Source organism: Bradyrhizobium sp. F1.4.3 (assembly GCF_040548375.1).
Taxonomy (GTDB): Bacteria; Pseudomonadota; Alphaproteobacteria; order Rhizobiales; family Xanthobacteraceae; genus Bradyrhizobium.
Map to the genome: position 1 here is coordinate 445426 of NZ_JBEPRN010000001.1, position 55973 is coordinate 501398.

At 63.7% G+C, this 55973-nt stretch carries 54 protein-coding genes and 1 pseudogene (1 of these 55 running past the window's edge); 17 read left to right on the forward strand and 38 right to left on the reverse strand.

What is annotated here, in order from left to right:
* On the reverse strand, positions 1-1629 hold the 5' portion of the coding sequence (ilvD, locus tag ABIB73_RS02270; protein ID WP_354221008.1) for a dihydroxy-acid dehydratase. The gene continues 96 nt to the left of window position 1, outside the view; 1629 of the gene's 1725 nt are visible here — the first part of the coding sequence; the start codon lies at positions 1627-1629; its stop codon lies off the left edge, out of view.
* Positions 1630-2927: 1298 nt separating this feature from the next.
* On the opposite strand from ilvD, the gene ABIB73_RS02275 reads away from it, so the two are divergent.
* A complete protein-coding gene (locus tag ABIB73_RS02275) occupies positions 2928-3206 on the forward strand; it encodes a metal/formaldehyde-sensitive transcriptional repressor (protein ID WP_063706516.1) in 279 nt (92 codons plus the stop codon).
* Between the two features lie 8 nt (positions 3207-3214).
* Positions 3215-4276: a nickel/cobalt efflux transporter gene (locus tag ABIB73_RS02280; protein WP_354221010.1), complete on the forward strand. Its 1062-nt coding sequence runs from the start codon at positions 3215-3217 to the stop codon at positions 4274-4276.
* A 170-nt stretch (positions 4277-4446) separates the two neighbouring features.
* Here the strand turns inward: ABIB73_RS02280 and ABIB73_RS02285 are convergent, their stop codons facing one another.
* The 10 genes from ABIB73_RS02285 to ABIB73_RS02330 form a co-directional block, all read right to left on the reverse strand.
* Positions 4447-5211 carry a CbtA family protein gene (locus ABIB73_RS02285; RefSeq protein WP_354221012.1) on the reverse strand — a complete coding sequence of 255 codons (765 nt, stop codon included), beginning with the start codon at positions 5209-5211 and terminating at the stop codon, positions 4447-4449.
* Between the two features lie 10 nt (positions 5212-5221).
* Positions 5222-5404, reverse strand: coding sequence for a CbtB domain-containing protein (locus tag ABIB73_RS02290; RefSeq protein ID WP_354221014.1), 183 nt, complete (start codon positions 5402-5404; stop codon positions 5222-5224).
* The gene (locus ABIB73_RS02295) at positions 5401-5697 is read right to left on the reverse strand and encodes a hypothetical protein (protein ID WP_354221016.1); all 297 of its coding nucleotides are present in this window, start codon (positions 5695-5697) and stop codon (positions 5401-5403) included. Before ABIB73_RS02295 ends, ABIB73_RS02290 begins: the two co-directional genes overlap by 4 nt.
* Complete coding sequence (locus ABIB73_RS02300; protein WP_354221018.1) at positions 5694-6275, reverse strand: hypothetical protein; 582 nt, start codon at positions 6273-6275, stop codon at positions 5694-5696. The genes ABIB73_RS02295 and ABIB73_RS02300 overlap by 4 nt, the downstream gene beginning before the upstream one ends.
* Before the next feature lie 418 nt (positions 6276-6693).
* Positions 6694-6951 carry a hypothetical protein gene (locus tag ABIB73_RS02305; protein WP_354221020.1) on the reverse strand — a complete coding sequence of 86 codons (258 nt, stop codon included), beginning with the start codon at positions 6949-6951 and terminating at the stop codon, positions 6694-6696.
* 103 nt (positions 6952-7054) lie between these two features.
* Complete coding sequence (locus tag ABIB73_RS02310) at positions 7055-7615, reverse strand: cytochrome b (RefSeq protein ID WP_354221022.1); 561 nt, start codon at positions 7613-7615, stop codon at positions 7055-7057.
* On the reverse strand, positions 7615-8463 hold the full coding sequence (locus tag ABIB73_RS02315; protein ID WP_354221024.1) for a fumarylacetoacetate hydrolase family protein: 849 nt from the start codon (positions 8461-8463) through the stop codon (positions 7615-7617). Before ABIB73_RS02315 ends, ABIB73_RS02310 begins: the two co-directional genes overlap by 1 nt.
* Before the next feature lie 105 nt (positions 8464-8568).
* Entirely contained in the window at positions 8569-8781 is a 213-nt protein-coding gene (locus ABIB73_RS02320) for a hypothetical protein (RefSeq protein ID WP_354221026.1), read from the reverse strand.
* Positions 8782-9002: 221 nt separating this feature from the next.
* Complete coding sequence (locus tag ABIB73_RS02325; RefSeq protein WP_354221028.1) at positions 9003-9179, reverse strand: hypothetical protein; 177 nt, start codon at positions 9177-9179, stop codon at positions 9003-9005.
* Between the two features lie 104 nt (positions 9180-9283).
* Positions 9284-11020: an adenylate/guanylate cyclase domain-containing protein gene (locus tag ABIB73_RS02330; RefSeq protein WP_354221030.1), complete on the reverse strand. Its 1737-nt coding sequence runs from the start codon at positions 11018-11020 to the stop codon at positions 9284-9286.
* A 321-nt stretch (positions 11021-11341) separates the two neighbouring features.
* Here ABIB73_RS02330 and ABIB73_RS02335 point away from each other — a divergent pair, with 321 nt between their 5' ends.
* Positions 11342-13531: a lytic transglycosylase domain-containing protein gene (locus ABIB73_RS02335; RefSeq protein ID WP_354221032.1), complete on the forward strand. Its 2190-nt coding sequence runs from the start codon at positions 11342-11344 to the stop codon at positions 13529-13531.
* Positions 13532-13614: 83 nt separating this feature from the next.
* Here ABIB73_RS02335 and ABIB73_RS02340 read toward each other — a convergent pair whose 3' ends face one another.
* The 3 genes from ABIB73_RS02340 to ABIB73_RS02350 all read right to left on the reverse strand — a co-directional run bounded on the left by ABIB73_RS02340 (position 13615) and on the right by ABIB73_RS02350 (position 14689).
* On the reverse strand, positions 13615-13779 hold the full coding sequence (locus ABIB73_RS02340) for a hypothetical protein (protein WP_354221034.1): 165 nt from the start codon (positions 13777-13779) through the stop codon (positions 13615-13617).
* Positions 13780-13988: 209 nt separating this feature from the next.
* On the reverse strand, positions 13989-14177 hold the full coding sequence (locus tag ABIB73_RS02345; RefSeq protein ID WP_354221036.1) for a hypothetical protein: 189 nt from the start codon (positions 14175-14177) through the stop codon (positions 13989-13991).
* The gene (locus ABIB73_RS02350) at positions 14174-14689 is read right to left on the reverse strand and encodes a hypothetical protein (protein ID WP_354221038.1); all 516 of its coding nucleotides are present in this window, start codon (positions 14687-14689) and stop codon (positions 14174-14176) included. Before ABIB73_RS02350 ends, ABIB73_RS02345 begins: the two co-directional genes overlap by 4 nt.
* Before the next feature lie 588 nt (positions 14690-15277).
* Here ABIB73_RS02350 and ABIB73_RS02355 point away from each other — a divergent pair.
* The 3 genes from ABIB73_RS02355 (at position 15278) to ABIB73_RS02365 (ending at position 18855) form a co-directional block, all read left to right on the forward strand.
* Positions 15278-17713: a PAS domain S-box protein gene (locus tag ABIB73_RS02355; protein ID WP_354221040.1), complete on the forward strand. Its 2436-nt coding sequence runs from the start codon at positions 15278-15280 to the stop codon at positions 17711-17713.
* Positions 17710-18381 carry a response regulator transcription factor gene (locus ABIB73_RS02360; protein ID WP_354221042.1) on the forward strand — a complete coding sequence of 224 codons (672 nt, stop codon included), beginning with the start codon at positions 17710-17712 and terminating at the stop codon, positions 18379-18381. The genes ABIB73_RS02355 and ABIB73_RS02360 overlap by 4 nt, the downstream gene beginning before the upstream one ends.
* 87 nt (positions 18382-18468) lie before the next feature.
* Positions 18469-18855, forward strand: coding sequence for a response regulator transcription factor (locus ABIB73_RS02365; protein ID WP_354221044.1), 387 nt, complete (start codon positions 18469-18471; stop codon positions 18853-18855).
* Positions 18856-18929: 74 nt separating this feature from the next.
* On the opposite strand, the gene ABIB73_RS02370 is transcribed toward ABIB73_RS02365, so the two are convergent.
* The 14 genes from ABIB73_RS02370 to eno form a co-directional block, all read right to left on the reverse strand.
* Positions 18930-19901: a tripartite tricarboxylate transporter substrate binding protein BugD gene (locus ABIB73_RS02370; RefSeq protein ID WP_354221046.1), complete on the reverse strand. Its 972-nt coding sequence runs from the start codon at positions 19899-19901 to the stop codon at positions 18930-18932.
* Between the two features lie 87 nt (positions 19902-19988).
* Entirely contained in the window at positions 19989-21230 is a 1242-nt protein-coding gene (locus tag ABIB73_RS02375; RefSeq protein ID WP_354221048.1) for a threonine synthase, read from the reverse strand.
* Positions 21231-21462: 232 nt separating this feature from the next.
* The gene (gene lpdA, locus ABIB73_RS02380; RefSeq protein ID WP_354221050.1) at positions 21463-22884 is read right to left on the reverse strand and encodes a dihydrolipoyl dehydrogenase; all 1422 of its coding nucleotides are present in this window, start codon (positions 22882-22884) and stop codon (positions 21463-21465) included.
* A gap of 129 nt (positions 22885-23013) precedes the next feature.
* Complete coding sequence (locus ABIB73_RS02385; protein WP_354221052.1) at positions 23014-24381, reverse strand: pyruvate dehydrogenase complex dihydrolipoamide acetyltransferase; 1368 nt, start codon at positions 24379-24381, stop codon at positions 23014-23016.
* A gap of 61 nt (positions 24382-24442) precedes the next feature.
* Positions 24443-24895 carry a nucleoside deaminase gene (locus tag ABIB73_RS02390; protein ID WP_354221054.1) on the reverse strand — a complete coding sequence of 151 codons (453 nt, stop codon included), beginning with the start codon at positions 24893-24895 and terminating at the stop codon, positions 24443-24445.
* A gap of 2 nt (positions 24896-24897) precedes the next feature.
* On the reverse strand, positions 24898-25200 hold the full coding sequence (locus tag ABIB73_RS02395; RefSeq protein WP_015685879.1) for a DUF5076 domain-containing protein: 303 nt from the start codon (positions 25198-25200) through the stop codon (positions 24898-24900).
* Between the two features lie 3 nt (positions 25201-25203).
* The gene (locus ABIB73_RS02400) at positions 25204-26595 is read right to left on the reverse strand and encodes a pyruvate dehydrogenase complex E1 component subunit beta (RefSeq protein ID WP_354221056.1); all 1392 of its coding nucleotides are present in this window, start codon (positions 26593-26595) and stop codon (positions 25204-25206) included.
* Between the two features lie 29 nt (positions 26596-26624).
* Positions 26625-27647, reverse strand: coding sequence for a pyruvate dehydrogenase (acetyl-transferring) E1 component subunit alpha (pdhA, locus tag ABIB73_RS02405; protein WP_354221058.1), 1023 nt, complete (start codon positions 27645-27647; stop codon positions 26625-26627).
* Positions 27648-27817: 170 nt separating this feature from the next.
* Entirely contained in the window at positions 27818-29206 is a 1389-nt protein-coding gene (locus tag ABIB73_RS02410; protein WP_354221060.1) for a glycerophosphodiester phosphodiesterase family protein, read from the reverse strand.
* Between the two features lie 194 nt (positions 29207-29400).
* On the reverse strand, positions 29401-29718 hold the full coding sequence (locus ABIB73_RS02415) for an FtsB family cell division protein (RefSeq protein WP_354221062.1): 318 nt from the start codon (positions 29716-29718) through the stop codon (positions 29401-29403).
* 206 nt (positions 29719-29924) lie between these two features.
* The gene (locus ABIB73_RS02420) at positions 29925-30476 is read right to left on the reverse strand and encodes an NADPH-dependent FMN reductase (RefSeq protein ID WP_354221064.1); all 552 of its coding nucleotides are present in this window, start codon (positions 30474-30476) and stop codon (positions 29925-29927) included.
* Positions 30477-30660: 184 nt separating this feature from the next.
* Positions 30661-31659: an MBL fold metallo-hydrolase gene (locus ABIB73_RS02425; protein WP_354221065.1), complete on the reverse strand. Its 999-nt coding sequence runs from the start codon at positions 31657-31659 to the stop codon at positions 30661-30663.
* A 110-nt stretch (positions 31660-31769) separates the two neighbouring features.
* Entirely contained in the window at positions 31770-32909 is a 1140-nt protein-coding gene (locus ABIB73_RS02430; protein ID WP_354221066.1) for a zinc-binding dehydrogenase, read from the reverse strand.
* A 36-nt stretch (positions 32910-32945) separates the two neighbouring features.
* Entirely contained in the window at positions 32946-34229 is a 1284-nt protein-coding gene (gene eno / locus ABIB73_RS02435) for a phosphopyruvate hydratase (protein ID WP_354221068.1), read from the reverse strand.
* 174 nt (positions 34230-34403) lie between these two features.
* On the opposite strand from eno, the gene ABIB73_RS02440 reads away from it, so the two are divergent.
* The 3 genes from ABIB73_RS02440 to ABIB73_RS02450 are packed head-to-tail and all read left to right on the forward strand — an operon-like array spanning position 34404 to position 36685.
* Positions 34404-35387 carry a Vgb family protein gene (locus ABIB73_RS02440; protein WP_354221070.1) on the forward strand — a complete coding sequence of 328 codons (984 nt, stop codon included), beginning with the start codon at positions 34404-34406 and terminating at the stop codon, positions 35385-35387.
* A gap of 29 nt (positions 35388-35416) precedes the next feature.
* Entirely contained in the window at positions 35417-35869 is a 453-nt protein-coding gene (queF, locus tag ABIB73_RS02445; protein ID WP_354221072.1) for a preQ(1) synthase, read from the forward strand.
* Positions 35870-35887: 18 nt separating this feature from the next.
* Positions 35888-36685, forward strand: a complete 798-nt coding sequence (locus ABIB73_RS02450) for a substrate-binding domain-containing protein (protein WP_354221074.1) — start codon at positions 35888-35890, stop codon at positions 36683-36685.
* An 8-nt stretch (positions 36686-36693) separates the two neighbouring features.
* Here ABIB73_RS02450 and ABIB73_RS02455 read toward each other — a convergent pair whose 3' ends face one another.
* Positions 36694-37356: a GntR family transcriptional regulator gene (locus tag ABIB73_RS02455; RefSeq protein ID WP_354221076.1), complete on the reverse strand. Its 663-nt coding sequence runs from the start codon at positions 37354-37356 to the stop codon at positions 36694-36696.
* A 101-nt stretch (positions 37357-37457) separates the two neighbouring features.
* On the opposite strand from ABIB73_RS02455, the gene ABIB73_RS02460 reads away from it, so the two are divergent.
* The 5 genes from ABIB73_RS02460 to ABIB73_RS02480 are packed head-to-tail and all read left to right on the forward strand — an operon-like array spanning position 37458 to position 43549.
* The gene (locus tag ABIB73_RS02460; protein ID WP_354221078.1) at positions 37458-38576 is read left to right on the forward strand and encodes an ABC transporter substrate-binding protein; all 1119 of its coding nucleotides are present in this window, start codon (positions 37458-37460) and stop codon (positions 38574-38576) included.
* Positions 38566-40305, forward strand: coding sequence for an ABC transporter permease (locus ABIB73_RS02465; protein ID WP_354221080.1), 1740 nt, complete (start codon positions 38566-38568; stop codon positions 40303-40305). Before ABIB73_RS02460 ends, ABIB73_RS02465 begins: the two co-directional genes overlap by 11 nt.
* The gene (locus tag ABIB73_RS02470) at positions 40298-41401 is read left to right on the forward strand and encodes an ABC transporter ATP-binding protein (protein ID WP_354221082.1); all 1104 of its coding nucleotides are present in this window, start codon (positions 40298-40300) and stop codon (positions 41399-41401) included. Before ABIB73_RS02465 ends, ABIB73_RS02470 begins: the two co-directional genes overlap by 8 nt.
* Positions 41385-42647, forward strand: coding sequence for a CaiB/BaiF CoA transferase family protein (locus ABIB73_RS02475; protein ID WP_354221084.1), 1263 nt, complete (start codon positions 41385-41387; stop codon positions 42645-42647). The genes ABIB73_RS02470 and ABIB73_RS02475 overlap by 17 nt, the downstream gene beginning before the upstream one ends.
* On the forward strand, positions 42644-43549 hold the full coding sequence (locus ABIB73_RS02480; protein WP_354221086.1) for an HpcH/HpaI aldolase/citrate lyase family protein: 906 nt from the start codon (positions 42644-42646) through the stop codon (positions 43547-43549). The genes ABIB73_RS02475 and ABIB73_RS02480 overlap by 4 nt, the downstream gene beginning before the upstream one ends.
* A 27-nt stretch (positions 43550-43576) precedes the next feature.
* Here the strand turns inward: ABIB73_RS02480 and glsA are convergent, their stop codons facing one another.
* From glsA to ABIB73_RS02510, 6 genes and pseudogenes are all read right to left on the reverse strand, one after another.
* On the reverse strand, positions 43577-45451 hold the full coding sequence (gene glsA, locus ABIB73_RS02485; protein ID WP_354221088.1) for a glutaminase A: 1875 nt from the start codon (positions 45449-45451) through the stop codon (positions 43577-43579).
* 148 nt (positions 45452-45599) lie between these two features.
* Positions 45600-46400: pseudogene (locus tag ABIB73_RS02490) on the reverse strand (methyl-accepting chemotaxis protein); the annotation flags it as partial.
* A 92-nt stretch (positions 46401-46492) separates the two neighbouring features.
* Complete coding sequence (locus ABIB73_RS02495) at positions 46493-47068, reverse strand: hypothetical protein (RefSeq protein WP_354221090.1); 576 nt, start codon at positions 47066-47068, stop codon at positions 46493-46495.
* 238 nt (positions 47069-47306) lie between these two features.
* Positions 47307-48518 (reverse strand): MFS transporter, encoded by a 1212-nt coding sequence (locus tag ABIB73_RS02500; protein ID WP_354221092.1) that lies wholly within the window; start codon positions 48516-48518, stop codon positions 47307-47309.
* Positions 48518-49369 (reverse strand): 3-deoxy-8-phosphooctulonate synthase, encoded by an 852-nt coding sequence (gene kdsA / locus ABIB73_RS02505; RefSeq protein ID WP_354221094.1) that lies wholly within the window; start codon positions 49367-49369, stop codon positions 48518-48520. The genes ABIB73_RS02500 and kdsA overlap by 1 nt, the downstream gene beginning before the upstream one ends.
* Before the next feature lie 130 nt (positions 49370-49499).
* Positions 49500-49826: an NIPSNAP family protein gene (locus tag ABIB73_RS02510; protein WP_354221096.1), complete on the reverse strand. Its 327-nt coding sequence runs from the start codon at positions 49824-49826 to the stop codon at positions 49500-49502.
* A gap of 194 nt (positions 49827-50020) precedes the next feature.
* Here ABIB73_RS02510 and ABIB73_RS02515 point away from each other — a divergent pair, with 194 nt between their 5' ends.
* The 3 genes from ABIB73_RS02515 to ABIB73_RS02525 all read left to right on the forward strand — a co-directional run bounded on the left by ABIB73_RS02515 (position 50021) and on the right by ABIB73_RS02525 (position 52844).
* Entirely contained in the window at positions 50021-50695 is a 675-nt protein-coding gene (locus tag ABIB73_RS02515; RefSeq protein ID WP_354221098.1) for a response regulator, read from the forward strand.
* Positions 50692-52065 carry a sensor histidine kinase gene (locus ABIB73_RS02520; protein ID WP_354221100.1) on the forward strand — a complete coding sequence of 458 codons (1374 nt, stop codon included), beginning with the start codon at positions 50692-50694 and terminating at the stop codon, positions 52063-52065. The genes ABIB73_RS02515 and ABIB73_RS02520 overlap by 4 nt, the downstream gene beginning before the upstream one ends.
* Positions 52066-52175: 110 nt before the next feature.
* Positions 52176-52844 carry a class I SAM-dependent methyltransferase gene (locus ABIB73_RS02525; RefSeq protein ID WP_354221102.1) on the forward strand — a complete coding sequence of 223 codons (669 nt, stop codon included), beginning with the start codon at positions 52176-52178 and terminating at the stop codon, positions 52842-52844.
* Here the strand turns inward: ABIB73_RS02525 and pyrG are convergent.
* From pyrG to tpiA, 3 genes are all read right to left on the reverse strand, one after another.
* The gene (pyrG, locus tag ABIB73_RS02530; RefSeq protein ID WP_354221104.1) at positions 52807-54438 is read right to left on the reverse strand and encodes a CTP synthase; all 1632 of its coding nucleotides are present in this window, start codon (positions 54436-54438) and stop codon (positions 52807-52809) included. The genes ABIB73_RS02525 and pyrG overlap by 38 nt on opposite strands.
* Positions 54439-54605: 167 nt before the next feature.
* Positions 54606-54992 (reverse strand): preprotein translocase subunit SecG, encoded by a 387-nt coding sequence (secG, locus tag ABIB73_RS02535; protein WP_354221106.1) that lies wholly within the window; start codon positions 54990-54992, stop codon positions 54606-54608.
* 141 nt (positions 54993-55133) lie between these two features.
* Entirely contained in the window at positions 55134-55889 is a 756-nt protein-coding gene (gene tpiA / locus ABIB73_RS02540) for a triose-phosphate isomerase (protein ID WP_354221108.1), read from the reverse strand.
* Positions 55890-55973 lie beyond the last annotated feature (84 nt).

The following is a 55973-nucleotide window of genomic DNA, read 5'->3' on the forward strand; positions in this document are numbered from 1 at the left end:
CGCGCCCGTCGTGTGGTTAGTCGCGCGAGCGCTCCATTTGGTCTTGCGCTGGGCAAGCTCCTGGTCGCTCAATTTTACGTTAAGGGTTCCGGCGACCGCGTCGATTTCGATGATATCGCCGTCCTCGAGCAGTCCGATCGGGCCGCCGATGGCGGCTTCCGGCCCGACATGGCCGATGCAGAAGCCGCGGGTAGCGCCGGAGAAGCGGCCGTCGGTGATGAGCGCGATCTTGCCGCCCATGCCCTGGCCGGTCAGCGCCGCGGTGGTCTGGAGCATTTCCCGCATGCCGGGACCGCCCTTGGGCCCCTCGTAGCGGATCACGATGACTTCGCCTTCCTTGTAGGTGCGCTTCTGGACCGCCTCGAAAGCATCCTCCTCACGGTCGAAGCACCGGGCCGGGCCGGTGAACCTGAGGTTGGACATTCCCGCGACTTTCACGATCGCACCTTCTGGCGCCAAATTGCCCTTCAGACCAACCACACCGCCGGTGACGGTGATGGGCTTGTCTGCCGGGTGCACCACGTCCTGGTGCGGATTCCATTTCACGCTCTTGAGGTTTTCGGCGATCGTTCGACCGGTGACCGTCATGCAGTCGCCGTGGAGAAATCCGTTGTCGAGCAGCGTCTTCATCAGAAGCGGTATGCCGCCAACTTCAAACATGTCTTTGGCGACATAACGGCCGCCCGGCTTCAAATCCGCGACATATGGTGTCTTTTTGAAGATTTCGGCGACGTCGAACAGGTCGAACTTGATGCCGCATTCATGCGCGATCGCCGGCAGGTGCAGTGCAGCATTGGTCGAGCCGCCAGAGGCGGCGACCACGGCGGCGGCATTCTCCAGCGCCTTGCGGGTGACGATGTCGCGCGGCCGGATGTTGGACGCGATCAGGTCCATCACCTTCTCGCCGGCGGTCGTGCAGAAGGCGTCGCGGATTTCATACGGCGCAGGGGCACCGGCCGAGTACGGCAGCGCGAGGCCAATCGCCTCGGAGACGGTCGCCATGGTGTTGGCGGTGAACTGGGCGCCGCAGGCGCCCGCCGAGGGGCACGCCACGCGCTCGATCTCGTCGAGGTCCTCGTCCGACATGGCGCCGACCGAGTGCTTGCCGACCGCCTCGAACATGTCCTGCACGGTGACCTGCTGGCCGCGGAAATTGCCGGGCAGGATCGAGCCGCCGTAGATGAAGATCGACGGCACGTTGAGGCGGACCATCGCCATCATCATGCCCGGCAGCGACTTGTCGCAGCCGGCCAGGCCCACCAGCGCATCATAAGCGTGCCCGCGGACGGTCAGTTCGACGGAGTCGGCAATGCATTCGCGCGACGGCAGCGAGGAGCGCATGCCGTCATGGCCCATGGCGATGCCGTCGGTGACGGTGATGGTGCAGAATTCGCGCGGCGTGCCGCCAGCGGACGCCACGCCCTTCTTCACCGCCTGCGCCTGGCGCATCAAAGAGATGTTGCAGGGCGCAGCCTCGTTCCAGCACGAGGCGACACCGACGAAGGGCTGGTGGATCTGCTCGGTGGTCAGACCCATGGCGTAGAAGTAGGACCGATGGGGCGCGCGCGTGGGGCCTTCCGTCACGTGACGGCTCGGCAGCCTCTGCTTGATGTTGGTCTTCGCGTCCATCGCGACCAGTTTCCTTGGCTAACCCTTGTCAGACCCGGAAAATCAGACCCAAGATTTGAATCGACCTTGGGATTTCCCGTTGCCTGCCATGGGCGCACCGCAGCCCCTAAAACATAAGAGCGATTTTATTCATGTTCAGGTGTGGCCAAAAAGCGGCGTCGATGCGAACGGACTGCGATGAGGGTTAAATCGCCCGGGAATGTTGCAAAGACAACACAATCGTGGCTCGGAGGACACGGATAAGACTACCGTGATACCCTCGCGAGGAAAACCATCCACAACTTCAGATTTCGTAGCGCGCTTGGTGCGCCCGGTACGGTCTCGATCAGTGGGTGTGCCTGCACTGAGTCGCGGACCACACTGGCCGCCCGTCATCCTGAGCTGCGAGCCAGCATCGTCAACGCTCTCCCGTGTCCCGGACGCGCTGCAACGCCCCATAGCGCGTCGAAGACGCGCGTAAACGCGCTTATGGCGTTGCGACGCAGAGCCGGGACCCAGATGGCAACACGGACATCATAGCGAGATGGGCCCCGGCTCTGCAGCGCACCGCTGAAGGAGCGCTGCGCTGCGTCCGGGGCACGAAAGTGGAATCCAGACACGCCTTCGCATCCTCGCGGCACGTTTCGCCCGAGCTTTGCTTGATCTCTCACCCTCTCAATCAAGAGGGCGCAGGGAAGGCCGGGTGCCGGCTGGCACCCACGGTCCGCTGTGCGAAAGCACACGCAGAAGAACTGCACAGCGGCATACAGGTGAAGCGCAACACACGGCCTTCCCTGCGCAGTGGGTTGACGGCTTATGCCGTGCTCTCCCGGGAGCCGAATTCCTTCTGGCCTCCCTCGCCCCGCGAATTGACGATGCCGTCCGCCCGGTTGGGCCGGCTTGCACCTCCGCGGAAAGCTTGACCGTAGCGACGACGGTCAGGACCACACGGTTTTGCCGTACGCGCGCCCATCTATTCGCCACAGGGGCTTCCGGCAGTGTGCACACGCGCCGCAAGAATGTTGGCGAGACGAACTTTCAGCGCCGCTCATCCGCACGCGGCCACGGACTCACAGGGACTACCCGCCCTGCCCGCACCTCTCGTGCCAACGCTGCCGCGTCCACCGCACCCCGGCTCGCGAAACGTGACGACGTACGATCGCCCCTCTTGGTGAGCCGGGATGGGCCAAGTCGTAAAGGTGTTTTGCCCGACGGAGCAAGCGATATTTATCTTTTTCAGAAATCGCTGGGATTCTGCCCTTCAGCGCGCGGGCCCCGTGAGGATTGACAAATATAGGGTACCCCCCTATCTTACCTCGATGTCGCACACGATCAAGCACAAGTCGAAGCTCATCGGCCGCGTCCGGCGCATCAAGGGACAACTTGAAGCCGTCGAGCGTGCGCTCGAGTCGGAAATCGGCTGCGCCGACGTCCTGATGCTGGTGGCCTCGGTCAAAGGCGCAATCAGCGGTCTCACCACCGAACTCCTGGAAGATCACATCCGCCATCACGTCGTGGATCCCGCCCACGAAAAAGATCCGGAGAAGGCCAAGGGCGCCGCGGACCTCATCGACGTTGTCCGAACCTATTTGAAGTGAATCATCAGATGACCGATCTGTCTCAACTGCTTCAACAGAGCAGCGCACACGCATGGTTGTTCGTACCCAGCGCCATCCTTCTCGGTGCGCTGCATGGTCTCGAGCCCGGTCATTCCAAGACGATGATGGCGGCGTTCATCGTCGCGATACGAGGCACCGTAGTCCAGGCTGTTTTGCTCGGCTTGTCGGCTACGATCTCGCACACCGCCATCGTCTGGGCTATCGCGCTGGCAGGACTTTATTTCGGTCGCGAGTGGTCTGGAGAGCGCAGCGAGGCCTACCTGCAACTGGCGTCGGCCGTCATCATCATCAGCATCGCGGCGTGGATGGTCTGGAGGACCTGGCGAGACCAGAACGCGGAACACGATCACCATCACCACGACGAAGCACGGCCGGTCGAGCTGGGCGGCCGGCTGTTGTCGGTCGAGATCTTCGAGGACGGCGCACCGCCGCGCTGGCGCATTCGAGATCAGCGCGGCGCAGCTCTCGATCCGTTTGACATCAGCGTGACCACGATCCGCCCGGATGGCACTGAGCAGTCTTTCCGTTTTGCAGAACGCGATGGCCATATCGAGAGCATTGAGGAAATCCCCGAGCCGCACGCGTTCAAGGCCCGCCTCACAACGGGAAAGGACGCGGCCGAGCTGATCTTCGAGGAGCATGACCACGCGCACATGGACCTCGGCGAGGAAGATGACGCACATGCGCGCGCTCATGCAGCAGATATCCGCAAGCGCTTTTCCGGCCGTACCGTCACGACCGCGCAGATCATTCTGTTTGGCTTGACGGGCGGACTGATCCCTTGCCCGGCCGCGATTACCGTACTGCTTCTGTGCATCCAACTGAAGCAGTTCAGCCTCGGCTTCGTGTTGGTGCTGTGCTTCGGCATCGGGCTCGCGATCACGATGGTGTCGGCGGGCGTCCTGGCTGCGCTCAGCCTGCGGCACGTCGAGCGCCATTGGAGCGGCTTCAGCCGCCTCGCTCATCGCGCACCGTATGTTTCAGCGATGTTGATCGTCTGGGTCGGCCTTTACACGGGATGGATCGGTCTGCACCAAGTCATTTCATAGTACCACGCAGGCGTGAACCAGCGCGGCCACTATCGCCTCCAGCGCTGGCCTTCGCGGCGGCCGACGCGCTCAGCGCGGCTTACGGCTTTCTCCAGGCCGTTCGGGCTTGTCGAGGCGGTCTGGACGACGGTCGCGTTGCAGCGGTGGCGCGCCTTGAAGCCGAAGCGGGCTTAAGCTCGCAGGTCTGCACCACGATCAAAACGCGCGAACGCCGCGCTGGTCAAACCACCCAGCAGGCTCCAAAATACCAGACTGGTCACCGTCACGGCCGTCACGAACTGATGCGATAGCGAGGACGGCACGTTGGTCTCGACATGCTCCAGCTCGGGCGCGCCGATCATGTGGGGCAAGATCAGCAGGATCACGCCGGCAATGGCCGCCGGCACGGAGCGGCGAAAGACGATCAACGCCAGGCCCGCGGCCGTCGCAAATACGGCGGCCACCCACCAGATCTGACGGGACAGCAGCGGCGCTGCGGGTACGCCGGGGAGCTCCGGTGGCAGGCCAAGGCCAGGGGCGACGGTGAACACGGCAAAACCCGCCAACCCCCACATCAGGCCTTCGTGCCAGGAGACGCCCGCGCCGGTCGCGTCGCTGCGGACGGCGAAGAAGCCAGCCAGGAGCAGTGCGAATCCGATCCCGGTCAGCACGTTTGCAGCGGCCGTATAGGCGTTGCGCTCGAATCCGTCTCGCGGCTCCCACGCCTCGGCGCCATGATCGTGGCCGGCGTGATCATGACTTGCGTGGTCGTGACCGGCCGCAGCCGCCTGCGGCGCCGCCGCGGTGTCGTGCTGATGGGTCCCCGCCGCCTTCTCGAAGACCTCGGCTTTCAGGATCAGGGGGACGGTGCCGAACTGCTGGGCGACCGTGACGAGCAAACCAACGATGAAACCGGCAATGACCGACGAAAAGACGATCGAACGAAACGTGCTCATGCCACCCCGGTTAATGGCAGGGAAAGGCGTTCGAGTGGCGCACGTCGTGCGCGGCGTTATGAACGACATCGATGTGCGAGAAGCCGACCATCCCCACGACGAAGAGGCCGAGCACCATGGCCATCAGGGCCTGGGACAGCCGTCCCACCTGCCCGGTCGCGACCGGCAAATGCGTAACCTGGGATTGGCTCATGACTGTTCTCCACTAGCGATTTGCTCGCCTTCTAGCAAACTCCGGCCAATATCGCGACTGGTAAGATGCAGGTTCGTCCCCACCAAAATGCCTTTGCGGGCGATCTTGGCGCCGGCCGCTGACCGGAACGCCGTCTCGTAACGCAGGAAATAGCCGAGGCAATCCTCCGGCGAGGCCTCCGCGCCGATCAAGGTCCGGAATGCGCCGCGATGCACAGCGCATATCGCGCCGTGCCCATGGACCGGAAAGACCACGGACGCGATGTCGTCGCGCCAATTGACTTTGTCGTTCAAGCCGACATCGCACGCCCGCGACCAAACGGATCGGTCAGGCGGACGATCTCACAGGCCGCGACGAGCCCGGCGAGCCAGAGCGCACTGTTCAACCCGAGCCGCGTCACGATGGCCGAGGTAAAGGCGCTCTCTCCACCCAGGGCCGGCGTCGCGGCGAGCAGCGCGAGCTCATAGGCGCCGTAGGCAACGACGAAGGTGAGCGCCAGCACCAGCGGCGTGCGGCCCTGCGGCAGCACGCGGAGCACGGCGGACGATGCCGCAGTCGCAACCAGCGCAGCGGCGCCGATGACAAAACCCCAGGCGATCGTGCTGGCATCGATGGGATAGTGCAGCGCGCCGAAGCCGATGGTCTGGTTCACGAGCCAGGCGCCAGTGACGACAAGCAGCGCCGGGCGCAGCGGCAGCGTGGCTGCCGCGACAACCGCGAATGCCGCGAACGGTGTTGCGCAGGCGAGCGCGAAGCTTGCGAGCGCGCAAGATACCGTCAGCAGCGCAAAGCAGAACATCGCCGCATGGCGCGGCGCGACCGGGTGAAGGCGGAAACGGTCGGCGTGAGACGGAAACGTGTCGGTGGCCATAGATGATCTCCCGCTGGCCATCCTAGCACATTTGCCGGGAGATGAACCGCCGCGATGCGGCTCGCACGCGACCAGAGGACGCAATTGGCACTAGGCGGGCTCCCTCTCCGCGCGCGTCCGGATTACCGCCCGCTCGCCGGTACCGACAAGCTGGCTGATGCCGGTCCTGCCCGTGAGCGCGCAACGGATGATGTATTCGGCGACGGACTTGTGGAAGCCGTGGTTCTCACCGCCGGGCCGACTGCGGCAAATCCGATCAGGTGCAAGCTTCATATTGATCCGTGTGTGGGTGTCGAAATGTGTTCGCTCATCATTCGCCCGGCCCTCGATGGAGACGATGTCGCAAAAACGCTGGACGGGCGATCGGGTTCCGTGCGGAACAAACGAAGCTCCCGAACGCAAATTCGCCGGTCGCCGCCTACGTCCGGCCTCGTGGGCGCTGGGCCAGGGCCCAGGCCGTGGTGACGTCGCGCGGCGGGACGTCGACGCGCCGGATCGGCGTCAATTCGCCGGAAGCGGAGACGATCGCGGTCTCCTCGCGACCGCAGCGCGGGCACACGAAGCGGACCTCGTGCGGAGAGGCGGACCAGCTCGCGCGCTTGACGTTGGCGGCCATCGGCCAGGCCTCGCAATGCGAGCACGACACCAGAAAACGACCGGGATCGAGCATACCCATTCCATAGGACTCCGCGTCCTGCCTGCCTCTTCCAATGATCATCTGATGCAATCGTTCCGGTGCCCCGGCACCGCCAGCCCCTTCGCGCCCAAGGGCCGGTGTTTCAGCCTCTGCCGTTCCCCGATCTCGGCCACATCCGCGCCAGCGTTCCATCGCGCATCACTACGGCGTGCCAAAGGGTCGCCGCGATGTGCAAGGCCACCGCGGCGTAGACGAGCCAGGCCAGTGCGTCGTGCGTCACCTCGCCCGCATCCGCAATCGCCGGACTATCGGCAAGCAGCCGCGGCCAGCTGAACGTCCAAAAGTACTTCAGCGAGTAGCCACCGGCCGAGGAGAACGCGTAGCCGGTGAGCGGCATCGCGAACAGGATGACATAGAGCGCCGCGTGATTAAGTCGTGCCGCGATGCGCACCGGCGCACCGAAGGATGACGGCTCCGGCGGCACCCTCGTCGCCAAACGCACCATCAGCCGCAGGATCGACAGGAACAGCAGCGTCATGCCGAGCGACTTGTGCACTTCCAGCAGTTCGCGGCGCGGCGACGTGCCCGGTGGCTGAAGGCCGCAATAGAACCCGAGCAGCATCGCCGCGATGAAGAGCACCGCCGTCGCCCAGTGAATCCGGCGCAGCAGCGGCGCATAGGCCGTCGTCTCATCCGCGAGCATCAGGCTTCGTCGGCGATCCCGTTGCGCAGCAGACCGACCTTGTCGATCTCGACCTCGACGACGTCGCCGGCCTTCATCCAGAGCGGCGGGGTGCGCCGGGAGCCGACGCCGCCGGGCGTGCCGGTGGCGATGACGTCGCCGGGCTCGAGCCGCGTGAACTGGGAGCAATATTCGATCTGGCGCGGGATATCGAAGATCATCTGGTCGATGGTCGTGTCCTGCACCACCTCGCCATTGAGCCGGGTCTGCAACCGCAGCGGCGCGACATCGCCGACCTCGTCCGCTGTCACCAGATACGGGCCGAAGCCGCCGGTTGCGGGAAAGTTCTTGCCCGGCGTGAACTGGTGGGTGTGGCGCTGATAGTCGCGCACACTGCCCTCGTTGTAGCAGGCATAGCCGGCGATATGCCCCCACGCCTCATCGCGCGGGATGTAGCGACCGGCCTTGCCGATCACGACCGCGAGCTCGCCCTCGAAGTCGAGCTGGGTCGAGACCCGCGGGCGGATGATGTTGGTGAGATGCCCGGTCTGGCTGTTGGCGAAACGGCCGAACACGGTGGGGTTCTCGACCTCCGAGCGCCCGGTCTCCTTGCGATGGTTCTCGTAGTTCAGCCCGATGCAGAGAATCTTGTCCGGGTTGGGGATCACCGGCAGGAAGGCGATCTTCGACAGCGGATGGCGCTTCGCCTTGGCCGCGGACGCAGCCGCTTCGGCCAGCGCGCCGGCGGCAATCGCGGATTTGAGGTCGGGATAGCGATCCTTCAGAACAGGGCCGAGGTCGGCCACAGTGTCGCCTTCCACCAAGCCCCATGAGGTGCCGTTGTCGATCTCAAAGCTTGCGAATTTCATCCGATGTCCCCTGACGCTGGAACCAGCCTAGCAGGTCGATCCATCCGGAACGATGGCGGCACGGAGATGGCGCGGTTGCGATACTTGCAAGCCGGGCAGCGCCGCTCAGCGCGCGCCGTGGAGCGTGCAGGACGTGGTGCAGGTCAGCGTATTGCCGTGGTCGCACGACTTGCAGGCGTTGACGCACTGGCTCATATCGCGGGGATTGTAGGAGCTGTAGTTCCGCATCTGGCAGATCGGAGTCGAGCCGGTGACGTCCTGCTCCTGATTGCAGGCCGCTGTCATGAGCGCAAACATGATGACCGCAAGGAGACGCATGGGACCGCACAGTGAACCACTGACAAAGCAACGTCCGTGAGGACCATTGCATGACAACGGGCCCCGGCATTCCCAGTGTAAGGAATCACAATGTAAATCCCTCACATCCGCTTCGAGGATGCGTGCCAAACGTTAAGAACGGCTTGCGACCGCGCGTAAACCCACAAAGACACCGGATGCACGGCATCGTGGCTCGATCTGACCGAAACCCTTAAGCGGCGTCAGGCTGCGGCTTTGGTCGCAATCGCCTGCCGCATATCCACCGCCAGTTGGCGGTATTGCTCCGAAAGTTTCAGATAAAACTCGCGCTTCTTGCTGTCAGTGGCGAGCTTGGCAATCAGCTCGCATTCGGCGGTCAGCGTCTCGAACCGCTCCAGCCTGTCCTCAAGTTCTGTCATCGGCGTGTCCCCATCAAACGCCTCAAGGACACTCAACCTAAGCCCGGGAAATAGGTCACGGCCAACATCGTTATGGAGTAGAATCAATTTTTCCCCGAGGCCGGTTATTTGCTGTCCATCCGCCAGGCACCGTCCCAATCGGCGGGCGGTGGACTGGCCTCGAACTGCGCGATGCGGGCGAGCATGGCGCGCGCGGGGCCATCGCCGGGGACGCTCTCCAGCGCGGCGTTGAACGCTGTGCGTGCATCGTCGAAGCGGCGCGCGCGATAGGCGGCAAGACCCTCGGCGTAGTGCTGCCGCAGGCTCTCCTGCGGCGCGGCGAGCGCACCTGTCTTCCCCATCACCTCAAAGACGGGCTGCGGTGCGCTCTGGCCGACCACCGCGAGGCGATCGATCTCGCGCAGCTCGAGGCGTGAGCCGATCGCATCCGCCGTTGCCTGCGAGATCAGGATACGGGTGCCGTAGGTTTTGTTGACGGCTTCCAACCGCGAGGCGAGGTTCACAGCGTCGCCCATCACGGTGAAGCTCATCATCAGCTCGGAGCCGATGCTGCCGGTCAGGACCTCGCCGGTGGCGATGCCGATGCGCAGGTCGCAGAGCGCGGGCATGGCGCGAATGCCGAGCAGATCCGGCAACTGCTTCTGGAGCGCGGGCACCTGCTCGGCCATGTCGATCGCGGCACAGCCTGCGAGCACCGCCTGCTCGTCTTCCTCAATGAAGGGCGGGCCCCAATAGGACATGATGGCGTCGCCGATATATTTGTCGATGACGCCGCGATTGTTCCGGATCGGAGCGGACATCACCGTGAAATAGTGGTTCATCACCTTGACGAGGCCGCGCGGGGTCATGCCCTCGCTCATCGAGGTGAAGCCGCTCATGTCGCAGAACATGATCGTCATCACCCGGCGCTGGCCGTCGATGGCGACCTCCGGCCGGTCGATCAGCCCCTGCACCACCTTGGGATCGATGTAGCGGCCAAAGGTCTCGCGGATGCGCTCGTTGTGGCGCAGCTGCTCGATCATGCGGTTGAAGGCGGCGGCGAGCTCGCCGATCTCGTCCTGGGTCGAGACGGCAATGGCCTTGTCGAAGCGGCCCGCCTCGACCTCGCGGGTTCCGGCGAGCAAGAGCCGCACCGGGCGCGTGATGCCGCTGGAGACCAGCAGCGCAAAGGCAAATCCGACAACCGCTGCGAGCAACGTCACGATGCCCGAAATGATGATTGCCTGACGCTGGTGGCGGGTCACCTGCGAGGTGCTGGCGAAAACCTGCTTCAGCATGTCGCCGCGGATCGCGTCGATCTTCTGGTTGAACTGGTCGCGCAACGCGTCGATGTGCTCGAGCGTACTGCGGGCCTCCGCCATCTGCTGGGCGTCGATCTGCTTGAGGAGCTTTGCGTGGTCCTCGTTCTGGTCGCGGCGCAGCTCAGTGACGGCGGTCTCGATCCGGGTCTCGATCCGCGCGAGCGCGGCATTGTCGGAAGGCGTCCGGGGATCGTCGATGATCGCGTTGATGTTCTTGCGCGCGCTCTCGGCCTCCTGCTCGATCTTCCGGTCCGCGTCCTCGAATTCGCGAAGGCGCGCCGCATAGGCTTCCTCATCCGTTGGCGACTGCATCTTCATCATGACCAAGCGCCGCAGCGCCACCGCCCGCTCCAGCGAGCGGATATTGGCCCGCGCCAGATCTCCGTAGGCCGGGATGTAGCGGTTGGTGAGCTCGTCAAGGAGGGTACCGACCTGGCTCGACATCACCATCGACAGGATCGCGGTGACGACCATCAGGATGATCAGTCCGAGGGCGATGCCGACGATCTTGCGCCGGATCGACTGGTTGAAAATCGGCATAGGTTCGAGGCAATGGCTGAAAGGACGGGTCTGGAACCTCAATACACCGGATTTTGGCCCGGGAACACGCAATCTCGCCGGTCACGGCGCTCTGAGCTGCCGGCAACCGTCGCACGAGCCTTATTCGTTAACAAAGATTAAAAGCCACACTCTATCCCCCGTTGCACAAGTTCCCGCCTTCCATCCGTATTTTGCCGCATTGTTGCGGGAGCGTGAGGAATGCGAAACGACGCTGTGTCATTGTTTTGATGTCGTTTTGATTCTCTAGCCGCATGTCGTCGCGGACTTTGGTTTGTACTGGTTTCGCAGGGGGACCACGCAATGAACCAGTGCCTACGCTCGCTCGCGTGTATCGTTGCCATGGCCGCCTTGGCGCTCCTTCCGACGGAGCTGGCAGCCAAGAGCAAGTCATCAGCGCCGAAGAAGACGCATGAGGCCAAAGCCGGCAACAAGGCTGGCAAGCACCGCCATGCCGCGGCCGGCAAGCACGGCAAACATGCCGAGGCCAGGCGCAAGTCGAAGAAGCAGGACGAGGAGCCCGCGGACAAGCCGGCACCGCCGCCGCTCACCGGCGATCTCGCCGCACTGAAGGACGCCATTGATCTTGCGCGCAAGGGCAAGACCGATGACGCGAGCGCGGCGCGCGACAGGATCGCCGATCCCGCCGGGCAAAAGCTCGCCGATTGGTTCATGCTGCGCCATTCCGAGAGCACCGCGAATTTCAAGCGCTACGCCGCCTTCCTTGCCGCCAACCCGGATTGGCCGAGCAGCGCGCTTCTACGCCGGCGCGCCGAGGCGCGGCTGTGGCAGGAAAAGAGCGATGCCGCCACCGTGCACAGATTCACCATGGACCGGCCGACCAGCGCCAAGGGCAGTTTTGCGCTCGCCCGCGTGCTGCTCGCCGAGGGCGACAGCGACCGAGCCGCGCGCCTCGTCCGCGAGGCCTGGCGCACGGACGAATTGTCCGAGCGCAGCGAAGAAGATTCTTACGAGGCGTTCCACGATCTCCTGACGGCCGACGATCATCGCGCCCGCATGGACAAGCGCCTGGGCGCCAAGGACTACGCCGGCGCGAGGCGCGCGGCCAAGCGTCTCGGCGAGGATGCGCTCGCAATCGTCAAAGCCTGCGCCGCAGTCAACGGCAAGGCCAACAAGGCCAAGGATTATCTCGACGATGTCTCGACTGAAGCGCGTCGCGATCTCGGCTACGTGCTGTGCCGCGCCCAGTGGCATCTCCAGAAGGACCGCATCGACGATGCGGCCGAGTTGATTTTGGCCGCCGCGCCCGACACCATGGCAGCCCAGGACACCGATGCTTGGTGGCGCGAGCGGCGCCTGCTGGCGCGAAAACTGCTGGACCAGGGCAAGTCCAAGACCGCCTATGACGTGGTCCGCACCGCAGCCGTGCCGGCGATGGAGGTCTACCGCGTCGACTACCACTTCATGTGCGGCTGGATCGCGTTGCGCTATCTCGACGATCCCAAAGCCGCGATGATGCATTTCGCCGCGATCGACGAGGGCTCGGCCAATCCGATCGCGCTGTCGCGGGCACATTATTGGCGCGGCCGCGCCGCCGAGGCGATGGGTGCGACGGCCGACGCACGGATGAGCTATCAGGCCGCAGCGCGCTATCCGACCGCCTATTACGGCCAGCTTGCCCGCGCAAGACTCGGCCTCGACCGGATCGAGCTGCGCGCACCCTCGCCCGTGCTGGCCTCGGCCGACACGCCGGCCGCAGACGAGCGGGTGCGTGCCGCCAACATGCTCTACGGGATCGGCGAGCGCGACGTGGTGTATTATTACGCCGAGGATTTTGCCAAGGAGAGCACCGATGTCGCTGCCCTCGAGGCCCTCGGCGAACTCGCCGGCCAACGCAACGATGCGCGCGTCATGCTCGAGATCGGCAAGTCGGCGCTGGCGCACGGGCTGGCGCTCGATCATTACGCCTTCCCGACCATCGGCATTCCCGAGCACAAGCAGGTTGCACCCGCGATCGAGACCAGCGTGATCTACTCGGTCGCGCGCACCGAAAGCTCGTTCGACCAGCGCGACAAATCGGCCGCGAATGCGGTCGGGCTGATGCAGGTGACGCCGGAAGCTGGCCGCGATACGGCGAAGCGCTTCGGCGTGACCTATGACTGGGACAGGATGGTCTCCGATCCCGTCTACAACACGCAGATGGGCGCGGCCGAGCTCAGCGCGCTCTTGTCGGAATATCGCGGCAACCAGATCATGACCTTCGCCGGCTACAATGCCGGCCGCGGCCGGGTGCGCGAATGGGTGCAGGCGCATGGCGACCCCCGCGACCCCAAGATCGATCCGGTCGACTGGGTCGAACGCATTCCGCTGTCGGAGACGCGCAACTACGTCCAGCGCGTGATGGAGAACGTGCTGGTCTATCGCGAACGGTTTGAGGGTAGTGGTTTGGCCACGGCGAAGTCCGAGCAGCGCGTCACGACGCACGAAGTGAGCGCGGCACCGACGGCATCGGCCGCAGCCCCCGCGCCCTAGCCTCGCAACGCCGGGGCTGGACGCGGCGCGAAGCTGGATGCAGTGACTGCGGCCGACCACTCTGCGCGGCCAGCATTAGTCGGCTAATCGTCACCTCCTTCCGTGGTCAGAAGGTCGTGTGCGCGCAGATATGCCTCGGTCAGCGAGCGCGAGAGCGCGCCCATCTGCATCATCCAGCTCCAGCCCGAAACGGCCGCCAACACCGCGATCGTCTCGAGCGAACTGTGGTAAGGCCAGAGCATGTCCATGGCCTTTTGCTGATATCGACGGTAGCAATCAGTGTCGCAGTACCGCCGTTGCGTGGACACATGCCGGACGTAACTCGGGCCCAGCGGCCGGCCGCACGCGCTGCAGGAGGCGCCGTGGCGGGGTTGGTCCTGGTTGACGAGCATGAATCTCAACGTCGTGTCCTCCTGCCGGCGGGCGCATCCGCCGGTCACGTCGAACGCCAGTCCGCTCAAGACGCCGCGCGCGTACGTCCCTCGATCGACGACGCTGCTTCGCGTTGAAACGCGTAGCACTCGTGGTCACAGTAGGGCAGCAGCGTCCTGACGTCGCGCAGGTAACTGCCGCTGATCTCCTCGCAGCACCATAGACAGAACGTTTTGCGGAACGGCGTTCTGCCGTTCACCAGTATGAATCTCACGTGGCACCTCCCAGCGCAAAGCAGTAGACCGTATCGACCAGAGAGGCGGAGGGCGGCGGCGCGCACAGATGGTTGCGGCCGTCGGGATTGTCTCTGTTTCGCTCGACCTTCTGGGACGGGATGAGGATGTATTTGCCGTCTTCCCGGCGCCGCGCATAGATCCTGCCGTCGACGTACTGTATCTCGGTCGGGTAGCAATCCGCGTTGTTGCAGCAGCTCAGCACCGGATTGTCGGGCATGTGCCAGCTCGAATAGAACCTCTCGTGCAGGAACTGATCCTGGGGCGGATGGTGACGATGGGTGCCATCCTGTCCAACCTCCTCGGCCTCCACTCCCGTCAGCAACGGAAGCGGCAGCGCGATCGCCAAGAGGAGCTTGCAGGCACGGTTCAACTCAGCCTCCTGATTCAGAATTGCCGAATGGGGCGGATCGGCCGGCAGATCCTCACGCCGCCTGAAATCGAAACAGCCAGAGGCGGTCGCGCTCGCGACGCGTCCTGAAGCGATCGACACATTTCCTTGAGCAGAGCGGCGTTCGCCAGGAATAATATCGGATCAGTCCAAACCTCCCGCCACACACAGCGCAGCCATTTGCGGCAGGACGACGCTCGGATTTATCGCACATGATCCTCTCCTCTTTGCCTCTGATGGGCTCTGGCTTCGCTGGTGCGCTGATGCACGGTCACCACGTTCATCAATGAAATGCGGCTTCTCGATCTGCCCCGCCGAGTCATGCGGGCCAAGTCACGGCAGCGGACGCAGAGCTTGCCTCTTTATGTGCAGCGCACCGGGCTACTCGGTGGCTTTTGCTCCGCAATCGACTGCTCTCGATGGCCGCAAGACTAGTCCGCACGCAACAGCCCGCTCAATTGTACGGAGGTAAATGCACGGTATGACTAGGCATGCGCGAGCTATACCTAGGTTTGTCCCGTAGTCTTCCGGAACTTCGCCGTGCCGGCGCAACGAGACGGCGCAAGGTTCGCAAGCTGCACGGAGCCCGCGAACTTCGACGCGCAGGGTCCGACTTTGGCCGGAAGCAATTGCCCCTGCTGTTGCAAAATGCTCTACTCGCCTTGCCCCCAGCGAGCCGGGACGCCTGCGATGATGCCTGGCCAGATCGCGAAATTTGGGAATTCGGCCGCACAATTCCTGCTCGGCGGCCTTGCGGCGCTTCGATCTTTCGGCAACGGCGAAAAGGATAAACCCGCGGTCGAAGACGACTGGCGGCAAGACAGTCTCGATCTGCGCGACGCCGTGAAGCAATGGCGCGAGGTGTTCGAGCACAATCCGGTCATGTATTTCATGGTCGATCCAGCCGGAACGGTGCTCAACGTGAATACATTTGGCGCCACACAACTTGGCTACGCGGCGGCAGAGCTGATCGGCCAATCCGTGCTGAAGGTCTTCTTCGAAGAAGACCGCGACTTCGTCCGTCGATGCGTGGCGTTGTGCCTGGAGACCCTGGACCAGTCGCACACCTGGGAGATCCGAAAGATCCGGAAGGATGGCTCGGTGCTCTGGGTCCGTGAAAACGCCAAGGCCATGCTGCGCGGCGACGGCGCGCCGATCGTGCTGGTCGCCTGCGAAAACATCACCCAGCGCAAGGAAGCGGAGGATGCGCTGCGGCAAAGCGAGGCATACCTCGCCCGGGCGCAGGAATTGAGCCACACCGGCAGCTTCGGCTTGAGCCTCGCGACGGGCGAGATCATCTGGTCAAGGGAAACCTTTCGCATCTTCCAATGTGACCTCGCAGTGAAGCCAACCTTGGACTTCGTTTTTCAACGCATCCATCCGGAAGATCGCGATGCGGTCCGCGAGACCCTTGATCGCGCCTCCCGCGAAGCGGAGGATTTCGACCATGAATATCGCCTGCTGATGCCGGATGGATCGGTCAAATCTCTCCATTCCGTGGCGCGCGCAGTGAGACCCGCGTCCGGGCCCATCGAGTTTGTCGGGGCTGTCATCGATGTCACGGTTGCAAAGGAAGCAGAACAAAGGCTGCGTCGCAGTGAGGCCTATTTGGCAGAAGCCCAGCGCCTCAGCCATACGAGCAGCTGGGCTTGGGATGTGCATCGTCAGGAGTTCGCCTACCGATCGGCTGAACTCTACCGCCTGTTCGGATTTGAGCCGGACCAGATCGACGTACCGGCACGGGCTTTCCAGCAACGCATCCTCTCCGAGGACTTCAGGCGCATTGTCGAGGTGGAACGTCAGGCACTCCGGCAGAAGGAGCCCTTTGAAATTGACTTTCGGATTGCCCGTCCGGACGGCTCGATAAGACGAGTCCATACGGAGGGACATCCCGTCATGGGCAGCGACAGCGAGGTGATGGAAATCGTCGGCACGCACGTGGACGTTACCGAGCAGTTCGCCGCAAAAGAAGCGCTGCAAAAGGCGTTCGACGAGCTCAAGAAATCCGAGCAGCGTTTCCGCGACTATGCCGAAACCGCATCGGACTGGTTTTGGGAGACCGGGCCGGATCACCGCATCACGCAGATATCGGAACACGCTGATACGGCCAGTGCTGCGCCGACCGGCCTGATCGGCCTGACCCGTTGGGACATTCCGCCCGATGCCGAGGTCGAGCCAGACAAGTGGGAGCAGCATCGCGCGGCGCTCGATGCCCGCCTTCCGTTCCGCGATCTGGTTTACCGCAGCAGGGATAGCAACGGATCTCCAATTTACGTGCGCACCAGCGGCAAGCCCTTGCATGACGCAAACGGCAATTTTCTCGGCTATCGTGGCGTCAGCAGCGATGTGACGGCGGCGATCCGCGCCGAGGAGGCCGAACAAGCGCTGCGCAAAGCGCAAGCCGAGCTCGCCCATGTCACGCGCGTCACGATGCTCGGAGAACTCACCGCCTCGATTGCCCACGAAATCAACCAGCCTCTTGCCGCCGTGATCTCCAACGCGGATGCCTGCATCGGCTGGCTGGAGCGCGAACCGGCCGATCTGAAAGCCGCGCGCCGCTCCGTGGAATGGATTGTCGAGGACGCCAATCGGGCCAGCGAGGTGATCCGCCGCATCAGGGCGCTCGCGAAGAAGACCGAGATCGAGATGGTTCCACTTGACATCAACCAGGCCGTCAGGGAGGCGATGGCCCTCGTTCAGCGCGAGCTGGCCACCCATGCCGTGTCGGTGCGAATGGAGTTGTCGTCCGATCTGCCCAGGATTTGCGGCGATCGGATCCAGCTCCAACAGGTGCTGATCAATCTGGTCATAAATGGCATCGAGGCCATGGAAGCCACTGTCGACCGCCCGCGCGAGCTCGCGATCCGCTCCAGTCAGGCGGGCGAGGCTGGCGAGGCCCGCCTGCTCCTCACTGTGACGGATCGCGGCGTCGGCCTTAGCAACGACGTGACGAACCGTATCTTTACGCCTTTCTTCACCACGAAGTCGGGCGGCCTCGGGATGGGACTATCGATCTGCCGATCGATCATCGAGGCTCACGCGGGCCGGCTTTCGGCCTTTCCCAACGAGGGGAGCGGTGCAACATTCCAGATCTCCCTGCCCTTGCCCTACGAGGACGCGTCGTGACCGACCACGCCGAGCAAAGGCAGGCGAGGACGAGCGCCGATGATCCAATCGTCATGATCGTCGATGACGATCCGTCGATGCGGCGCGCGCTCACCAATCTCTTTCAATCGGTCGGCCTCAGGGTCGAGGCCTTCGGCTCAGCGGCGGAGATCATGGAAGCCAAGCCGCCGGTGGTTCCCAGTTGCCTCGTGCTCGACATCCGCCTGCCGGGCTCGAGCGGCCTCGACCTCCAGGCCGACCTCGCGAAGGCCAACATTCACACACCCATTATCTTCATCACCGGTCATGGCGATATTCCCATGACAGTCAGGGCCATGAAGAGCGGCGCCGTCGATTTTCTGACCAAGCCGGTGCGCGATCAGGACATGCTGGATGCGGTCCGGGCTGCGATCGAACGCGATCGCAAGCGGCGTGATACCGAGAAGTCGGTGTCAGGCGTGCGCTCCCGCTTCGAAGGTCTGACAGCACGCCAGCGCGACATTCTCACCCTGGTCGCGTCCGGCCTGATGAACAAGCAAGTCGCCGCCGAGCTTGGACTGGCTGAGATTACCGTCAAGATCTATCGCGGGCAGATCATGCGGAAGATGGGCGCGAAGTCATTGGCCGATCTCGTCAGAATGACCGAGACGCTCGGAATCCCACGCACAAGGGGAAATGTACAAACCTAAGTATGCTTTTCAATCCCGCTCCGGGGGGCCACTTTCCGATGGGCGGCCGCGTCGCGGCCGGCGGCTCCCGGATCAGGTGCGATCATCTTGTCAGTCCCTTCGGTCATCTCCGTCATTGACGATGATCCATCCGTCCGCCTTGCGACGAACAATCTCCTGACGTCGCGGGGATACACGGTCCACGCCTTTGGCTCCGCTCACGAATTTCTCCAATCGGCCGAACTGAACACGACCTCCTGCGTCATTGCGGACGTGCAGATGTCGGCCATGAGCGGCGTTGATCTGTTGGTGCATATTCGCGGCCTCGGCCACCACACGCCGTTCATCTTCGTAACGGCCTTTCCGGACGACGCCGTGCGCGACCGCGCGCTGAAAGCCGGCGCCATCTGCTTTCTCGCAAAGCCGTTTTCGACACCGGCTCTGATTCAATGCCTGGAGACGGCCCTGTCGCCGCCCGGTGAAGCTGCGATGTGATGCGGCCGGCGCTGAGCCGTCGGGCTCCTCAGGGCGAGAAGACCCGTCGTTGCGGCCGCCAACGGCAAGGCGCTTCAATCCACCTTGATGTTCGCCGCCTTGATGATCGGCCACCATTTTGCGATCTCGGCCTTCTGCCGCGAGCCGAGGGCCTCGGGCGTCAGCTGATCCTGCGGCGTCATCTCCAGGCCCTGGCTTTCAAGCTGCTTCTTCACGCCGGGATCGTTCAGCGCTTCCACGGCTGCGGCGTTCAGCTTGGTCACGATCTCCTTCGGCGTGCCCTTCGGCACCCACAGGCCCGACCAAAGCGTCATGTTGAAACCCTTTAACCCCGCCTCCTCCGCGGTCGGAATGTCGGGCGCCGACGACAGGCGCTTGTCGTCGGTGATGGCGTAGGCGCGGATGGTGCCGGCGCGGACCTGGTTGATGGAGTTGGAGGTCTGGTCGACGATGACGTCGATCTGGCCGGCGATGAGATCGTTCAGCGCAGGCGCAGTGCCGCGATACGGCACGTATTGCAGCTTGATGCCGGAGACGCTTTCGAAATAGACGCCGGCGATGTGGCTGCCGGAGCCCGCGCCGGCCGTGCCGGCTGTCGCGGGCGACGGGCGCGATTTCAGCCAGGCGAGCAGCTCCTTCAGCGAGGTCGCAGGCACGGCGTTCTTGCTGACGACGATCATCGGGTTGCTCGGCAGCAGCACCACCGGCTCCAGATCGGCGACGAGGTCGTAGTTGAGCTTGTAGACGGCGCCATTGGCGACGTGGGTGCCGAGATGGCCGAAGGAGATGGTGTAGCCGTCCGGCGGCGAATGCACGGCGCGGCCTACTCCGATCGAGCCGCCGGCACCGGTGACGTTCTCGATCACCAGGGGCTGGCCGAGCGAGATCCGCATCCGCTCGGCAAGCACGCGTGCCATCGCATCCGACGGGCCGCCGGCTGCGAAGGGAACGATGATGGTGATGGGATGCGACGGATAATCGTCGGCGCGGGCGACGCCTGCGAGAGCGAGAGTGCCGATCAGCCCGGCCCAGACGGCCTTCTTCATTGTGTTCTCCCGGACGATATCGTTTTTGTTTTTGTCCCTTCCCGCGTACGGGAAGAGGGATCGTTCGTGAAGAGACGAAATGACGCGCTAGAACTGCGTGTAGTCGATCGGCTTGTGGCGATCGAGCGTGCGGGTGACCGGCGGCAGCGGGTACTTCAGGCCGGTCGCGCAATTGAACAGCATGACGCGGTCGGTCTTGCTGACGCGGCCGTCGGCGAGACTGTCCTTGTAGGCGGCATAGGTCGCGGCGCCCTCGGGGCACAGCAACAGCCCCTCCTCGCGCGCGACCTCGTTCAGTGCCGCCGAGATTTTGTCGTCGTCGACGGCGATGGCAAAACCCTTGCTCTCGCGCACGGCGCGCAGGATCAGGAAATCGCCGATTGCCTGCGGCACGCGGATGCCCGACGCGATGGTGTGGGCGTCCTCCCAGCGGGTGGCGTGCTCGGTGCCGGCCTCATAGGCCCGCACCATCGGCGCGCAGCCGGACGCCTGCACCGCGACCATGCGCGGGCGTTTTGAGCCGATGAAGCCGATCTTCTCGAGCTCGTCAAAAGCTTTCCACATGCCGATCAGGCCGGTGCCGCCGCCGGTCGGATAGAAGATCACATCGGGCACGTCCCAGCCGAGCTGCTCGGCGAGCTCGAGGCCCATCGTCTTCTTGCCTTCGATGCGGTACGGCTCCTTCAGCGTCGAGGTGTCGAACCAGCCGACCTTGGCTTTGCCCTCGCCGACGATCTTGCCGCAATCGTCGATATAGCCGTTGACGCGGTAGACGGTCGCGCCCTGAAGCTCGATCTCGCTGACATTCACCTCGGGCGTGTCGGCCGGGCAGAAGATCGTGGTCTTGATGCCGCAGGAGGTTGCATAGGCCGCAAGCGCCGCGCCGGCATTGCCGTTGGTCGGCATCGCCATGTGCTTGATGCCGAGCGCCTTGCCCATCGACACCGCCATCACCAGGCCGCGCGCCTTGAACGAGCCGGTCGGCAGCCGGCCCTCGTCCTTCACGATGATCTCGCCGCCGCCGAGCTTTGCGCCGAGCTTCGGCAATCGGATCAGCGGCGTGGTCACCTCACCCAGCGAGACGATGTCCTTGCATTTGCGCACCGGCAGCAGTTCGCGGTAGCGCCACATGTCGGCCGGGCGCTGGCTCAGCGCATCCTTCGTCAACGCCTTCTTCACGCCGGCGAGGTCGTAGCGCACCAGCAGCGGCTTGCCGGCCTTGGAGAGGTTGTGGATCTGATCGGCGGGATAGTGGTCGCCCTCCATCGCGCATTCGAGATGGGTGACGAAGGTCGGGCGTTCGATGATGAGGTTGTCGTTGTCGTGCATGGGCTTCAGCGCCTTTCTTGTTCTGGTCTCTGTTCCTGTCGAACCCGTCACCCTGAGGTGCGAGCCATGCGGCGCAACGCGCCGTATGGTGAGCCTCGAAGGGCGACGGCCCGGCTGCTTCGTCTCGGCCGTTCATCCTTCGAGGCTCGGCCAACGGTGCTTTGCACCGATGACCTCGCACATCAGGATGACGGGACTGCTAGTAGCGCTTGGCGCCGCAGTCCCTCTCCCGTCAAATATTCAACACCCTTCCGTAAGCATCCAGCACGGCTTCCTTCATCATCTCCGACAGCGTCGGATGCGGGAACACCGTGTGCATCAGTTCCTCTTCCGTGGTTTCCAGGTTCATGGCGACCACGTAGCCCTGGATCAGCTCGGTGACCTCCGCGCCAACCATGTGCGCCCCTAAGAGCTGGCCGGTCTTCTTGTCAAAGATCACCTTGACCAGGCCCTGGTCCTCGCCGAGCGCGATGGCCTTGCCATTGCCGACGAAGGGGAAGCGGCCGACGCGGATTTCGCGGCCGTTCTCCTTGGCCTTGGCTTCCGTCAGGCCGACGGAAGCGACCTGCGGATTGCAATAGGTGCAGCCGGGGATCAGGAGCTTGTCCATTGGGTGCGGATGCAGACCCTTGATCGCCTCGACGCAGACCACGCCTTCATGCTCGGCCTTGTGCGCCAGCATCGGGGGACCGGCGACGTCGCCGATGGCGTAGATGCCGGGAACATTGGTCTTGCTGTAGCCGTCGATGACAATACAGCCGCGGTCGGTTTTGACGCCGAGCTTTTCCAGGCCGAGATTTTCGATATTGCCGACGACTCCGACGGCTGAGATCACGCGATCGAACTCCGTCGTGACCGGCTTGCCCTTGCCGTCGTCGATGGTGGCGACGACGCTGTCGGCCTTCTTCTCGAGTTTTGTCACCTTGGTCGATGACATGATGTTGAGGCCCTGCTTCTCAAGACGCTTGCGGGCGAGGCCTGCGATCTCCGCATCCTCGACGGGGAGGATCTGCGGCAGCACCTCGACCACGGTGACGTCCGAGCCCATGGTGTGGAAGAACGAGGCGAACTCGATGCCGATCGCGCCGGAGCCGACGACCAGCAGCGACTTCGGCATTCGTTCCGGCACCATCGCCTCAAAATAGGTCCAGATTAGCTTCTTGTCAGGCTCGAGCCCGGGCAGCACGCGCGGCCGCGCGCCGGTCGCGACGATGATATGCTTGGCTTGGTAGCTCCCCTCGCCCAGCGCACCCTTGGGCGCCTCGACGTCGGATTTCTTCACGGTAACCTTGCCGGGCGCGTCGATCGAGGCCGCGCCCCAGATCACGCTGACCTTGTTCTTCTTCATCAGGAAGCCGACGCCGTCGTTGAGCCGCTTCGAGACGCCGCGCGAGCGCTGCACCACCGCCTTGGCATCGAACGAGACCTTCTCCGCCGACAGGCCGTAATCCTTGGCGTGCTGCATGTAGTGATAGATCTCGGCCGAGCGCAACAGCGCCTTGGTCGGGATGCAGCCCCAGTTCAGGCAGATGCCGCCCAGATAGGATTTTTCGACGATCGCGACCTTGAAGCCGAGTTGCGCCGCCCGGATCGCAGTGACATAGCCGCCGGGGCCGGAGCCGATGATGATGACGTCGAAGGATGTGTCGGCCATTGCGGCTCCCATTCAACTTAGGTTCGTAGGGTGGGCAAAGCGAAGCGTGCTCACCGCCGTCTAACTATAAAATAAGGTGGGCATGGCGCCTTGCGCCTTTGCCCACCTTACGTATTCACCGTTCTCGGCTCACACCATCATCATGACGGGGTTTTCGATCAACTGCTTGAACGCGCCGATCAGCTCGGCGCCGAGCGCGCCGTCGATGGCGCGGTGATCGCAGGACAAGGTCACGCTCATCATGTGCGCGATCTCGATCTTGCCACCACGCACGACCGGGCGCTCCTCGCTGGTGCCGACCGCGAGGATCGTCGCATGCGGCGGATTGATCACCGCCGTGAAGTGGCTGATGCCGAACATGCCGAGGTTGGAGACGGCGGTGGTGCCGCCCTGATATTCCTCCGGCTTCAGCTTACGGCTCCGCGCACGCGCGGCAAAATCCTTCATCTCGTTGGAGATGGTCGAAAGCGTCTTGGCCTCCGCCTTGCGGATGATCGGCGTGATCAGGCCGCCGGGCATCGCCACGGCAACACCAACGTCGGAATGGTGGTGCTTGACCATGCCGGACTCGGTCCAGCTCACATTGCAGTTCGGGATTTTTTGCAAAGCGACCGCCATCGCCTTGATGACGAAGTCGTTGACCGAGATCTTGTAGAGCGGCTTCTTCTCCTTGTCCTTCGGCGCGGCGGCGTTGATCTCCTCGCGCGCGGCGAGCAGCTTGCCGATGTCGCAGTCGATGGTGAGGTAGAAGTGCGGCACGTTCTGGATCGAGGCGGTCAGGCGCTGCGCAATCGTGCGGCGCATGCCGTCATGCGGGACGACCTCGTAGGAACCGGGCTCGAACAGCGACAGGATCTGCTTGTCCGACATGGTCGGCGCGACCGAAGGCGCTCCGGACGGCGCAGCCGCAGGTGCCTTCAGGCCCTTGCCTGACTTCGCCTGCTCGACGTCGCGCGCGACCACGCGGCCGTGCGGGCCGGTGCCGGTGACCATCGCAACATCGACGCCGGCTTCCTTGGCGAGACGCCGCGCGAGCGGTGAGGAGAACACGCGGCCGCCATGGCCGTTGCTCTGCGTGGCGGGAGCCGCAGCTTGCGGTGCGGGCGCTGCGGCGGCCGGCGGCACAGCCTTGGGCGCGGCTGGTGCGGGCGCCGGCGCAGCGGCAGAAGCCAAAGCGGACTTCTCGGTTGCCTTGGGCGGTGCGGCGGAAGCGCTAGGCTTCGCAGCCCCTGCACCTGCCGCCTTCACGTCCTCGCCCTCGCCGGCAAGCACCGCGATCACGTCGTTGACCGGGACGTCCTGCGTGCCTTCGGGCACCAGGATCTTGGCGATCGTGCCTTCGTCGATCGCCTCGACCTCCATGGTCGCCTTGTCGGTCTCGATCTCGGCAATGACATCGCCGGATTTGACCTTGTCGCCTTCCTTCTTCAGCCACTTGGCGAGGTTGCCCTTCTCCATCGTTGGCGAAAGAGCGGGCATCAGGATGTTGATGGGCATGCTGACCTCACGAAGAACTTCTCAAAACGTCGCCTCCGGAGCGAAGACGAACAGACCAGGTTTAGTTGCCGATGTCGCCTTGCCAGAGGCGCTCATTGGCAGGGATAGAACGCCAATTCTTCATCATGGTGATGGAGCGGTCGTCGGCAAGGTCGATCCAGGGGATGCCGAACTTGTCGAGGATGTCCTTGGAGCCCGGGAAGGTGACGGATTCCCCGATCACCACCAGCGAGACCTTGAACAAAGCGAGCGCGCCGGCACACATCGAGCATGGCGACAGCGTGGTGTACATGACTGTGTCGTGGAATGTGATCGCGCCGGCCTCGCGCAGGCAGCTCATCTCGCCGTGCAGGATCACATTGTTCTCCTGCACGCGGTTGTTGTGGCCGCGGGCGATGATCTTGTTGTCGCGCGTCAGCACGGCGCCGATCGGCAGGCCGCCTTGCGCAATCGAAGCTTCCGCCTCGCGGATCGCCTCCAGCATGAAATCGTAGTGGTGGGATTCGACCGCCACGGTCAGTGCCCCTTCCCGCGCGGCGTCGTCGTGCCGGTATCGGTCGGCCGTTCGATCTCGGCCTGGAACATCTCGAGGATCCGGTTCATGGCGTCTTCCTCGGTATATTCGCTCTCGCGCGCGTAGGCGCGTGCGGCGTGACGGGCGAGATCGACCAGCAGCAGGCCCCACATATCGGGCTCTTCGAAGGCACGCTGGAACGCCATCGACAGCCCGCCATCCAGCACGAACACGCGCAGGATCTCGACCGCGTCATCACGGGCGAGGACGTCGGGTGGCAACGGCTGCTCCTTCGGACCCGCCATGGCCTACCTGTAGCAGACAGCTTTGGCGGCCTCGACCACTTCGGCCACTGACGGCAGCGCGAGCTTCTCCAGGTTCGCCGCATAGGGCATCGGCACGTCCTTGCCGGAAACGCGCGCGACCGGCGCATCCAGATAGTCGAAGGCGTTCTCCATGATGCGCGCGGCGATCTCGGCGCCGACGCCGCTCTGGGCCCAGCCCTCTTCGACCGTGACGGCACGGCCGGTCTTCTTGACCGAGTTGACGATGGTCTCGGTGTCCATCGGACGCAGCGTGCGCAGATCAATCACCTCGGCCTCGATGCCGTCCTTGGCGAGTTCGTCGGCGGCCTTCAGCGCATAGGTCATGCCGTTGGACCAGGAGATAATCGTGACATGGCTGCCGGAGCGCACGATGCGGGCCTTGCCGATCGGGATCACGAAGTCGGCGAGCTTCGGCACTTCGCCGGTGTGGCCGTAGAGCACCTCGTTCTCGAGGAAGATCACCGGATTGGGATCGCGGATCGCGGCCTTGAGCAGGCCCTTGTAATCTGCAGCCGAGAACGGCGCGACGACCTTGAGGCCCGGAACGTTCGAGTACCAGGCCGAGTAATCCTGGCTATGCTGGGCGGCGACGCGCGCAGCGGCGCCGTTCGGTCCGCGGAACACGATCGAGCAGCCCATCTGGCCACCGGACATGTAGAGCGTCTTGGCCGCGGAGTTGATGATCTGGTCCATCGCCTGCATGGCGAAGTTGAATGTCATGAACTCGACGATCGGCTTCAGGCCGGCCATCGCGGCGCCGACGCCGACGCCGGCAAAGCCGTGCTCGGTGATGGGCGTATCGATCACGCGCCTCGCTCCGAATTCCTGGAGCAGGCCCTGCGTTACCTTGTAGGCGCCCTGGTATTCGGCGACCTCCTCGCCCATGACGAAGACGTCCTGATCGCGCCGCATCTCCTCGGCCATGGCGTCGCGCAGTGCTTCGCGGATGGTCTGAGTGATCATCTCGGTGCCCGCGGGCACTTCCGGATCTGGCTCGGCGACGGCCTGCGGGGCGGACGGTGCAGCCTTCGGCTGCGGCGCCTCGGCCTTTGCGGCAGCAGGAGTTGCGGACTCCGCGGCCTTCTCCTGCTTGGCGGGCGCGGGCGCCTTGGCCAGATCAGCGGCGCTCTCGCCATCGGCGAGAATCGTCGCGATCGGCGTGTTGACGGCGACGTCGGCGGTCCCCTCCGGGATCAAAATCTTGCCGAGCGTGCCCTCATCGGTCGCCTCGACCTCCATGGTCGCCTTGTCGGTCTCGATCTCGGCGATGACGTCGCCAGACTTGATCGTCTCACCCTCTTTTTTCAGCCACTTGGCAAGGTTGCCCTTTTCCATCGTGGGCGACAACGCGGGCATCAGCACTTGAATTGGCATATCGACTCCAAAAGAAAGCTTGCGCGCGTTCAGCGGTAAACGTCGGTCCAGAGCTCGGCGGCATCCGGCTCGGGATCATGTTGGGCGAAATCGGCAGATGCATTGACGATGTCGCGCACCTCGGCGTCGATCGCCTTCAGATCCTGCTCGCTGACCTTGTCAGCCAGCAGGCGGTTGCGCACCTGCTCGATCGGGTCCTGGTCGTGGCGGACTTTTTCGACCTCCTCGCGCGTGCGGTACTTTGCCGGGTCGGACATCGAGTGGCCGCGGTAGCGGTAGGTCTGCATCTCCAGGATCACGGGCCCCTTGCCGGCGCGACACCAGGCGACCGCCTCGTCGGCCGCCGCCTTCACCGCGCGCACGTCCATGCCGTCGACCTGGTGGCCGGGGATGTTGAAGGACAAGCCGCGCTTGGAGAAATCCTGCTGCGCCGAGGCGCGCGATACCGAGGTACCCATGGCGTAGCGGTTGTTCTCGATGACGTAGATCACCGGCAATTTCCAGAGCTCCGCCATGTTGAAGCTCTCGTAGACCTGGCCCTGATTGGCGGCACCATCGCCGAAATAGGTGACGCTGACATGGTCATTGCCACGATAGTGATTGGCGAAGGCGAGCCCGGTGCCGAGCGAGACCTGGGCGGCGACGATGCCATGACCGCCGTAAAACTTCTTCTCCACGCTGAACATGTGCATGGAGCCGCCCTTGCCCTTGGAATAGCCGCCGCGCCGGCCGGTAAGCTCGGCCATCACGCCTTTGGCCTCCATGCCGGTCGCGAGCATGTGACCATGGTCGCGATAGCCGGTGATGACCTGGTCGCCATCCTTCAGCGCCATCTGCATGCCGACCACCACGGCCTCCTGGCCGATATAGAGGTGGCAGAAGCCGCCGATCGCACCCATTCCGTAGAGCTGGCCGGCCTTTTCCTCGAATCGCCGGATCAGGAGCATGTCGTGGAGCGCTTTCAGCTCCTGCTCTTTGGTGAATTCCGGGGGAGAACCGCCGTTGGTCTTGTTCTGTGGAGCGCTTGCGGCGGCTTTCTTGAGTGCGGCCATGGGAATTCCGGGTCAGAGAAATCTAAGCCCTCTCTAACCTAACTCAATCGCGCGCGAAAGCGCCGCCGCGCCATGGCACGACTTTCATTATGCCGCACTGCAATGTGGCCGAAATTTTGCAAAACCTTTGGCACCCGTCAGGCAACATTAGCTCCTTCGCGAAGCCGGCCTTACCAGCTTAGCTCCCGCAGATAGGCTGCGCGGGCGCCAACTCCGGTATGCGTGAAGTCGGTAAAGACCCCATCCGCGCCGAGACGGAAGAACTTGAGATATTCCAGGCCTGGATCGCCGTGATAGTCGGCAGCCAGATATTTTTTCTCGTTCCGGAACGTGAAGACGTGCACGAACAGGCCAAGCTTGTGCGCGTCGGCGATGAGGCTGGTTGCTTCCTGCGTCGAAGCCTCCGGCGTCGATCCCTTGTAGGGCGTGCCGTCGGCGTTGCTGTCCTTCCACGGCGCAATCTTGAGCGGAACGATATAGGCCTTCCACGGACCAATGCCGTCGGCATAGCTCTTGATCTCCGCAAGGCCCGCCGGGGTGAGCATCGCATCGTACAGGCGCGGGTCACCCGAAACCGTCCAGTCGAACGGACGGGAATTGGTGATGTTGTTGAGGAGGACCTTGCCGGTCTTGAAGTCGACACCGTTGCCATCGACGAGCTGGACCTGCCGCGTCTCCAGGCCATGGCTGCGCATATATTTCAGGCTGCCGGGCTCGAAGCTCTGAACAAGGATGGGAGCGTCCTTCGTATTGAGGCCGTTGTCCTTGATGATCTTGATCAGGGCATCCTCGAGCGGGTGGCTGCCGGGCGCGCCGCAGCCATTGGCGATCGCCTGGGCATTGTTCCAGGTCGGATTCTTGGTTTCCGGATAGACGGCGATCGGACGCCCCGTCTCCTTGCTCTTGGCCTTGGCGATGTCGATGATGTTCTGGAAACTGATGACCGGGAACTTGCCGTTGAAGACCTTCGGCCTTTCGTTGGCCGCATCATAGGTGGTGCCGGCGATCCAGGTCTTCAGTTCGGCCATGGTGAAATCGGTGATCGACCAGTCATTGGTGTGGTCCTCGCCGTCGACGATCAATGACTTCAGCACCGATTTGGGATCGGCCGGATCGGTGAGATCGATGAGGTAGTCGGCCGGCCCGCTGGTCGAAGACGGCGCCTTGACGCGCACACCAGGCACCATGCGCTTGCGAGCCGCAACCGCCGGATTGGTCTTCGCCACCTCGGCAACGTTGGTGTTGTCGCCGAGCCAGGGGTTGTGACGTGCCACCAGGACGCAATCCTTGGTCAGGTGCAAATCCTCTTCGAGCGCGTCGGTCCCCAGCGCCGCGGCGAGGTCATACGATGCCTCGGTCTCTTCAGGCACCAGTCCCGGCACGCCGCGATGTCCGAGGATCAGCGGCGGCTTTCCGTCGACGGTCAGAAAGTGCTTGGCGCCGCCCGGCGCCGGGTCTGTCTGTGCGAAGGCCATCGATGGCGCCAGCAACGCCAAAGCCGCCGCGCCGAGCAACATCGCTCCAACACGCACATTCCGCCGTGCACGATTGTCCGTCATGGCCAAGCCTCCATCTTTTGCGCAGCATCGCTTCGCATCCGCCAGGCCGAGCTGAACAAGGCCAAGGCTTGTCTTTGTCTCAACTCTCTAACAGGCCGATGACGGCCGGCCCGGCAGACAAGAGTTCTTGAGATGTACGGGGGAAAATGCGCCGAACTTTTGGCTCGCCGGCGTAACGCGGGATGTCGCCGCGATCAGTTCGCCGGGATCATCCGGACGAGATCATGCGGATTGACATAGTCGAGCTGAAAGCGCGCCCGCTCGTCCAGCATGTCGGGATCGATCTTCTCGGACCGCAGCAGCGACACGCGCTGCTCGCTCCTGGCGCGTTCGCGCTTGAGCTGCGCCAGCTCGCTCGTCAGCGCGATGATCTCCTGGTCGAGTTCCTGGCGGGCGTTGAGGCCGTATTTGCCGGTATAGGCGTTGACGCCGAAATAACCGACGATGGCGGCCGCCATCGCGTAGAGGGCGAGACCGGTCAGGATCGATTTCAGGCGAGCGCGGGAGACCATTTTGGCAAGATGGGGCAGCTTGGTTAAGGGAGCGCTAATGTCCCCTGCCCGACGAGCCGTACGTCGCGGACCCTCATGGTGAGGAGGCGCCAAGCGCCGTCTCGAACCATGGAGGCCCGGCTGTAGCCCGCGGCCATCCTTCGAGACGACCGCTGTGCGGTCTCCTCAGGATGAGGACCTGCCGTGTGGCCGCGGGCTATTTGGCCTCAGCCGTGGTGCTTTGCCACGTGCGCGGCGAAGGCGTCGATATAGGCCTGGAGCACGGTCTTGAGGGAGTCCTTGACCAGATTGCCGTCGGCATCGAAGGCGTCGCCGACCGCGTTCAGGTAGATCTCCGGCTGCTGCATGATCGGGCCGGTGATGCCCGGCAGGATGTTCTGCAGCGTTTTTGCGGCGCTGACACCACCGAGCGGGCCCGGCGAGTTGGAGACGATGCCGACCGGCTTGCCGTTGAACGAGCTCTTGCCGTAGGGCCGCGAGCCGACGTCGATGGCGTTCTTCAGCACGCCCGGGATGGCGCGATTATATTCCGGCGTGACGAACAGGACGCCGTCCGACTTCTGGAGCTTTTCGCGGAAGGCCAGCCAGTCGGCGGGTGGCGCGCCCTCAAGGTCCTGGTTGAAGAACGAGATGCCTGCCAGCGTGACGACCTCGAGCTTGAGAGAGGCCGGCGCGAGCTTGGCGAGCGCATTGGCGATCTTGAGCGAAAAGCTGTCCTTGCGCAGGCTGCCGACGATCGTGACGATGTTGTAGGCCATGGGTTGTCCTCGAAATCTTGAGCGGGGATGCCGGGGCGGCACTTAAACGATCCCGGCCGATGGATGCAAGTGCATGAACCGGTCCGATTTGGAAACGCTACGTTTCGCAAAAGCAGATGGTCGCCCAAAACAATCAGGCCGCCAAGCGGCGGCCCGATCCTTCGCGCAAACGTTCTAATCCGGATCAGATCGTCGGATTCCAGGCCGACGGGATCAGGCGATATCTGGCGCCGTCCTTCTCGACGTGGCCGACCGAGGGGAAGGTGAAGTGGAAGCCGACCACGGTCGCCTTCTCTGCCGCCGCCATGTCGTAGAATTTGTGGCGGGTCTGCTGCGCCAGCGCGCCATCCGTGTCGAACGCGACATGCCAATCCGGATTGCGCAGGAAGAGCTCCGGGATGTTGGTGACGTCGGACTGGATCAGCACCTTGGAATTGCCTGAGGCCACCGCGAACGAAGTGTGACCGGGGGTATGACCCGGCGTCGCGATCGAAGTGATGCCCGGCGCGACCTCCTTGCCCCATTCATACTTCGTCACTTTGGACTCGAGGCCAGCGAAGGTCTTCTTCACGTTGGCAAAGTAGTTCTTCATCATCTCGCTGGACTGCGCCTTGGCGGCATTGTCCTCGCTGGTCCAGAACTCCCAGTCCTTCACCGGCACCATGATCTCGGCATTCGGAAAGGCAAGCGCACCATCGGCCAGGCGGATGCCGTTGGTGTGATCAGGGTGCAGATGCGACAGCAGGACGATGTCGATGGTCTTGGGATCGACGCCGGCGGCCTGAAGATTTTGCAGTGTGCGGCCGACCGCGCCCTTGCTCGCCTCGAGATTGGCAACGCCGTTGCCGGTATCGATCAGCACGAGCTTGGAGCCGGTGTTGATGAGCTGCGGATTGAACGGCACCGTCACCATGCCCTTCGGCATGTAGGCGGCATCGGCCGCAGCGAGGGCTTCGTCCTTCGGGATGTTGACGACGAATTTGTCGGGCATCGGGAACGACCGCGCACCGTCATTGATCGAGGTGCACTCGTAGGTCCCGACCTTGTAGCGGTAGAAGCCCGGCGCCTGCGCGCCGCTTTGCGGCACTGCGGCATTGGCAATGGTCGGAGCAAGCCCGGTGGCGGCAGCCGCGCCGACGGCGGCGGCGCCTGCGAGCAGGTGACGACGATTGAGATCGGTCATGGAGATGTCCCCTTCTGAGCCTTGCGGTTTTTCCGCTTTCAATGGCGGCGGAATAATCTCCCGCTCGGCTCAGAAGGCAAGACCTTCTTTGGGTGATCTGTCGCCGCAGATCACGACAATTTATTTGGGTTGATGAGGAATTTTTCGCCGGTGGCACGTTTGGCATACATCGCGATGTTGGCCGGATCGAGCGCCTCGGGAAGCGACACCACGTTGGTGTAGTGGCTCGCGAAGGTGGTCTTCAATTCATTCACGACGCGCTGACGCAGCCGTCCGATATCGGCAGGACCAATCTTCTGAAGGAACGGGGTCAGCAGCCAACCGCCGACGCCCCAGGCCATGCCGAAGCCGCGCGGCAATTCGATCGGGCGGACATCAAGTCCGCCGTAGACATAGACCTGCTTGTGCACGCTGGAGCCGTAGCGACTGTACTCCTTGGCGGTCTTGTTGATCGCGATTTCCATGCAGTTGAGGATGTCACCGGCAAGCCTGCCGCCACCGATGGCGTCGAAGGCGATGGTGGCGCCTGTCTCGACCAGCGCGCCCGTAAGATCGTCGAGAAAGCTCGGCACGCTGGAGTCGACGACGTGTTTGGCGCCGATCTTCTTCAGGATATCCGCCTGCTCCTTGCTGCGGACGATGTTGACGAGCGCAATGCCGTCGGCAAGGCAGATCTTGTTCAGCATCTGGCCTAGATTGGAGGCGGCTGCGGTGTGCACCAGCGCCTTGTGTCCTTCGCGCCGCATCGTCTCGGTCATGCCGAGCGCGGTAAGCGGATTGACGAACCAGGACGCGCCCTCCGCAGCCGTCGTGCCTTCGGGTAGCGGCTGACAGTCCCTCGCCTTCAGAGTCCGGTACTGCGCATACATGGCCCCACCGATCATCGCGACCGTCTTGCCCATCAGTGCCTTCGCAGCGTCCGATGAACCGGTCTTGATGACGACGCCGGCGCCTTCATTTCCGACCGGCAAGGATTGGTCGAGCCTCGCCCCCATCGCGCGCATCGCGCCGTCAGGCACTTTTGCGGTGATGACGGGCGCCTGCTTCGTGCCAGAGGCCTTGGCCGTGCCCATGTCGGCCGCGCCGACGAGCAGGCCGAGGTCGGACGGGTTGATCGGCGTCGCCTCGACGCGGACGACGACCTCATCCGGACCGGGTTCGGGGGTCGGCACGTCGAGGAGCGAGATCTCGAGCTCACCGCTCTTCTTGATCAGCGAACGCAGTTGCAGGCCGTTCTTGCCGTCGCTCATGTCGATCCTCCCCGTTTGTCTACGTGAAGCGCTGGCTTATGCCCGCGCCTTCAACGCCGTCTTGCCGCCATAGAGCGCCTGCTTGCCGAGTTGCTGCTCGATGCGCAGGAGCTGATTGTATTTGGCGGTGCGGTCGGAACGTGCAAGGGAGCCGGTCTTGATCTGCCCGCAATTGGTGGCGACCGCGAGGTCGGCGATGGTGGAATCCTCGGTCTCGCCGGAGCGGTGCGACATCACCGAGGTGTAGCCGGCCTTGTGCGCCATTTCGACGGCGGCGAGTGTCTCGGTCAGCGTGCCGATCTGGTTGACCTTGATCAGGATCGAATTGGCCCGGCCAGCCTTGATGCCGTCCGCCAGGCGCTTGACGTTGGTGACGAAGAGATCGTCGCCGACGAGCTGGCACTTCTTGCCGATCAGGTCGGTGAGCTCCTTCCAGCCGTCCATGTCGTCTTCCGACATGCCGTCCTCGATGGTGACGATCGGATAGCGGCCGACGAGGTCGGCGAGATATTTGGCCTGCTCGGACACCGAGCGGGTCTTGCCCTCGCCTTCATAGACGTACTTGCCGCCCTTGAAGAATTCGGTGGAGGCGCAGTCGAGCCCGATCACGATGTCGGTGCCCGCCTTGTAGCCGGCCTTGCCGATCGCGTTCATGACGAATTCGAGCGCTGCGTCCGCCGACGGCAGGTTCGGCGCAAAGCCGCCCTCGTCGCCGACATTGGTGTTGTGGCCGGCCTTCTTCAGCTCGGACTTCAGGGTGTGGAAGACTTCCGCGCCGTAGCGCAGGCCCTCAGCGAAGGAGGACGCGCCGACCGGCAGGATCATGAACTCCTGGAAGTCGATCGGGTTGTCGGCATGCACGCCGCCGTTGATGATGTTCATCATCGGCACCGGCAACAGCCGCGCCGAAGTGCCGCCGACGTAACGATAGAGCGGCATGTCGAGCGAGTTCGCGGCCGCCTTGGCGCAGGCGAGCGACACGCCGAGGATGGCATTGGCCCCTAACCGGCTCTTGTTCGGCGTGCCGTCGAGGTCGATCATGATCTGGTCGAGCTGGACCTGCTGCTCGGCATCGATGCCGCTCAGGGCCTCGAAGATCTCACCATTGACGGCGCCGACCGCCTTGGTGACGCCCTTGCCGAGATAGCGGGCCTTGTCGCCGTCGCGCAGTTCCACCGCCTCATGGGCGCCGGTGGAGGCGCCGGACGGCACAGCGGCGCGCCCTAGCGCGCCGTCTTCCAGCACGACGTCGACCTCGACGGTGGGATTGCCGCGGCTATCCAGGATTTCGCGTCCGATGATGTCGACAATAGCGGTCATGATGTTGCACTTCCGTTCGTTGGAGCTGATCGGTTCGCCGGGTCTTACACGGAGCGCAAGCAAATGTGAACGCTTACGCTCCAGCCCTCGCCTGACGGATGAAGCGCGCGGGACTAAGCTCAGCGCGGATTGATTGGCGTGTCCACCCAAGTGTGAAACAGCCGGGGTAACGCGATGAATCGCCGCCAGTTTCTCGGATCAACCGTCGCCCTCCTCGCTTCTCCCCCGGCCCTGCGCCCAAGTTTTGCGCAGGAAGGCCCGTTCCGGACGAAATACTTCCCAATCAGCCCCGGCATCGGCCTGCACGATCTCGCGCCCGCCCCCGACGGCACGGTCTGGTTCACCGCGCAGGGCAAGGGCATGCTTGGCAGGCTCGATCCGAAGGACGGCAACTTCAAGACGGTCAGCCTCGGCCAGGGTGCCGCCCCGCACGGCGTGACGATCGGTCCCGACGGGGCGCCCTGGATCACTGAGGGCGGCCAGAACGCGATCGCACGGGTCGACCCGGCGGACTTGAAAGTCACATTGTTCCGCCTGCCGGAAAAGTTCGCCTCCGCCAATCTCAACACCGGCGTGTTCGACAAGGCCGGCACCTACTGGTTCACCGGGCAGTCCGGCTATTACGGCCGGCTGGCGCCGAAGTCCGGCGAGATGACGGTGTTCAAGGCGCCGAAGGGCGTCGGTCCTTACGGCATCGCCGTGACGCCCAAGGGCGACATCTGGTACGCCTCGCTCGCCGGCAGCTACATCGCGAAGCTCGATCTGGCGACCGGCAACGCGACCGTCGTCGAGCCGCCGGCGCCCAATCAGGGCTCGCGGCGGGTCTGGTCGGATTCGAAGAGCCGCATCTGGGTCAGCGAGTGGAACAGCGGACATGTCTCGGTGCACGACCCCGCTGATGGCTCCTGGAAGACCTGGAAGCTGCCGGGAGAGCGGCCCCGCGCCTATGCGGTCTATGTCGATGACAAGGACAAGGTCTGGCTGACCGACTTTTCGTCCAATGCGATCGTGCGCTTCGACCCCGCTACCGAAAAGTTCACCAGCTTTCCGAGCGATCGCACCAACGCCAATGTCCGCCAGCTCGACGGCCGGCCGGGCGAACTCTGGGGCTGCGAGTCCGGCAACGACAGGGTGGTCATGATCCAGACGATCGCCTAAAGAAGCGTCCCCAAAAGGACGCAAACACGATGGCCAAAAAGACCCTCCAGCTCGGCCGCGCGGTCGAATGGCCGCACACACCGGAAGAAGCCCAACTCGACCGCGTGCCCAATCCGCAAAAGGGCACGGACTACCTGGTCCGCTTCACCGTGCCGGAATTCACCTCGCTCTGCCCGGTCACGGGACAACCGGATTTCGCGCATCTGATGATCGACTATGCGCCCGGCCCGTGGCTGCTCGAGTCGAAGTCGCTCAAACTCTACATCGCGAGCTTCCGCAACCACGGCGCTTTCCACGAGGACTGCACCGTGATGATCGGCAAGCGCATCGCCACCGAGATCAAGCCGAAATGGCTTCGCATCGGCGGCTACTGGTATCCGCGCGGCGGCATCCCGATCGACGTGTTCTGGCAGACCGGCCGCGTGCCGAAGGGTTTGTGGGTGCCGGAGCAAGGCGTGGCGCCCTATCGCGGGCGGGGCTAGCACCGGAGACCAATGACGATGAAATCGAAACCTGCAAAATTCCGCAGCCTCGCCTTGGGCCTTTTGGGCATTCTGTGGCTGACCGGCGCGTCCGACGCTGCCGAGGTCCGCGTGATGATCTCGGGCGGACTGACGGCTGCCTATCAGGCACTTGTGCCGGAGTTCGAGAAAGCCACAGGCAACAAGGTGCTGACGGCGTTTGGGCCTTCGATGGGGACCACCACCAATGCGATTCCGGTCCGGCTGGAGCGCGGCGAGCCGGCCGATGTCCTGATCATGGTGGGCTACGCCCTCACCGACCTCGTCAACAAGGGCAAGGTCGTTGCCGGCAGTCAGGTCGACCTGACCAAATCGCCGATCGGGATTGCCGTGAAATCGGGAGCGCCAAAGCCGGATATCAGTTCGGTGGAAGCGGTCAAGCGCGCACTGCTGGCGGCGAAAACGATCGCCTATTCCGACAGCGCCAGCGGCGTCTACGTCTCGACCGAGATGTTCGACAAGCTCGGCATCGCCGATGTCATGAAGGACAAGGCGCGAAAGATTCCAGCGACGCCGGTCGGCGAAATCGTCGCACGCGGCGAGGCCGAACTCGGTTTTCAGCAGATCAGCGAGCTGAAGCCTGTGAAGGGAATCGACATCGTCGGATCGCTACCGAACGAGTTGCAGCAGATCACGATCTTCTCAGCCGGGATCGCTACGGTTTCGAAGGAGCCCGAGGCCGGACGGGCCTTGATAAAATTCCTCGCCTCCCCCGCCGCGCGCGACGCCATCATCTCGAGCGGCATGGAGCCGATCGCGGCTGGTGGGGCGCACTAACGCAGCTCTCATCCCGTCTTCTTGATCGGACCGAGATCGCGCGCCGGATAGTTTGCGCCCGATTCGACGATGTGGCGCCGCACCGCTGCAATGAGTGCAGCGAGATTGCGAGACTCGATCGCATCGACAATCTCAACGTGGTGTGCCGCACTTCTCTGCAATTCGGCATTCGACGGCCACAAGGCGATCGGTCCTGGTCTGGCGCGATTTCGGATTTCGACGATGAGGCGGCAGAGCGATTGGTTGGCTGCATGACGATAGATTTCGTCGTGAAAGGCTGCGTTGGTATTTGCCTGATCGGCTTTGCTGCCGCGCGCCACAGCATCTTCAAAGGTCTTCTGGGCCAGCTTGATGTTCTCCAGCTCAGCCGGCCCTATGTTCGGTAGCGCCTGCGTGACTGCTTCAACCTCGAGCAGCATGCGAATTGCCAATATCTCGCGAACGACATTCAAGTCGGGCTGTGCGACCCGGTATCCGCGATTTTCGACATGAGTGACCATCCCGCTTGCGGCGAGCTGGGTCAGCGCACTTCGGACGTCAAACCGTTTGGCAACGAAAGCCTCTTCCAGGTCGATCTGGCGCAACCATTCGCCCGGTCGATAGTCGCCCTGGAGGATGGCGGCACCGATTTCCGCCGCCAACAATCGCTTTTGCTCCTTCCGTACTTTCATGGCTGCTTCCCTCTTTGGCGAGCTTGACTCGCCAAAACTATGCGCACAAATTGGCGCCAATAAAAGTGCATAACAAATCGCGGCGACGGGAGAAACAGTAGATGTCCGGCATCGATCGTAGAAGCTTAATGGTGATGTCGGTGCTTGGCGCCACGATGGGGCTCCGGGGCACGGCCCAGGCTGCGCCGAACGGCTATCCTGAAACCTATCAAAAAATCATCGAGGACGCCCAGAACGAGGGCAGCCTCCTCATTTATTCGATCATGTCGCCGGAAAACTGGCGTCCCGTGATCGAAGGCTTCAACAAGCTGTACCCGAAGATCAAGGTCGAGACCCTGGATCTCCCCGCCTCCCGCGAGAGCTTCGAGCGCTATCTGGCTGAGCGGAGCACCAACAGCCGTACCTGCGACCTCATCGCGACGGCCGATCCGGGCGGATGGATTGACTTCCAGGAGCGGGGTGAAGTCCTCGACTATGCGTCGCCCGAAGCCAAGGCCTGGCCGGATTGGTCAAAGCCGTTTCCCGGCGTCTACACCGTTTCGTCCGATCCGATGGCGCTGATCTGGAACAATACCCTGGTGCCGGACGGCAAGCGGCCCAAGACACTTGCCGAATTCGTCGAGCTTGCGGTCGCAAACGAGAAGGCCTGGCGTAACCGCATCACCAGCTATGGCGTGCATCAAACGACTTTCGGCTATGGCATCAGCTATGCGTTCGTGAAGAAGCACGGCGAGAAAGCCTGGGATTGGTTCGCGCAGCTAGCGAAGCTTTCGCCGCGTTTCGAGCGCTCCGGCGGGCCGATGACCGAAAAGGTCACCTCGGGCGAATACGTCACGGGCTGGTTTGTCTCGGCCATCACCTTCTGGCCGCGACTTAATGATCCGGCGCGGGCGCGCATCCTCGGTTGGAGCTTCATCGGAGACGGCCAGCCGGTCGTGCTGCGTGGCATCGCCATTCCGAAGGGGTCGAAGAATGTCAACGCCGCCAAATTGATGCTCGACTACGTCATCTCGGAAGACGGGCAGCGCGCATTCGGACGAGGCGGCCTGACGCCGGCGCGTCCAGGTGTGCAGCCGGGCGACGGCATCCGCCATACGTATTCTTCGATCGTGGAAGCCGTTGGCGAGCAGAACATCTGCTACATCGGCTACGACCGGGCCGCCGTGCGGGATTACGACAGCTTCGTGGCGCGCTGGAAAAAAACCTTCAATGTCGCTTGACGCAAGCACGACGCTCAGGCCCGCATCGGCAGATGCTTTGCCGAAGCCGCTGCCCGGCCGGGATACCGTCATCCAGTACGGCATCGCGCTGCTGACGGTTGTCCTGATTGCAGCGCCTCTCCTTCCCGTCCTCTATCAATCCATCCTGGACCGCGCGCTCTACGATTCCGGCCAGCAACTGACGCTGAACAACTTTGGCCGTCTGCTTCGCACCGACGGCTTCGGCCTCGTGATCTGGAACACGTTTGTCTTCGCCACCCTCACCACCGTCATCTCGCAAACGCTCGGCACGCTGGCGGCGGTGCTGTTCGGCCGCACCGACATGCCGTTCGCACGACTGTTCGGTGAACTCTTCCTGTGGCCGATCTATCTCTCGGCGCTGGTGCTGTCGTTCGGCTGGTACACGATCTACGGGCCTGCCGGCTATCTGACACTTCTGGTCCAGTCGATCTTCGACGGCGCGCCGTGGAATCTCTACTCTTTGCCGGGCATGGCGATGATCGCCGGCGTCTCGCAAGCTCCCGTCGCCTACATCTACTGCATGTCATCGGCCTCGATTACCGATCCGACACTGGAGGAAGCCGCGCGCGTGGCCGGCGCCGGCACCTTGAGGACCCTGCGGCAGATCACGCTGCCGCTGCTGATGCCGGCGATCGCCTACAGTGCCGTACTGAATTTCACGGTGGGATTGGAACTGCTCGCGATTCCCTTGGTGTTCGGGGATCCCGCCGGCATCACCGTCTTGACCACCTTCCTCTACAATAACGGCGTGGCGTCGGCCCGCCCGGATCACGGGCTGGTGGCAACGGCGGCCGTGCTGATGCTTGCCGTCGTCTGCGTCCTGGTCTGGTTGCAAGGACGTCTGCTCGGCAACACCCGGCGTTTTGTCACACTCGGTGGCAAAGCCACACGACCGCGCCCTTTCCGCTTGAACAGACTGCGCTGGCCGCTTTGCATCATCGCGGCGATCTACATCACGGCAACGGTCGTGATGCCGATCGGCGCGCTCCTGCTGCGCGCCTTCACCAGCCTGCTCTCGCCGATGGTGCCGATCACCGAGGTGCTGACGCTCGGCAACTTCACCAACATGCTCGAATATCCGGTCTACCTGCGCTCGATCTGGAATTCGTTCATCGTCAGCACGCTCGGCGGCGTCATCGCCACCGCGATGGTCGCTCTGATCGCCATCATCGTGCTGCGGTCCGACTTCCGCTGGCGCGGCCCACTGCACTACATCGCGCTGTTTCCCCGCGCAGTGCCGGGTGTCGTCGCCGGCGTCGGTTTCTTCTACGCGTTTGCGCTTGTTCCAGGCCTGGGAGGCCTTCGAAATACGATCTGGATTCTGGTGGCCGCCTTCACGATGCACTTCATTCCCGTGGGGCTCGGTGCGGTCGCGCCGATGTTGTTGCAGATGAGTCCGGATTTCGACCGCGCCGCCCGCACGCAGGGCGCGGACTGGTGGACGACGAGCCGACAGATCGTTCTGCCTTTGCTCCGTCCGGCGCTCGTCGCCTGCTTCATCATCCTCTTCATTACGTTCTTCAAGGAGTACACGACCGCGATCTTCCTGTTCGCCCCCGGCAGCGAAGTCATCGGGACCACGCTGCTTCAAGCCTGGACTCAGGGCGAGGTCGGTCTGGTATCCGCGCTGGCGACCATACAGATCCTGGTGATCGGGATCTGTGTCACGGCGGCACGCGCTTTTCTCGGAGTGAAGCTTTATGGCTGAGTTGTTGATCGAGAACCTGCATAAGCGGTTCGGACAGGTCAAAGCGATCGACGATGTCAACATCCACGTTGCGGATGGGGAGTTCGTCACGCTGCTGGGCCCGTCGGGGTGCGGCAAGTCGACGACGCTCGGCGCCATTGCCGGGCTGGATCAGCCGACGAGCGGACGCATCCGCGTCGGCAACAAGACCTATTTCGATGGCGAGAAGGCGATCTTCCTGCCGCCGGAAGCCCGCAATTGCGGGCTCGTGTTCCAGAGCTATGCTTTGTGGCCGCACATGACGGTCTACGATAACGTCGTGTTTCCGCTCAAGCTGCGCAAGGTGTCGACCGCCGATTGCAAGCGCCGCGTCGAGGAGAGTCTTGCTCTCGTCGAGATGGAGCGCTTTCAGGAGCGCTATCCGCATCAGCTCTCGGGCGGCCAGCAGCAGCGCGTCGCACTCGCGCGAACGCTGGTCTACCAGCCCGAAATCCTCTTGCTTGACGAACCCTTGTCGAACCTCGACGCGAAGCTGCGCGATCGTGCCCGGACCTGGCTCGCCGAATTGCGCACGCGTCTCGGCTTGACGACGATCTACGTGACACACGACCAGGTTGAAGCACTGGCCTTGTCCGACCGCATCGTCGTCATGAATGGCGGCCGTATCAGTCAGATCGGCTCGCCCCAGGAGATCTATACGCGACCGGCCGACAGTTTCGTGGCCGACTTCATCGGAACGACGAATTTTCTGAACGGCGACGTAGTCGGGCCGCCCGACGGCGATGGACAGACGCTGGTCAGTCTCGCCGACGGTCAGCGCGTTCTGATCAAGTCCGACAAACGTCCATCGCTGGGCGACAAGGTTACGTTTGCCTATCGTCCCGAGCAGATGCGCCTGGCAGCGGCCAACGACCAAACGATCGGAGGTTCGATCATCGAAGCCGACGTGGTCAGTCATTCCTACGTTGGCGGCCGGTGGCAAATCGGATTGAGCGTCGGCGGAAATCAGATCCGCATCGAAACCCAGGACGCAACGACTGACCGCCAGTTGCGCTTGTGGCTGCCTGTAGCCGGCGGCATCCTGTTTACAGATCGGAACCATGGCAAATCCCACTGACGCCACCTCTCCCGAAAGCGGACTGGATCGGGGCGACTATACGCCCGGGGTCCGCGGCCCGTTGACTGGGCTCCGCGTCGTCGACCTTTCGAGGCTGGTCGCGGGCAATCTGCTCACCCAGCATCTCGCCGACTTCGGTGCCGACGTCATCAAGGTCGAGCCGCGCGAAGGCGACACCCTGCGTGGCTGGCGGACAAAGGGCGTCGAAACGAACTGGAAGATACATTCGCGCAACAAGCGCAGCATCTGCCTGGAATTTCGTCACGATGAAGCGGTGCCGCTGATCCGCAAGCTCATTCCCGGCGCAGCGATGCTGATCGAAAGCTTCCGGCCCGGCACGCTCGAGCAGATGGGGCTTCCTCCCGAAGAGTTGCTGCGGCTCGAGCCCAAGCTCGTGATCGTTCGAATATCGGGATGGGGCCAGACCGGTCCTTATCATCGCCGTCCCGGCTTCGGGACGCTAGTGGAAGGCTTTTCCGGCTTCGCGGAGATGAACGGATTCCCCGATCGTGAGCCGGTGCTGCCGCCGATGTATCTGGCCGACGCATTGTCCGGTCTCACCGGAGCGTTCGCGGCCATGGCGGCGTTGCGGGAAGTCGAAATCAACGGCGGAAAAGGACAGGTGATCGATCTGCCGCTGCTCGACCCCATCGTCAACTCGCTCGGTCCTCAGGCCGCAAATTATCGATTGACCGGCGTGGTCAAGCCGCGCAGCGGGAGCCGTTCAAGCGGCTCGGTACCGCGCAACGTCTACCGTACGCTCGATGGCGGTTGGGTTTGCCTGTCGGCTTCCACGCAAGGCATGGCAATGCGGGTGCTGCGCTCGATCGGCCGACCCGAGCTTTGCGATGATCCGCGGTTCAAAACCAACGAACAGAGGCTCGTCCATGTCATCGAACTGGACAAGATCATCGGCGATTTCATTGCGACGCGGACCGTCGATGACAACGTGGCTTTCTTCGAAGCGGCCGAGGTGACCATCGGTCCGGTCAACGATACCGTCCGACTGATGAACGATCGCCACGTTCAGGCCCGCGGATTGCTGGCCGACTATCCCGACGACGACATGGGAACGTTCCCGATGCACGCCGTTCCGGTACGCCTGTCCGAGACGCCGGGAAGCATCCGGACGCCGGCGCCACGGCTCGGACAGCACAGCCGCACCATCTTGGCCGAAGCCGGCCTCAGCTCCGACGATATCGATGCCGCCCTCGCCTCGGGCCTTGTAAAGGAAACCACGACATGACAGTTCAGCGAAAATTCCCCGTCTGGCGATCCGCGCTGTTCGTCCCCGCGAACGTGGAGCGCTTCGTCATCAAGGCCGTAGAACGCGGCGCGGACGCGCTGATCATCGATCTCGAGGATAGCGTGCCGCTTGCCGAAAAAGCAGCCGCCCGCGCGCTGATACCGGGCATCGTGAAGCGCTTTCGCGACACCGGGAATTCTGACGTCATGGTGCGGATCAACCAGCCGCTCGAATTGGCGGTGCCCGATCTGGAAGCCGCCGTCATCCCCGGTGTGGACGCGATCAAGATCACCAAGGTCGAAGGCGCCGAGCATCTGCGCCTGCTCGACGAAATGGTGACAAGATTGGAGATCGATCGTGGATTGCCCCCCGGCAAGATCTGGTTCGTCGGCCTGATCGAGGCACCGGGACCGCTCTCCAGGGCCCATGACATCGCGCGATCGATCCCGCGGCTGGCCGGCATCTCATTGGGGGCGGAAGATTATGCGACCGCCATCGGCGCCAAGCCGACGGAAGAGACCTTGTTGATGCCCAAGCAACAGGTTGTGCAGGCGGCACGAGCCGCCGGCATCATGCCGCTCGGGACCATCGGCTCGGTCGCCGACTTCTCCGATCTGGAAGGATACACCAGGATCGTGAAGCGGTCGGCGGACTTTGGATTTGTGGGCTCTGCCTGTATTCACCCGTCGCTGGTGCCGATCCTCAATGCGGGTTTCAGCCCGTCCCCCCGGGAAGTGGCTGACGCCGAGCGTGTCGTTGCACTCAATAAGCAGGCGGCGGCGGAGGGACGCGCATCCTTCGCCATCGATGGCAAGATGATCGACATCCCGATCGTTCAGCGGGCAGAATCACTGCTTGAGCGCGCGCAAGCGATCGCTGCGCGCGCGCATCGATCTCGCTGATCGATGAGCCTCGGGCTCTCTTCCGCCCTAATAGGCGCTCAGCAGATCGACCTTGGCGTTGGCGAGCACAAGCCGCCGCGCCAAAATCGCTGCGAGGTTGCGCATGATCTTCAACGACGTCTCGGGATGCACCCGGCGGTAGTCGGCAAAGGCGTCGAGCGGTAGTTCGAGGCAGGTGATGGGTGTGTCCGCGAACACATCGGCACTGCGTCCCTGCTCCAGGATCGCCATCTCGCCGAACTCCATGCCGGGGCCGAGCGAGGCCAGCCGCACGCCGCTCCGCAATTTCACGCTGACCATGCCGCTCTGGAGGAAGAACAGCGAATTGGCGGGCTCGCCGGCGGCGATGATGCGCTGGCCCGCGGCGTAATGGCGCGTGGTGGACAGTTTGACGATCGCGGCGATTTCGCCGGCGTCGAGTTCGGCCAGCAGCGCCTGCTCGCCGAGATGCGCACTCTCCTTCAGGTCCGTGAAGCCGCCGAAGCGATAGATCACCTGATCCTCGGCCCATTCAATAGCGTCGTCGAGCAGCGCGAAGCGGCGCAGCCGGCGCGGCTCCGCCGTGCGCGCGCAAATCGCAGCCCACACCGCGGAGGTCTCCTCAATGCCGGAGAGTATTGTGGTGATGCCGACATTGCCCAGCGCGGTCAGCGTCTCGCCCAGAAGCTCTGCACCGGCCGCGGTGATGTCGGGGACGCGGCGCAAATCAATGATCAGCAGCGGCGCATTCGGCGGCTCGCTGGTGAGCTTTCGCGTGACGTAGTCGATGGTACCGAAGTTCATGGCGCCGACCAGCTCGAGCACACGGATGTCGCTGTGGCGGTCGTCGAGGATCTGCTGCTCGTGCGGCTGCCGGCTGCGGCGCGAGGAGATGCCGTAGATGTCGTAATCCGCCATGATGCTGGTGCGGACATCGGCATTGCGGTTGAGCATGTGCAGGTCGAAGCGCGCCGACAGCGCCTCGCAGACCTTCAGGCCGCGCGCACTGTTGAAATGATTGTCGAGCAGCGGCGAGAAGGTGCCGAGCCCCAGCTGCGAGGGCAGCGCCGCGACGATGCCGCCGCCGACGCCGCTCTTGGCGGGAATCCCGACGCGATAGGTCCATTCGCCGGCATAGTCGTACATCCCTGAGCTCGTCATCACCGACAGCGTGCGCGCGACGATGTGTGGCGTGATCACTTGCACGCCAGTCACCGGATTGATGCCGCGATTGGCGAGCGTTGCCGCCATCACCGCCAGATCACGTGCGGTCACCAGGATCGCGCATTGGCGGAAATAGACGTCGAGCACGGCATCGACGTCATCCGGCAGCACGGCGTAATTCCGGAGCAGCCAGGCGATGGCGCGGTTGCGGTTGCCGGTCGCGGTCTCCGAGGCGTGCACGGCCTCGTCGACGCCGAGTTCGCGGCCGGCGAACTGGCTGAGTTTTGAGCGGACGCGCTCGAAGGCGCCCTTCCCGTCCACAGCGTAGATCAGGCCCGAGCAGGCAATCGCACCGGCATTGACCATGGGATTGAAGGGGCGGTTGTCGTTGGTGAGCCGGATCGAGTTGAAGGCCTCGCCGCTCGGCTCGACGCCGATGGTGGCCGCGACCCGCTCCTCGCCCACCATCTCCAGCGCCAGCGCGAACACGAAGGCTTTCGAGACCGACTGGATCGTGAATGGCACCGCGCTATCGCCGACCTCATAGACATGGCCATCGATGGTCACGAGCGCGATGCCGAAATGGTCGGGGTTGGCGCGCTTCAGCTCGGGAATGTAGTCGGCGAGTTCGCCGGAATTGTCGGCTCTGAATTCCTCGTAGCAAGCGGTCAGGAACCGCCGGAGTGGTGGTTTGGTGGGATATCCGGTCGATCGGGTCGCGCTGGCTGCGCCGGGCGAACGGCTGGTCTGGGCGTCCACGATCTCGCACCTCGATTTGCCCAAAATCGAAGCAATCCTCGTGCCATGTATACCGGAAACTGCTGTGGCACGGTGACGCCAAGAAGCGAGGGCCGCCGCAGCCTGACGCCGCAACGGCCTGTCGAATTGGTTGCTCTGGCCGGCGGCCCTACGCCACCGCGCGTACCTTGCTGATGAAGCCGTCGACCTCTGCGGTCAGCGAGGTCGACTGGCTCGACAAATTGGCGGCAGCCTTCAGCACGCCGGACGCGGCGCGGCCGGTCTCGTTCGCCGCTGATGACACGGTCGCGATGTTGCGCGTCACGGTCGAGGTTGCCTCCGCGGTGTGCTGCACGGTGTTGGCGATTTCGGCTGTGGCCTTATTCTGCTCCTCGATGGCGGCGGCGATGACGCGGTTGATGCTCGAGACTTCCTCGATGGTCTTGACGATGCCGTCGATCGCGGAGACCGCCTTCTGCGTCGCGCCCTGGATCTCCGTGATCTGGGCGCTGATCTCCTCGGTGGCCTTCGCCGTCTGCGACGCGAGGCTCTTCACCTCGCTTGCCACGACCGCAAAACCCCTGCCGGATTCGCCGGCGCGAGCCGCTTCGATCGTCGCGTTCAGCGCCAGGAGATTGGTCTGGCCGGCAATCGAGGTGATGAGGCCAATGACCTCGCCGATGCGATCGGCTCCGTCGGCGAGCGCACGCATGGTGGTGTCGGTCTCCTTGACGGTGACGACCGCCTGCTCGGTGGCGCGCGTCGCCGCCCGCTTCTCCTTGTCGGCGCGCTCGGTGGCCTGATCGCCGGACAGGCGCTCGGCGTTGATCATGGCCTCCTTGAACACCTGCAAGGCCGCGGCCATGCGGCCGATCTCGTCGTTGCGGTCGAGGCCCGGCACCTCGCCGGCGAAATCTTGCGCGGCGAAGCGGGTCATGATGCCGGTGATCGTGGTCAGCGGCCGGGTCACGAAGGGTCCGTGGGTGCCGGAGCAAGGCGTCGCGCCGTATCGCGGGCGGGGCTGATCGAGAAGAGGCTGTTTCTGGTCGCCCCGCGTTCGGTCTAGCGCGCGGCAGGTTTCATTGACGAATGATTTGACGCCTTTCCGTTTGGAGTGGCGCCATTTCCAATGCAGCCGTTCGTAAAGTTGGGGTTGTCAACGCTGGAGCATCTATCGGCGTTGTCACGAAGGAGGCGGAAGATGTCGTCGTTGGTCAATGTATATTTAAGGACGCTTACCCTGCCGTCCGATTGTGCTAGCCCGAGTAGCACCGACGTCGTGGGTAGTGACTTCCCGGATACCGCCGCGGTCATCGCCTCCAGCGAACCATCATACGACTGCTTCTCGTCCAACAATGGAATGATGTCGAGGGTCAGCAATTTACTACCAGGAGAAATGATGGCGTCAGCGTCGCTGCGCAGACGCACTTTGGTCGCGCCAGCTAGATAATCACCATCAATTCGAGCGTAGACAAAGGAGGCTGATGAGTCGCCGCGGTTAACCGCCAGGACGCGAAGCGTCGTTCCATCAAGGGACGGTGTTTGTAGAAAAGCGTCTGATTTTGGAGAGTGTAAAGCATTGATAATGACGGGTGCCACTATTCCCAATACGGACAGCAGCGCAGTGAGTAGCGCCAAGATGGTACTCGAAACCGAGAACCAACCTCGCCAATCTTGATATGAACCGCAATCTGAACATAGGAGCGCACCCTGTGGAATATCATTGCAGCATTGCTTACAGCGGACGCTAGACTGATCTTGCTCGCCCATAACAGTCCTCTATTTTACCGATCCAGCTAATCTATAAAAAACGTGCTTGGAAGCGATCAAGCGATCCACCAACGGCGATTCGCCGCGTGTGGCGCTAAACATCTGTTTACGCGCGTGCATCCGCCGGAGCACGCTGCCTCAGCAGCCGGGCGCAGACAAGGCCCAGCACGATCATGATTGCGGCGCTCGCGATCAGGGTCGGCATCTTGCCGCCATGCTGGAGTCCGAGGCCGTAGGCGAGCGGCCCCACCGTCTGGCCCATGAAGAAGAAGAACGAATGCAGCGACATCGCCGTCGCCCGTGCGCCGATCGACAGCTCGCTGGCGAACACCTGCAGACAGCCATGGATCATGTAGAAGCCCCAGCCCATCAGCAGCATGCTGACGAACTGCAGCTTCCAGCCGGGCCCGAAAGCGAGCAGGCCGAGTTGCAGCGCCACGAGGCTCGCGCCAGCAATCATCATGCCTTTGACGCCGAGCCACGGTAGGAAGCGCGATACCGTGAAGGTGTAGAACAGCCCGCCAATTGCAAAACCTGCGATCACGATTCCGGCGATCGACAGCGACTTCTCACCGAGATCAAACAGAAGAGCGGCGATGAAGGGAAACAGGCCGAATACGCAGCAGCCCTCGACGAACACAGCCGAGTAGCAATAGCGCGTGTTGGGATTGGCGAAGATGGTGCGGTAGCCCTGCCGCAAGGTCTTCAAGTCGGTCTTCGGGGGAGCTGCAAGTGCGGCACCGCGAAAGCCAGCCGCCACAGCAACGGCTGCGATCAGGCCGAGCGCTCCGAGAACCACGAGCACACCGCGCCAGCCAATGATATCACCGATGACGCCCGAGGCAGTCGCGCCAAGCAGATTGCCGGTCATCGAACCCGCCATCGTGCGCCCGATCGCGACCTGCCGCTTGGCCGGCGCGACGAGGTCGGCGGTCAGGCCGAGCGCGACCGGAAACACGCCGCCTGAAGCGATCCCGGCGAGGATGCGGCTCGCGAACAGGCCCGCGAAGGAGGTGGCGAGCGCGCCGAGGATGCAGGCCACGCCGAGCAGCGCCAGGCACAATGTCATCAATCGCGCCTTGCCAAACAGATCGGCAGCGGCTCCAACCACTGGCTGAACCAGTGCGTAGATCAAGGCATAGCCGGCCGCGATGCTTGCGGCCGTCGTGATGCTGACCGCAAAATCCTCAGCGACGTGCGGCAGGACAGGATCGAGCGCGCGCGTCGACAACGCCGCCGAAAACCCGGCGAGCGCGATGATGTTGATCGCGGGTGGAAACTTCTGGTCGGACGACGGCCCGGTCACAGGCTGGTGCATCAGCGCGTTGTGCTTTTGGCCAGCGCGTCGAACGCCATCAGGGTGCGGATCAGCCCTTCGAACTCACGCAGCGGCACCATGTTGGGACCGTCGGACGGCGCGCTGTCGGGATCGGGATGAGTCTCGATGAAGACGCCGGCAACCCCAACCGCTACAGCCGCGCGCGCCAGCACCGGCACGAATTCGCGCTCGCCGCCCGAGGAAGCCCCCTTCCCGCCCGGCTGCTGCACCGAATGAGTGGCATCGAAGACCACAGGCGCGCCGGTGGTGCGCGCCAGGATCGGCAGCGCACGCATGTCGGAAACAAGCGTGTTGTAGCCGAAGGACGCGCCGCGCTCGGTGACGAGCACATTGGGATTGTTCGCGCTCGTGATCTTGGCGACGACATTCGCCATGTCCCATGGTGCCAGGAACTGGCCCTTCTTGACGTTGACGACCTTTCCAGTCGCGGCCGCCGCCAGCAGCAGATCGGTCTGCCGGCACAGGAAGGCCGGGATCTGCAACACGTCCACCGCTTGCGCCACGTCGGCGCATTGCGCGGCATCGTGCACATCGGTCAGGACCGGCAGGCCGAGCGAAGAGCGAATCTCGGCGAAGATCGGCAGCGACTGCGCGAGCCCGAGGCCGCGCGCAGCGGACGCGCTGGTGCGGTTGGCCTTGTCGAACGAGGTCTTGTAGACGAGGCCGACGTTGAGCCGCGCGGCGATCTGCTTCAGCGCAGAGGCCACCTCCAGCGCATGCTGGCGGCTTTCGAGCTGACACGGCCCGGCGATGATCGCGATCGGCAGATCATTGCCGAACCTGACCGTGCCAATGCTGACGACCGGTGCCGCTGAATTCGAAGAGCTCAAGGCGAATTTCCCTCGTTTCGCCGCGACCATAGCGGCGATGAGGGGCCGATCAACCCCATTCGAGCCGGGCCATTCGAATATCAGGGTTGCGCCGGGGCTCCTCGCAAGACTTCCGCAGCGCCAGGAGGCGCTATTTCACCGATGAGAAGGCGGTGGGCGCCAGGAGCTGGCTGACGATGTTGCCGACGATCTGGCCGTCGGCCTCGGACTTCGCCCGCGCCTCCATCCAGTCCGGATCGGTCATGAAGCCGGCCCACTTCTTCTCGCGCTCGGCGAGCGACTCCCAGGCGAGGAAATAGGTCAGCTCCTGGTTGGATTCACCGATCAGCGTGGTGAAGAACCCGGCCTGGCGGATACCGTGCTTCTCCCACAGTTTCAGCGTCACCGTCTCGAACCGCTTCAACAGCGCCGGCAACCGGCCCGGCACGCAGCGATAGATGCGCATTTCGTAGATCATTCTTGTTTCCTCCCTGAACAGGTCCGGCGGTTATAACGATTGGCCATGACGGTGTCTTGAGCCCTGCCCGGCCGCCCCTGTAGCGTTTCGCGCATGGCTAGCTAGCCTTTGGCAACGCACAGCGTCCGGTTCCCGCAATGCTGCCGCAATGATCGGGCCGCTAGAAAGGCTCAGTTGCAGCGCGGGTACCGAACATGCGGATCTTGCTTGTCGAGGATGAGGCGGAAATGGCCGGTGCGCTGGCGTCGGCGCTGAAACGCTACGACATGGTGGTGGACCACGTGCCCACGCTTGCGGAAGCGGAAGAGGCTATTTCAGCCGACGTCCATGCCGCCGTCCTGCTCGACCGCCAGCTTCCCGACGGCGACGGCATAGCGCTGATCCCAAAACTTCGGGCGCGCGCTGACGGCGTGCCGATCATCGTGCTGACCGCGCGTGGCGAACTTGCCGACCGTATCGCCGGGCTCGACGGCGGCGCCGACGACTATCTGGCAAAGCCGTTCGCGGTCGAGGAGCTGCTGGCGCGCCTGCGCGCCGTGATGCGGCGGCCTGCCGGCCTTACCCCGGAGGTCATCGGCGCGGGCCGGCTCGCCTTCGATGTCGGCCATCGCGAGGCCAGCATCGACGGCCGCCCGTTCGAGCTGCCGCGTCGCGAGCTTCTGGTGCTCGAAGCCCTGATCCGCCGCATGGGCCGCACCGTGCTGCGCTCGGCGCTGGAAGAGGCCGTCTACAATTTCGACGACGAAATCCAGTCGAACGCGCTGGACACGCACATCTCGCGGCTGCGCCGCAAGCTTGCCGAGGCGGACGCCGGCATCGAGATCCACGGCATTCGCGGCGTCGGTTATCTCCTGAAGAAGCAGCCATGAGCAAGCACGACGATCCCTATTGCCTGCGCTCGCGGCTGAGCTGGCGCCTGCTCTCGCTCCAGGCCGCGCTGCTCCTGGCGCTGGTTGCCGTCGTCGTCGGAGCGCTGTGCGCGTCGGGCTTCGTGCTCGCCGAGCGGGACGAGGATCGCGTGATCGACGTTGTCCAGCGCGCGGTCACGCGTGACGCGGAAGGCGGCCTGACGCTGCGGCCGACGCCCGAGCTGAAGCAGTTGCGTAGCGAGACACCCGACCTCTGGTTCCTGGCCCGCGACCGGCAGGGACAGTCACTCAGCGAAGGTGCCGTGCCGGCGGAATTCGCCGCGATCGGCGGCGGCCTCGACCAGATCAGCCAAGCGCGGCTCGGCTGGCAGCTTTTCGAGGACGATCCGCGCAAGCCGGCCGCGCGACTGAAGCGGGTCGACACCGACGCCGGCAATATGCAGGTCATCACGGCGACGCAAGGACGACTCACCGGCGCGAAGGCGCTGTTCATGACATCGCTTGCATTCCTCGGCATCGCCCTGCCGGGCCTGCTCCTGATGGGAACCGCGACCTTCATCGCGACACCGATGATCGTGCGGCGCGCCTTCAGGGGGCTCGATACGACCGCGGACCAGGCGCGTCGTATCGACATCCATCAGCGCGGCGCACGCCTGTCGGTGGACCGGGTTCCGCTCGAGGTCGTGCCGCTGGTGACTGCGGTCAATGACGCGCTGGCGCGACTCGACCAGGGCTATGCCCGCCACAAGCGCTTTGTCGCCGACGCCGCGCACGAGCTGCGCACGCCGATCGCGATCCTGAACACGCGGCTTGAGTCGCTTCCATCGGGGCCGGACAAGACCCGCCTGCTGGAGGATTCCGCGCGGCTGGCCACCCTCGCCGAGCAATTGCTGGACATCCAGCGGCTCGACCGCGGCCATCCATTCACGCGCGTCGACCTCGTCCGGGTCGCGCAAAGCGCGGCCGCCGACCTCGCGCCGCTGGCGATTGCCGCCGGCTACGAGCTGGCGCTCGATGCACCCGCCACGCCGATCGAGACGATCGGTGACGCAGCCGCACTGGAGCGCGCGCTGACCAACCTCGTGCAGAATGCGATCCAGCACGGCCCTCGCCGCGGCACGATCGGCATTCGTGTCAGCAGGCGCGCGAGCATCGAAGTCACGGACGAAGGCGCCGGCATTCCGGCCGATCAGCGCGAACAGATCTTCGAGCCGTTCTATCGGCTGACGCCGCTCGATCGCGGTGCCGGCCTCGGCCTCAACATGGTGCGCGAGATCATGCTCCTGCATGGCGGCCACGTCTCGGTCGCGGACGGACCGGACGGCGGCGCGTGCTTCAGGATTTCGCTGCCGCCGATCCGGCAGAGCTGAATCAACTTGCCTCCGCGCCTCAGGCGCAATGCTGTCGCAATGCACTCCGGCGACTCTTCGACCGCCTCACCTCTGATCTGCGAGGTGCAATCAAAAATGCCGGAGTGCGCATGCCCAACGATTTTCTCTCGTTCTTCCTGTCCTGGATGTCGGCCCCGCGTCGGGTCGGTGCGATCGCGCCGTCGGGCGCGGCGCTGGCCGATCTCATCACCCGTGAGATCACCGCATCGACCGGCCCGATTCTCGAGCTCGGCCCCGGCACCGGTGCGTTCACCTACAAGCTGCTCAAACGCGGCGTGCAGCAGCAGGACCTCACGCTGATCGAATACGGCTCCGACTTCATGAAGCTCCTGCAAATGCGCTTTCCCGGCGCGCGCGTGCTGTGGATGGATGCGGGGCGGCTGACGACGGAGCGTCTCTATGACGGCGCGCCCGTCGGCGCGGTCGTGAGCGGCCTGCCGCTGCTCAACATGTCGACACGAAAGGTCGTCTCGATCATCGGCGGCGCGTTCAGCTATGTCCGCCCCGGCGGCGCCTTCTACCAGTTTACCTACGGAATGAGCTGCCCGATCCCGCGACCGGTGCTCGACCGGCTGGGCCTGCGCGCAACGCTCGTGGATCGCGCCTTTCTGAACGTGCCGCCGGCCGCCGTCTACAAGCTGACGCGACGGCCGCAGATGAAAATCATCACGGGATCGCTTGCGCCCGACGCTTCGACGCCGCTCACGCCGGAGCCGATGGTCAGACCAGCCGCGACTGCACCATCGCTGCTTGAATGAACGAGGCAAACAGTGGATGCGGCTCGAAGGGGCGCGACTTCAGTTCGGGGTGGAACTGGACGCCGATGAACCAGGGGTGATCCTCGTACTCGACGATCTCCGGCAGCACGCCGTCCGGCGAGAGGCCGGAGAATTTCAGCCCGTGCTGCTCGAGGCGGTCCTTGTAGGCGGTGTTGACCTCGTAGCGGTGGCGGTGACGCTCGGAGATCTCGGTCGCGCCGCCATAGACCTGCGACACGCGGCTGCCGCGATTGAGCGCCGCCGGATAGGCGCCAAGCCGCATCGTGCCGCCGAGATCGCCGGCGTTGGAGCGCTTCTCGAGCTCGTTGCCGCGCAGCCATTCCGTCATCAGGCCGACCAGCGGCTCCTTGGTCGGGCCAAACTCGGTGGAGTTGGCCCCCTCGATGCCGACGAGGTTTCGCGCGGCCTCGATGACAGCCATCTGCATGCCGAAGCAGATGCCGAAATAGGGCACGTCGCGCTCGCGCGCGAACTGCGCAGCGCGGATCTTGCCTTCGGCGCCGCGCTGGCCGAAGCCGCCGGGCACTAGAATGCCGTTGACGTGCTCGAGGAACGGCGCGGGATCTTCCTTCTCGAAGATCTCGCTCTCGATCCAGTCAAGATTGACCTTCACCTTGTTGGCGATGCCGCCATGCGAGAGCGCCTCGATCAGCGACTTATACGCATCCTTCATGCCGGTATATTTGCCGACGATGGCGATAGTGACATTGCCCTCGGGATTGCGGACGCGTTCGTTGATGCGCTGCCAGCTCTGGAGCGCCGGCGGAATCCGCGAGCCGATCCCGAAGGAGGCGAGCACTTCGTCGTCGAGGCCAGCGTTGTGATAGGCCTCGGGCACGGCGTAGATGTTGTCGACGTCGCGCGCCTCGATCACGGCGCTTTCGCGCACGTTGCAGAACAGGCCGAGCTTGCGCCGCTCTTCCTTCGGGATCTCGCGATCGGTGCGGCAGAGCAGAATGTCCGGCTGGATGCCGATCGAGCGCAGCTCCTTCACCGAATGCTGCGTCGGCTTGGTCTTGAGCTCGCCGGCACTCGGGATGTAGGGCAGCAGCGTCAAATGGATATAGACGGCGTGATCGCGCGGCAGCTCGTTCTTGAGCTGACGGATCGCCTCGAAGAACGGCAGGCCCTCGATGTCGCCGACGGTGCCGCCGATCTCGACCAGCACAAAATCGTAGTCGTCATTGCCGGAGAGGACGAATTCCTTGATGGCGTTGGTGACGTGCGGAACCACCTGGATGGTCGCGCCGAGATAATCGCCGCGGCGCTCCTTGGTGATGATGTCCTGATAGATGCGCCCTGTCGTGATGTTGTCGGCCTTGGTCGCAGGCCGGCCCGTGAAGCGCTCGTAGTGACCGAGATCGAGATCGGTCTCCGCGCCGTCATCGGTCACGAACACTTCGCCGTGCTGATACGGCGACATCGTTCCGGGATCGAGGTTGAGATAGGGGTCGAGCTTGCGGAGGCGGACCTTGTAGCCCCGGGCCTGCAACAGAGCACCGAGTGCCGCTGAAGCCAGACCCTTGCCGAGCGAAGAAACCACGCCGCCGGTGATGAATATGTACCGCGCCATGGGGCTTAACCTCTAATCCCTCGAATTCGATTCGCCAAAGCGATTCGTATTCCGCCCCAAAGAATCTGCGGGCCTGTGGGTGAGCGAAAACTAAAGAGTGGTGACAGAGCTTTGATGGGGGTTCCTGATGCAGGACGGTAGAAGCCGCCCTGCATGGGCCCCCTGCTTTATTGCGAGCGCGGCACCTGCGGGCCGCCCGGCGCCGGAGTCTGCTGCTGCTCGTCGGCCTTCTTCAGCGAATCCAGGATGCCACCCGAGGTCGGCGGCGCGATCGGCGATCCGCCGGCCGGCTGGGTCTGGGACGCCGGTGTGCCGATGATCGACGAAGGCGCACGGTTGTAGCCCGCGTACCAGGACAGGAACAGGCTGGTCAGGAAGAAGCCCGCAGCCAGGACCGCGGTCGTGCGCGACAGGAGGTTTGCAGTGCCGCGGCTCGACATGAAGCCCGCGCCTCCGCCCATGCCGAGGCCGCCGCCTTCCGACTTCTGGAGCAGGACGGCGCCGATCATGACGGCGACGATCATGAGGTGGATGACGATGACAACAGTCTGCATAGTGTCCTTCCGTCACAAGCCGATAGCGCCGGTACCGGCAGCCGATCGCGCTTCGCGGGTTTTCCTGAAGTTGCGCGGTGTTACACGATCGGAAACGGCAATGCCACCCCGATCGGGCCCGTATCCGCGCTTTGGGATTAGCTAGGGGCAGCCCTTCGCAATGGCAAGGAAATCGGCCGCCTTCAGGCTGGCGCCGCCGACCAGCGCGCCGTTGACGTTGTTGACAGCCATCAGCTCGGCCGCGTTCGAGGGCTTGACCGAGCCGCCGTACAGGATTCGCATCCGGCTGCCATCCGCCTTGAACCGGGAAGTCAGGAGTTCCCGGATAAAGCCATGAATCTGCTCAACATCCTTGGCGGTGGGGGTAAGACCCGTGCCGATTGCCCAGACCGGCTCGTAGGCCACGACCAGGTTTGCGGCCGTGGAGCCATCCGGGAGCGAGCCGTTGAGCTGGCCGCGCAGGACGCCCAGGGTCTGGCCGGCATCGCGCTGGCTCTGCGTCTCGCCGATGCAGACGATCGCTATGACCCCCGCCCGCCAGGCGGCCTCGGCCTTCTGCTTCACTAGCGCGTCGCTCTCACCATGGTCGGCGCGGCGCTCGGAATGTCCGACAATGATGGCGGTCGCGCCCGCGTCCGCCAGCATTTCGGCGGCGATATCGCCGGTATGGGCGCCGGACGCCTTGGGATGGCAATCCTGCGCGCCCACCGCGACCGCCTTGCCTCGGGCCTTGTCGGCGAAGGCCGCAATCAGGGTTGCCGGTGGGCAGACCAGCAGGTCCGCGTTGCCGGTCACCTCTGCCGCACCGTTGAGCATGGCGTCGAATTCGGCAGTCGAGCTTTTCAGGCCGTTCATTTTCCAGTTGCCGGCGATCAGCGGTCGGATGGCGTCGGTCATGTCAATTTCCAGCAAATTGAGGTTTGTGCATGCGCTAGCAGAGGTGCCGCGGCAGTTCCAGAGACCAAGGGCTTTTAACCGCAG

What these genes read in the sequence shown, in the direction of transcription:
- eno (WP_354221068.1), bottom strand. Translation starts at nt 34,229, where the DNA reads ATGACCGCTATTGTCGACATCATCGGACGCGAAATCCTGGATAGCCGC.
- ABIB73_RS02430 (WP_354221066.1), bottom strand. Translation starts at nt 32,909, where the DNA reads ATGAGCGACGGCAAGAACGGCCTGCAACTGCGTTCGCTGATCAAGAAG.
- ABIB73_RS02335 (WP_354221032.1), top strand. Translation starts at nt 11,342, where the DNA reads ATGAACCAGTGCCTACGCTCGCTCGCGTGTATCGTTGCCATGGCCGCC.
- ABIB73_RS02275 (WP_063706516.1), top strand. Translation starts at nt 2,928, where the DNA reads ATGTCGCACACGATCAAGCACAAGTCGAAGCTCATCGGCCGCGTCCGG.
- ABIB73_RS02385 (WP_354221052.1), bottom strand. Translation starts at nt 24,381, where the DNA reads ATGCCCATCAACATCCTGATGCCCGCTCTTTCGCCAACGATGGAGAAG.
- lpdA (WP_354221050.1), bottom strand. Translation starts at nt 22,884, where the DNA reads ATGGCCGACACATCCTTCGACGTCATCATCATCGGCTCCGGCCCCGGC.
- ABIB73_RS02305 (WP_354221020.1), bottom strand. Translation starts at nt 6,951, where the DNA reads ATGGGTATGCTCGATCCCGGTCGTTTTCTGGTGTCGTGCTCGCATTGC.
- ABIB73_RS02480 (WP_354221086.1), top strand. Translation starts at nt 42,644, where the DNA reads ATGACAGTTCAGCGAAAATTCCCCGTCTGGCGATCCGCGCTGTTCGTC.
- queF (WP_354221072.1), top strand. Translation starts at nt 35,417, where the DNA reads ATGGCCAAAAAGACCCTCCAGCTCGGCCGCGCGGTCGAATGGCCGCAC.
- ABIB73_RS02280 (WP_354221010.1), top strand. Translation starts at nt 3,215, where the DNA reads ATGACCGATCTGTCTCAACTGCTTCAACAGAGCAGCGCACACGCATGG.
- ABIB73_RS02510 (WP_354221096.1), bottom strand. Translation starts at nt 49,826, where the DNA reads ATGATCTACGAAATGCGCATCTATCGCTGCGTGCCGGGCCGGTTGCCG.
- ABIB73_RS02450 (WP_354221074.1), top strand. Translation starts at nt 35,888, where the DNA reads ATGAAATCGAAACCTGCAAAATTCCGCAGCCTCGCCTTGGGCCTTTTG.
- ABIB73_RS02520 (WP_354221100.1), top strand. Translation starts at nt 50,692, where the DNA reads ATGAGCAAGCACGACGATCCCTATTGCCTGCGCTCGCGGCTGAGCTGG.
- ABIB73_RS02470 (WP_354221082.1), top strand. Translation starts at nt 40,298, where the DNA reads ATGGCTGAGTTGTTGATCGAGAACCTGCATAAGCGGTTCGGACAGGTC.
- ABIB73_RS02375 (WP_354221048.1), bottom strand. Translation starts at nt 21,230, where the DNA reads ATGCACGACAACGACAACCTCATCATCGAACGCCCGACCTTCGTCACC.
- ABIB73_RS02325 (WP_354221028.1), bottom strand. Translation starts at nt 9,179, where the DNA reads ATGACAGAACTTGAGGACAGGCTGGAGCGGTTCGAGACGCTGACCGCC.
- ABIB73_RS02315 (WP_354221024.1), bottom strand. Translation starts at nt 8,463, where the DNA reads ATGAAATTCGCAAGCTTTGAGATCGACAACGGCACCTCATGGGGCTTG.
- pdhA (WP_354221058.1), bottom strand. Translation starts at nt 27,647, where the DNA reads ATGGCCGCACTCAAGAAAGCCGCCGCAAGCGCTCCACAGAACAAGACC.
- ABIB73_RS02425 (WP_354221065.1), bottom strand. Translation starts at nt 31,659, where the DNA reads ATGACCGATCTCAATCGTCGTCACCTGCTCGCAGGCGCCGCCGCCGTC.
- ABIB73_RS02340 (WP_354221034.1), bottom strand. Translation starts at nt 13,779, where the DNA reads ATGGACATGCTCTGGCCTTACCACAGTTCGCTCGAGACGATCGCGGTG.
- ABIB73_RS02415 (WP_354221062.1), bottom strand. Translation starts at nt 29,718, where the DNA reads ATGGTCTCCCGCGCTCGCCTGAAATCGATCCTGACCGGTCTCGCCCTC.
- ABIB73_RS02525 (WP_354221102.1), top strand. Translation starts at nt 52,176, where the DNA reads ATGCCCAACGATTTTCTCTCGTTCTTCCTGTCCTGGATGTCGGCCCCG.
- ABIB73_RS02310 (WP_354221022.1), bottom strand. Translation starts at nt 7,615, where the DNA reads ATGCTCGCGGATGAGACGACGGCCTATGCGCCGCTGCTGCGCCGGATT.
- ABIB73_RS02465 (WP_354221080.1), top strand. Translation starts at nt 38,566, where the DNA reads ATGTCGCTTGACGCAAGCACGACGCTCAGGCCCGCATCGGCAGATGCT.
- ABIB73_RS02370 (WP_354221046.1), bottom strand. Translation starts at nt 19,901, where the DNA reads ATGAAGAAGGCCGTCTGGGCCGGGCTGATCGGCACTCTCGCTCTCGCA.
- ABIB73_RS02440 (WP_354221070.1), top strand. Translation starts at nt 34,404, where the DNA reads ATGAATCGCCGCCAGTTTCTCGGATCAACCGTCGCCCTCCTCGCTTCT.
- ABIB73_RS02475 (WP_354221084.1), top strand. Translation starts at nt 41,385, where the DNA reads ATGGCAAATCCCACTGACGCCACCTCTCCCGAAAGCGGACTGGATCGG.
- ABIB73_RS02460 (WP_354221078.1), top strand. Translation starts at nt 37,458, where the DNA reads ATGTCCGGCATCGATCGTAGAAGCTTAATGGTGATGTCGGTGCTTGGC.
- tpiA (WP_354221108.1), bottom strand. Translation starts at nt 55,889, where the DNA reads ATGACCGACGCCATCCGACCGCTGATCGCCGGCAACTGGAAAATGAAC.
- ABIB73_RS02320 (WP_354221026.1), bottom strand. Translation starts at nt 8,781, where the DNA reads ATGCGTCTCCTTGCGGTCATCATGTTTGCGCTCATGACAGCGGCCTGC.
- ABIB73_RS02500 (WP_354221092.1), bottom strand. Translation starts at nt 48,518, where the DNA reads ATGCACCAGCCTGTGACCGGGCCGTCGTCCGACCAGAAGTTTCCACCC.
- ABIB73_RS02285 (WP_354221012.1), bottom strand. Translation starts at nt 5,211, where the DNA reads ATGAGCACGTTTCGTTCGATCGTCTTTTCGTCGGTCATTGCCGGTTTC.
- ABIB73_RS02395 (WP_015685879.1), bottom strand. Translation starts at nt 25,200, where the DNA reads ATGGCGGGTCCGAAGGAGCAGCCGTTGCCACCCGACGTCCTCGCCCGT.
- ABIB73_RS02410 (WP_354221060.1), bottom strand. Translation starts at nt 29,206, where the DNA reads ATGACGGACAATCGTGCACGGCGGAATGTGCGTGTTGGAGCGATGTTG.
- ABIB73_RS02515 (WP_354221098.1), top strand. Translation starts at nt 50,021, where the DNA reads ATGCGGATCTTGCTTGTCGAGGATGAGGCGGAAATGGCCGGTGCGCTG.
- ABIB73_RS02290 (WP_354221014.1), bottom strand. Translation starts at nt 5,404, where the DNA reads ATGAGCCAATCCCAGGTTACGCATTTGCCGGTCGCGACCGGGCAGGTG.
- ABIB73_RS02355 (WP_354221040.1), top strand. Translation starts at nt 15,278, where the DNA reads ATGATGCCTGGCCAGATCGCGAAATTTGGGAATTCGGCCGCACAATTC.
- ABIB73_RS02300 (WP_354221018.1), bottom strand. Translation starts at nt 6,275, where the DNA reads ATGGCCACCGACACGTTTCCGTCTCACGCCGACCGTTTCCGCCTTCAC.
- ABIB73_RS02420 (WP_354221064.1), bottom strand. Translation starts at nt 30,476, where the DNA reads ATGGCCTACAACATCGTCACGATCGTCGGCAGCCTGCGCAAGGACAGC.
- ABIB73_RS02455 (WP_354221076.1), bottom strand. Translation starts at nt 37,356, where the DNA reads ATGAAAGTACGGAAGGAGCAAAAGCGATTGTTGGCGGCGGAAATCGGT.
- ABIB73_RS02330 (WP_354221030.1), bottom strand. Translation starts at nt 11,020, where the DNA reads ATGCCGATTTTCAACCAGTCGATCCGGCGCAAGATCGTCGGCATCGCC.
- secG (WP_354221106.1), bottom strand. Translation starts at nt 54,992, where the DNA reads ATGCAGACTGTTGTCATCGTCATCCACCTCATGATCGTCGCCGTCATG.
- ABIB73_RS02400 (WP_354221056.1), bottom strand. Translation starts at nt 26,595, where the DNA reads ATGCCAATTCAAGTGCTGATGCCCGCGTTGTCGCCCACGATGGAAAAG.
- pyrG (WP_354221104.1), bottom strand. Translation starts at nt 54,438, where the DNA reads ATGGCGCGGTACATATTCATCACCGGCGGCGTGGTTTCTTCGCTCGGC.